Raw genomic sequence first — 57,671 nt, 5'->3', positions numbered from 1 at the left:
CATCAGAATATTCAGAGGCTTATCAGTTCAAAACAAATACAGCTCCGATAACTAAAAGTTCAGTAGAGAGTGGATGTAGTCAATTGTATAACGCCCCTGCTGATAAAAAGATATTAGAGATTAGGCTGATAGAAGGAGATGAGATTTCAGCTATAAAGGAAAATGAAAGCGTAAAAAGAGCGTTCACGTTTCAGATTTATAAAAAAGGATTTAAGGACACAAATAATGTTATTATTGATGAAATTCATTTAATTTCATCCAACGGAGATAAGGTAAAAGTAATCTGTCCAAACGGGGAACTTCAATATATTAATTTATAGGATATGAAACTTTATACGCCAGGAGAATATAGAGGACGCTGGTATTTTGAAAGCAACAAGTATGGAGATGACATTGACAAAGACACACCACCGTATCCAGAGATTCTGTCAGATCTAAAAAAAGTATTGTCCATTTTGATAGAATCCAAAATGTTGCTTCCAAGATTTTTGGAAGGTAAGGAAGGTAAACTGGAATATAAAAATGTAGAGGATCTGGTTACTTTAATCGAGACAGATAATTTTCTGTATAAATGTTTTTTGTTTGGAATAAGAGGTGATACAATTATCTATACAGAGGAGGGCGAAGAAACGTATTCTAATATATTTTCTTTAGAGGGTTTTCGGACATTTCAGCAATATTTTTCATTATCAACAAAATCTGATATTTGGCTGCCTATGTCTTTTGATATAGATAGCTATTCATTTGTATGGAATTTGGAACGACATAATTTAAACTATTACAGAGTTCCGGCTGTGCTAAAAAAGATAAATGATGTTTTAGGCTGGGAAAATGAAAGTCTATTAGTTAGGGAATTTAACGAATTAGGAAGTTTGCAGATAGGGTACGATCTCTTTCTATCTCAGCAAGTGATAACCAGGGAATACAACGAAAATCCTAATCCCGAGTTTAATTTAAAAGAGTATTTATCAAAAATGGAATAATAAAAAAGTAGAGGTTGGAGTTTTCCAGCCTCTACTTTTTTTATTACGGCAATCGCATTTTTATTTCGAATAGGATGGTTTCCATTCCTCAAAACGTTCACCCGCCATTGCCTTGTTAGCCATATGTACTGCAATGGCTGCATTGCGGCCGGTTTCAACATTTGAAGCCGGCTTTTTACCGGTGCGGATACAATCTGCAAAACTGAGCAGCGCGTAGGAAGTAGGATCGCGTTGTTCACGATCGGGATAAAAGAAATCTATCGGCACTGCTTCCCCTTGCGTGCGGGCCTTAACGGTAGCTCCGGTAACTCCGTCAACCGTTCCCAGTTCACTTTTTTTCGGTTCTTCATAAATAAATGCTTTCTCCCGTTGTATTTCTATGGTAGCCCTGGTGCCCAATATGCGGATGCAATATCCATTGTAAGCATTGGTAAGGATGGAAGAAACGTTCGCCTTGATACCATTGGGATAAACAAAAACGGTTCGTACATTATCATAAGTGTCCCGGCCGTCTTTCCAAAAATCGATACCACCCATACCGGTAACTTTAAGTGGATGGCTGTCGAGCATCCAGTTTACGATATCGATCTGGTGCGCGCACAGTTCCGCCATCAACCCGCCTGAATACTGTTTGTACATCCGCCAGTTCACCTGCCGTTCAAGCGCAGGGTCCTTTACCGGCACGCGCCAGTCGGAATTACGGTGGTACTGGCATTCGAAATGCGTAATAGTGCCAGCCCATTTTTGGGTAAGCACCTCTTTTATCCGGTGATACAAGGCATAATACCGGTACTGATGCCCTACCTGTACCACCAAACGGCCGCTGTTCACTTTCTTTACCAATGCCAGCGCCTGTTCAATGTTATAGGTCATGGTTTTTTCAACGTACACATGTTTGCCCGCATCCAGGGCATCGATTGTCATCTGGTAGTGGAGATGAAGGGGCGTTGCGATGATCACCGCGTCAAGGTCCCTGTCTTCGAGTAATCTTTGATAAACAGAATAGGGCTTAGCCCCGTCCGCGGCGAGCGCAAGTCCTTTCTGCAGATTGTCTTCCATCACATCGCATACAGCAGTAATGGAAATGCCGGGAAGTTTTTTGATCAGGTGTGCAATACCAGCTCCCCGGTTGCCAGCGCCAATAAGACCCACCCGAAGCATATCCATCCCTCTTGTTTTTCCTATTACAGGAATACTGTTTAACAGTAGGGCGCCGGAAATAAAGGTGGTACCTGTTCTTACAAAACTGCGACGGGAAATAGGGTTGCTCATTTTCGATGTTTTTCTTTCACTTGTTGGATGTCCTTTTAGCAATTTAGATCATCGGGATGTGTAATGGCACAGCCGGTACGGATTTAATAGCGAGAACGTTACCGGAATGGAGGATTAGTTTAACTTTATCGTTAACTTGTTGTAACTTATGCAGAACCGTAGTGTTACCATTAAGGATATTGCCAAAATGCTGAATATTTCAGTAGCCACCGTGTCACGTGCGCTGCGCGATACATATGATGTGAATGCCGAAACAAGACAAAAAGTACTTGACATGGCACGGCAACTGAATTATAAACCCAATTTTAATGCAACAGGGCTGGCCAAAGGAAGCACGCATAACATTGGCATCGTATTGCCCTTTATAACCAATTATTATTTTAGCACCGTAATTACCGGCATCCAGGAAATTGCCTACGAAAATGGATTTAATATCACCCTGTACCTCACCAACGATTCTGAAGAGCGGGAATTATCCATTATTGAAAACCTCTCCGTGAGCAGCCTCGATGGGTTGCTGGTATCAACATCGTCTTTATCCAGTGTTCATTTTCAGGAATTGATCGACATGGGAATTCCTGTGGTCTTCTTCGACCGGGTTGCCAAAGAGGTCGTTACCTCAAAAGTAATGCAGGACGATTTCAATGGCGCCGTGGAAGCCACCGAACACCTGGTAAAGAACGGATACCGCAACATTGCGCATATAACAGGCCCGCGTGGATTGATCCTTACTGAAAAAAGGGTACAGGGATACCTGTCGGTACTGGAAAAGTACCAGTACCCGGTTCGGGAGGAATGGATTGTGTACTCCGGTTTTTCGCAGGAGAGTGGGGAAGGGGATGTAAACCATCTGCTGCAGTCGGCCGACATGCCCGATGCCATCTTTGCCAGCAACGATCGCAAAGCCGTGGGCGCCATGCAGGCCCTTAAGAAAAGAGGTATTGCCATTGGCAGTGAAATAGGGGTAATAGGTTTTACAAACGATCCCATCTCTACGATCATTTCACCCACACTCAGCACTATTGCCGAACCTGCATTTGACATAGGCAAAAAGAGCTGCGAATTGCTATTGAAGCATATCACCAAAAAGAATTTTATTCCTGAGGAGGTAATACTGCCGTGCAGACTTATTGAACGGGAATCTACCCGCCGCTGATCAGGCAATACCGGCAGGCCTGTTGTATACGGGGTTACCCATGATAATAGTGTTATGTATGGTAATGTCTTTATCGAAGATCACGATATCGGCATCTTTGCCGGGCGCCAGTAATCCTTTTTTGTTTGCTATGCCCATAATAGTGGCGGGTGTCAGGGACATCATTTTAACGGCATCTGCCAAAGGCACATCGGCAAGCGTGATCATATTGCGTACCAATTGATCTGCGGTGGCAATACTGCCGGCAAACGAGCTTCTGTCGGGAAGTTTAGCTACCCCATCCTCAATAATTACTTTTAACCCCGTTTCCGGATGGCCGAGTACACTTTCTGTGTGGTTGGTTCCGGCAGCCCGCATGGCATCAGTGATCAATGCAGTTTTATCAGCGCCTTTGATCTTATATACCAGCTTTAACAAAGGCGCAGGCAGGTGAATGCCATCGGCTATGATCTCCACATCCATCCCATCTAACAGGAAAGCAGCTTCAACAGCGCCGGCATACCGTATGGCGTTGCGGCGGGTAACACCCAACATGGAAGAATACAGGTGTGTAGCCAGTGTATATCCATTTTCATAGGCTTCCAGTACTTCTTCATAGATGGCATCAGTATGCGCCAGTGATACCAATATATTGTGCGCCCTGAGGTATTGACCAAAGGCGATAGCGCCCGGTAATTCCGGCGCAGCGCTCCATCGTTTTACGGCAGTGGAGCGTGACACCACATCCATGTATTCTTTTGGATCGGGATTGCGTATATACCGCGGATCCTGTGCACCTCGCTGGTTTATGGAAAAATAAGGGCCTTCCAGGTGCATACCAATAAAGCTGGCCCCTTTATGGTTGTTTTTATTTGCCTGTTCATATACCTCCAGCGTGTGCAACAGGTGCTGTTGCGTACCGGTAAGTGTAGTGGGGCTTAATGCAGTAGTACCGTACCGGGCATGGGTTTCAGCGATCGCCAGGAAGGCTTCTTCCGTTGCATCCATAAAATCGAACCCGCCACCGCCATGTACATGGATGTCTATAAAACCCGGAGCAACATATTTGCCAGCTGCATCTATTATGTCGGCATCGGTAATTTCTATATCATGCGCAGCAACAGCCGCAATACTGGTTCCCTGTATCAGCAGGCATCCGTTGGGGATGATGCGATGAGGCGTAATGATGTTTGCATGGCATATTTTTAAGGGCCGTTCATTCATGATAAAAACTGTTTAAATTAAGTAAGTGTCCATTTGCGCACCTGGTAACCTTTAAAAGCGTAAAATACAAGATATAAATAGCAGGGCAATAACACCCAATAAGCTGATCGCAACGAATACAGATCGGCAAAATAACCATACACCAGCGGCAGCACCGCATTACCGCACAATCCCATGATCATCACAGAGGCACCCAGTTTCGTAAACCTGCCCAACCCATCCAGTGCCAGCGGCCAGATGCCCGCCCAGATCAGTGAATTGGCCAGGCCAAGCAATACCACAAACCAGATGGAAATATCTGTTGTATGTCCCAGGAAGGTGGTCTCTCCTTTAAAAAAAACGATCAGTATCGTAAAAAGAATGCCCAATAAAGTACAAAACCGCAGTGCATTGAGCTGGGTGATATAGCGGGGGATGACAATAATGCCCAAAATATAACCGCAAATAGTAGCGAACAACGTATAGGATGGAAATGCCTTGGCTTCCAACAAATGAATGTGCATGGAATTGGCATAGCCAATGATGGTATCTATGGCAATGATCTGGGTGCCCACATGTAAAAAAATGGCAAAAGCGCCCAGTATCAGGTGCGGGAATTGAAATATACTGGTTTTGTCGGAATTAGCGATGGCCACTGCATCGTTTTCATGCTCGGTATCGATCTCAGGCAATGGTGAGAACCGTACCACCAGTCCCAGTCCCAATAAAATTATTCCTACTACCGTATACGGTAGTATCACTCTTCTGATCAGTTCGGTCAATGCGGCTTCCCTTTCGGCCTCTTGCATAAGCGGTAGTTGTTTGAACAGATGGCTGTCAGTTGACTTTAATACCACCGCGGCAAAAAGCAACGGCGCAATGATGCCGGCTCCTTTGTTACAAATACCCATCATGCTGATGCGCTGGGCAGCTCTTTCCGGAGCACCCAGGATGGTAATGTAAGGATTGGCCGCCGTTTGTAATATGGCAAGACCGATGCCTATAGAAAAAAGCCCCAGCAAAAACACTTCATACGCTCTTGTTAATGCTGCCGGAATGAAAATAAAGGCGCCAGCAGCCATGATCCAGAAGCCGGCCATCATTCCTTTTTTAAAGCCCATCTTTTTTAACAGAAAGGAAGATGGCACCGACATAATGAAGTAGGAGATGTAAAAGGCAAAAGCTACCAGGTACGATTGAAAATTAGACAACTCACAGGCGATCTTGAAATAAGGGATTAAAATAGAATTAACCCATGTAACAAAGCCGAATATAAAGAACAACACCCCAATGATAAGCAGCGAAACAAAGGTTTGGCTTTTGGTGAGGGCGGCAACGGCAGTTATTGTATTGTTTTTTGGCATGCGGAATCGTGATTTATGACCAGGTAGCTTGCAAAATATCGATAATTAAAATGACGATCCTTTTTCGGGGGCATTAAATGTATGATAACGTTATCGAAAACGCTCTCGCTGTTTTATTTGCCGGAAAAATGAAAATCGTACTGCATAGTCTATACATTTGATTTGTAATCAACACCCCCCATATGAGCAAGCCAATTGAAAGAAGACACTTCATCAAATCCGTTGCATTGACCTCTGCCGGTATGTTTTTAATGCCAGGTGTAAAGGCCGGTATGATAAAAGAAAAATTGCGGTTGGGTGTAATAGGCGTAGGACAGCGGGGTGAACTGCACCTGAACCTGTTGCTGTTACGCGACGATGTGGAAGTGCCCGCCATTTGCGATATAGATGAGGATATGGTGAACAAGGCACTGGCATTATGTAAAAAACTCAATAAACCAGCACCCCAGGTATACAGTAAAGGGGAATATGCTTACCGCGATCTGCTGGCAAGAAAAGACATCGACGCCGTATTCATTGCTACTCCCTGGGAATGGCATGCGCCCATGGCCATCGATGCCATGAATGCCGGAAAACACGTGGCTTGTGAAGTGATCATGGGTATTACCCTGCAGGACCATTGGGACGTAGTAAAAACCAGTGAAAAAACCGGCATGCAATACATGATGCTTGAAAATGTATGCTACCGCCGCGATATCATGGCCATCCTGAACATGGTGCGGCAGGGTGCATTTGGTGAACTGGTGCATTTGGAAGGAGGATATCAGCACGATCTGCGCGCTGCCAGATTCAACAATGGCAAACAACCGGATGGCGGCGGTCTGCTGTATGGTAAAGAAGCCTATTCAAGAGCACGTTGGCGAACAGAGCATTCTATTAAACGCAATGGCGACCTGTATCCCACGCACGGTATCGGCCCCATCTCTAAAATGGTAAATAACCAGTTTGGCAACCGGTTTGTAACACTTTCCTCCTTTGCCTCGAAATCAAGAGGCCTGCATGAATATGTTGTAGATAATGGCGGCAAAGACCTGCCTGTTGGGAAGATCAATTTCAACCTGGGTGATGTGGTTACCACCATTATTAAAACCAATAATGGCGAAAGCATTGTACTGTCGCATGATACCAGTTTGCCAAGACCCTATTCATGCGGTTTCCGGGTACAGGGCACCAAAGGCCTTTGGATGGACATCAATAACGGCATTTACATTGATGGCAAAAGTCCGAAACTACACGAATGGGAACAGGCAGATGAATACCTGAAACAATACGATCATGAACTGTATAAAAAGCATGGCACAGAAGCCGCTAAATCCGGACGTGGGCACGGCGGTATGGATTACTTTGTGCAGAATGCTTTCATTGAATCTATCAAAAGAGGCGTTCGGGTTCCGATAGATGTATATGAATCCGCTTCACTAAGTGCGGTTGTGCCCTTGTCTGAATTATCTATCGAGAAGGGGGGCTACCCGGTTGAGTTTCCCGACTTTTCAAACGGAAAGTGGATGACGGGTATAGATACCTTCGGTTACAACAGCGATTACTGATCACCAGTTTTTTAAAAATAATCAAATGAAAATTATACAATCAACTAACCCGCAGGAATTGGGCCAGGCTGCGGGAAGGGCCGCTGCTGCCCTTATCCGTAAGGCTATTGCCGAAAAAGATCAGGCCAATATTATTTTGGCTACCGGCACCAGCCAGTTTGAAACGCTGAAGCAACTTATTGCTGAAAAAGATATCGACTGGGGCAGGGTAGTCATGTTCCACCTCGATGAATACATCGGGCTGCCTGTAACTGCGCCCGCCAGCTTCAGAAAATACCTGAAAGAAAGATTTCTCGATCAGGTGACCCCGTTGAAAACAAGCTGGCTGATCAATGGCGAAGGCGATCCGCTGCAGGAATGTAAACGATTGAACGAAGCCATCAGTGCCTGTCCCATCGATGTTGCTCTGGTAGGTATTGGAGAAAACGGCCACCTGGCTTTTAATGATCCGCCGGCCAATTTTGTTACAGAAGAGCCGTATATCATTGTTGACCTGGAAGAAAAATGCCGCCACCAGCAATTTGCAGAAGGATGGTTCCCTTCGGTGAATGATGTTCCTGCGCAGGCGATCAGCATGTCGGTTAAACAGATCATGAAATCGAAGCATATTATTTGCTCTGTACCCGATAGCCGGAAGGCAGAAGCTGTAAAGAATAGCCTTGAAAATGAGGTAAGCAATATTTTTCCGGCAAGTATCCTGCAATTGCATTCCGACTGCTCATTCTATTTGGATGATGCGTCAGCCGCTTTGCTTACCGGCGACTTGCATAAACAGTATACCGTATGAGGCCGCATGTGCATATCAGTAGTTGCCTGATGCTTCTTGTGTCAGTTGCAGTAAACTATCCGGTGCCCCGACATTCCTGTCGGGGTGCCGCCGTTTATTACCAGGCGCCACTGCAGACAGATAGTATACCAGGCACGCTTTTGCCAGCTGTACCCCTTACTGGCATAGCCCTGGCGCAGGTATTTGAAAGCGGAATAACCGACAGACAGGTATATACCCAACATGCCGCCAAAGTGTATTTTGTTTGGGGCGCAAAATCGCCCACCCTGCCCACTGGCGTTGTGGCAAGCCGTTACTTTCCTGCTTTTCGAAATCCCGATAAAACACGAACAATCACCTGGTACCAGCAACAGCATCCCGATTGGATCATCTATAAAGAAGACCGGGTTACACCTGCCTATGGGTTTATTTACGATTATGGCGGTTTAACGCCGCTGGATATAACCAACCCCGAGGTGCGGGAATACTATTTTAATGAATTTATAATGCCTGCCGTGCAGCAGGGTTATCGCATGATTGCGCTGGATAACATAGACCTGAGTAATGGGCCCAAAGGTGTGGGACACTTTCTGAATGGACAATGGCAGCAATTATATACTGGCAAAAAAAATGACGAGGCTTATTATAACAACGCCATCGACTGGCTCCGGTATGTAAAAGTCCGCCTGCATGCAGCAGGCGTAACACTGGTAGGCAATATTACCTTTAAGTCTGCTTCATCTGAAGTAATACAAAAAGCTGTAGATGCCGTTGATATGTGGCTCGATGAAACCGGATTCACCCACCGTGGTATTAATGTTACCGGTGGCGACTGGCTGAAAAAGTTTCATTTTTTGAAAAGAGTGTTACCTTACAAGCTTTATGTGACCATCAACCAATTGAATGGTTCCCCCGAAACTGCTTCAAAAGAACAAACAACATGGGTGCTGGCCAATTACCTGCTTTGCCGTGGTCCGCAGAGCCTGCTGGCAATGGTCAGTTATCATCCAACCTCATCCTACAAAGGATTTTTTTACCGGGCTGAAATGGATCTCGATCCTGGCCAGCCGCTGGAGGAAGCCCGCTCTGCCGGTAATGGCGCCTGGATGCGCCTGTATGAAAAGGGACTGGTACTCGTGAATCCTTCTTCAACCGAAAAAGCGCAGGTAGCTTTACCAGCTGGCGCCTGGCAAACGCTCTCAGGAAGCACATTCGAAAAAGGAATTACCCTCGACCCCGCCTCAGGTATGATCTTAATAAAAAAACCGGGTCAATAAGACCCGTTTTTTTAATCCTCCTGGGAGGGGTAGGGGTGGGTTTAAAAATTTCCATTGCTTACTTTATATAGCGGGCCAGCGGCAGCTCCAATTCTTTAATGCCTTGTACAGCCAGTTCAGCCACTTTGGTGGCGCCTTCCATGTTTAAGTGTGTATTGTCTTTCTTTCCATCGGGCAGTTTGGTGAACAGTCCTGGTTGTATATATAGAAACAACTTTTTCGAATCCTCAGGCCCATAGCTTTGCACCAGGTCCCAGGTTTTTTTGTACAGATCCACCAGTGGAACATTCATCTCCTTTGCAACCGCGCGTACCGTATCGATATAATCGCCGAATGTATCTGTGAGCTTACCGTTTTTATCAAAGATCCTTCTTACGATAGAGGTAAACAATATGGGGTGGGCTCCTTTGGCCCTTGTTTCATTGACGTAATTCATCAGGTTCTGCCGATAGGTAGTGGCGGGGTCGGTATGGCGGGCAGAATCGGGTTTTTGATCATTGGCGCCAAACATGATAAAAACATAATCATCGGGCTGAACGCTGTCGATCACTTTCTTCCACCAGCCTTCATCACGAAAGCTTTTGGTGCTTCTGCCGCTTTGCGCTGCATTATGAATGGCAACGTCACCGGTAAAAAATTGAGGAGCCATCTGCATCCATCCACGAATGGGGTAATCAGGTCCGCCAAATTGTGATAAATACTTTTCACTGAAGTCGCACATCGTGGAATCACCAATGGAAAAGATGTTTACCTTCTTACGATGCTTTGTAAAGGAAAGGAGAGCAATACCAAACAGTAATAACAACAGCGATTTTTTCATGGCAACCTATTTTGTGGAGTAAAATTATTTTTCAAGTTTACATTTTTTTGTCTGGAACAGCTCAGGAAGCTGCCTTTTTTTGCCGTACTATCAATGAGAACGTTATCGAGAACGGTTACGTAGATAAATATGGGATATAAAATGTTTTTAAGAAACTATAATTGTAGAATTGTCATAACATTCACTCGCCTTATCGCCTGAAAACGCTTGTCCCTTCTTCTTTTTCCAAATCACAAAATTTAAACGATTGCTATGAGGTGCCGTAACATATTCCGTAATTGTTCCCTTGGATTTTACTTACTGATCGTAACAGCGATCGGGCCGTTGCAGATTGCTGCACAATCAACGGCGCTCACCATATCGGGAACGGTCACTACATCCGATTCCCGGCTGCCATTGGCCGGTGTCACGATCAACGTGAAGGGACAAAGAACAACAGTTATTACTGACAACGATGGCCATTATACCATACAGGCGCCAACAGCCACAAGCCGCCTGGTTTTTTCTTATGTGGGTTTTCTTTCAAGGGAGGAAGCCGTTAATGGCAGAACAACATTGAATGTGGTGCTGACGAGCAGCACAAAAAATATGGATGACATCGTGGTGATAGGATATAACGCCGTGCGAAGAAAAGACCTTACCGGGGCTGTATCTTCGATCAATGCAAAGCAACTGAAAGACATACCCGTGAACTCTGCAGCGGAGGCATTGACGGGCAGGTTGGCAGGGGTGCAGATCACCAGCTCCGAAGGCAGGCCGGGTTCAGACTTTACCATAAAAATACGCGGCGGCGGTTCTATTACACAGGATAACTCGCCCTTATATATTGTTGATGGCATACAGGTAGAAGATGCGCTGTCTGTGATATCACCCCAGGACATTGAAACGATCGATGTGTTGAAAGACGCTTCTGCCACCGCTGTTTATGGCGCAAGAGGCGCTAATGGCGTAGTCATCATAACTACCAAAGGCGGCCGGAATTCAAAAACAACCATCACCTATAACGGACTGGCCGGTGTTAGAAAACTGCCTCACGAACTGGATGTGATGGATCCCTACAACTTCGTTTTATACCAGTATGAAAGAAGCCGGGGCATTTCGGCAGACAGCGCCAGCTTTGCCGATATATATGGCAACGACCTGCAAAAGTATAAGGATATACCGGCGGAAGACTGGCAAAAGAACACGTTTGGCCACCAGGCATTTATGCAAACCCATAATGTAAGCATTAGCGGTGGAGACCGGTATAACCAGTTCAACCTCAGTCTTACCAGTAATGATGAAGACGGCATTATGATCAACTCTGCCCTGAACAGAAAACTGGTTAGTTTTAAATACGATCACACTGCCAATGATAAATTTAAAACAGGGTTGACCGTACGCTATATCAACCAGGTAGCGAAAGGCGCCGGTTCATCCGATGAAGGCGTCTCTACCTACAATTCATTACGGCACAGCGTAAAATACCGGCCGTTCAATATGGACGGCGAACCTGCCGACGATTATGATCCTGCCTATTACGATGCCAGCAACCAGGGTAATGGACTCGGTATCATCAATCCCGTGTTGTTGAACAATGCGCAATACAGGCGGGCTTATACAAAAGGCATCAATATCGGCGGATACGTGAATTATACATTCAATAAATATCTTTCGTTCAAAGCCACTGCCGGAATAGACAACAATAACCTGGAAAGAAATTCTTTTGACGATACACTTACTTCCATCTCGAGGTACCAGGGAGCGGGCCTTCCTATGGTGGGCGTAATCACTGCCAACCGTACGATCTTCAATAACAGCAACGTATTTACATTTTCAAATGCATTCCGCAAAGAGAAACATGTGATCAATGTGCTGCTGGGCAATGAATTTTATAATGTGAATGTTAAGAATAACAACAACCAGCTGCGCTATTATCCACTGGGCATAAGTGCTGAAAAAGCATTGGGACAGCTTAACCTGGGCGCCACCACGCCGCTGTATCCCCAAACCAGCAATGTGGAAAGTAAGCTGGTATCTTTCTTCACACAGTTGAACTATGCGTTCCGGGATAAATACATGTTTACATTCAGCGCCCGGGCCGACGGGTCATCCAAATTCGCTGCCGACAGGCGATGGGGGTATTTCCCATCGGGCGCCATAGCATGGAGAATATCGCAGGAGAAATTTATGGATGCACTGGTACCCCTGATATCGGACCTGAAACTGCGCGTGAGCTACGGCCAGGTAGGTAATAACCGTATTGGTGACTATTTATACCTTACTTCTTTTACCACCAGCGCACAATACGGCCTGAACGACCAGGTATCGCCGGGGTATGCCTCCCAGGATCTTGCCAACAAAAACCTGAAATGGGAAACCACCACTTCGAGGAATATTGGTATTGACATTGCGCTGTTTAAAAGCCGCCTGCAATTGACAGCAGACCTGTACCGCAATACCACCAACGATCTTTTGATCAATGTGCCTATTTCAACTGTTTCTGGCTATACCACCCAACTGCAAAATGTAGGCGCTACCTCCAACAAGGGGATAGAATTGCAACTGAATGCCGTGCTGGTCAGGAATAAAAATTTTAGCTGGACTTCAGGATTCAATATCTCATTTAACCGCAATAGGATTGAAAAGCTTTCAAACCGGCAATCGTATTACCTGCAGAACTCAGGGTTCGGTGTTAGCGGACAGCCGGCAGATTATATAGTTCAGGTAGGGCAGCCCGTAGGTGCCATGTATGGATATGTTTCCGATGGTTTTTATAAAGTAAGTGATTTTGATTACGACAAATCAACCGGGCAATACACTTTGAAAAGCGGTGTGGTGGATGATACAAAAACAGTAGGAATACCACAACCCGGGTGGATGAAATTGAAAGACGTTACCGGCGATAACATGGTTGATGACAACGATCGCACTATTATCGGAAATGCCAATCCCAGGTTTACGGGCGGATTTAACCAACAGCTTTCCTATAAGAACTTTGACCTGAGCGTGTTTGTGAATTTTGTATACGGTAACAAAATATTCAATGCCAATAAAGTTGAATTCACCAATGCCTATGGCCGAAACACCAATATGCTGGCCATGATGCAGAACCGGTGGAAAACGATAGATAACGACGGCAATGTGGTACAAAAACTGGTAACTGTAGGAGGGCAGCAGGTGGTAACAGGTATACCGCCCGAACAGCTGGAGGAATTGAATAAGAATGCTTCTATGTGGATCCCGTTAACAGGTACCGGTGCATTTTATCCCACTTCATGGGCCATGGAAGACGGTTCTTTTCTAAGGATCAACAACATTACCGTGGGGTATACGCTGCCGGCCAAAATAATGAGTCGGGCGAAAATTGCGCGGTTACGGATCTATGCAACAGTTAATAACCTGGCAGTCTTGACCTCTTATTCAGGATACGATCCCGAAGTAAATACCAGGCGCGCCACACCGGTAACACCCGGAGTAGACTATGCAGCATACCCACGCAGCCGGGCATTCATTGCAGGCCTTAACCTTTCATTATGATGATCACTAAAAATTGCCAGAAAATGAAAACAGCTAACAGATACTTCGCTTTTTATATAACACTTCCTTTTGTATTGGCAGGCCTCATCACTTCCTGTAAAAAGCAGCTTGACCTGGAACCACAATCTGCTTTTGACGAGCAATATGTATTCAGCAATGTTACCAACGCCACTGCTGCATTGGTGGGCGTGTACAATGAACTCGCCGGTGACTTTGGCTATGGCAGCAGGCTTAGTACGTTCTACCCGTACGATACAGACGAAATGCTGGGGATTTTGAACACCAGTACACCTGATAACAGTTCAAGGGACCTGTCGCGGTATAACCTGCAATCTACCAATGCGCAATTGGAGGGCCCGTTCAACCAATTGTATGCCGGTATTGAAAGAGCGAATATTTGTATCAAAAATATTCCCAACATGGACTTGTATAAAAACGGCACGGCATCGGAAGTGATGCAGCTGCAGCGACTGTATGGGGAAGCGCTCACCCTGCGCGCCCAGTTCTATTTTGAGCTGATAAGAAACTGGGGCGATGTGCCGGCACTGTTTGACCCGGCCATCGATCAACCGGATCTGTTCCTCGCAAAAGCCGACCGCGACAGCATATACAACCACGTGCTCGATGATCTTAAACTGGCTGCTACGTTGCTTCCCTGGCGAAATGAGGCCGGCGCCACCAACGACGAACGGATCACCAAAGGCGCTGCCAAAGCCCTGCGTGCGCGCATCGCTTTATTTGCCGGTGGTTATTCACTCAGACGTCCTTCGAACCAAATGCAACGGCGGGATGATTACCTTACGTATTACCAGGTAGCAAAGGATGAATGCAACGATATCATGCAGCGAAGAGATGCGCATACCCTGAATCCTTCTTTCAAAGCAGTATTCAAAGATGCCATCGATGCGCATAAGACAGACCCCTATGGTGAAGTGATATTTGAAGTAGCCATGGCTGGCGGCAATGGCGTTTCAGATAGTAAGATCGGGTACTACGACGGGCCACGCTTTTATGTTCCCGGCAACAGTACCCTGCTGGGCAATGGACAGATAAGGGTGGTGCCCACTTATTTTTATGCTTTCGATTCCCTTGATACCCGCAGGGATGTAACCAATGCCCCTTACTACAATGCTGCGGACGCTACCAAAACCGTTCAAACGATGATCAATATGACCAGTGGAAAGTTCAGGGCCGACTGGATCACCAATCCGGCGCCTTCTTCTGCCGTGCAGTACCTGGGTGTAAACTGGCCCCTGATCCGCTTTGCAGATGTGTTGCTTATGTTTGCCGAAGCAGATAATGAACTGAGCAACGGTCCAACACCGGCAGCTATAGCGGCATTTGAAGAAGTGAGGAAAAGAGGATTCGCCGGTAACGCAAACAAAATAGGTGTTACCCCTGCTCAAAAAGAGGCATTTTTCAATGCCATTGTAAACGAAAGATCATTCGAGCTGGGCGGAGAAGGAATTCGTAAATACGATCTTATTCGCTGGAACCTCATCAACCAAAAAATATTGGACACCCGGGCGGCGCTTACCAAAATGCTGAACAAAACAGCCCCTTATGACAAGCTGCCGCAATCCATGTTCTACAAATCCAAATGCCCTGATGTGATCTGGAGCAGTTCCCTGTATCAACCTGCAGCATCAGCTACGCCATCCGGATATACAAAAATAGCCTGGATAAGTTCCATCACGGCTGCTTATATTACCAATGTAGCGCAGTTGTTCAAACCCAATCACAGCGAGTTGTTGCCAATACCTCAGCCATCAATCGATGCCAATCCGAATATTACCCAGGATTATGGGTATTGATAGCATATGATCAATAGCTACAGAGAAATGAAAAAAGGGAAATCGGTAGATTTCCTTTTTTTGTGCCCTCGCCAAAATAACTTTTAAATAAATTTTAGGGGATGTTATCTCTTAATAATATATTAATAAATATCATCTTTCTTTGCGGCACTAATTTATGTATAGCAATATACCTCAGGAAATTTCGGGCGCAATAAGCCGGTGGGTGCAAGGTGATACAACTGCTTTTGAAGCAGTATATTACTATTACCGGCCAAGATTATTGCGGTATACCTATCGCTATCTTAAAGGCAAAACAGATGCTGAAGACCTTACAACGGAAGTACTGGTAAAACTCTGGAAAAGCCGGCAATTGATTACCAATACTGCTACGTTTGAAAACTATTTATTTACCATTGCCCGTAACTGCCTTATCAAAGCCTGGCAAAAGAGAATAGATATCCTGCTTGCATTGGAAGCCAGTGAAGAACCCGTCGATCCTACGGGCGCAAACGATCATGTTCTCTATAAAGAATTGGAGAAACATTACCAGGAAAGTCTGGTCAGGCTTCCGGAACAGCGCCGGCGTATTTTCCTGCTTCATCGTGAGCAAAACCTTAGTTACAGCCAGATAGCAGAACAATTGAATATCTCTCCCAAAACAGTTGAAAACCAGATCTCCGCTACGTTGAAACAGTTGCGCTCACAGCTGGCCCAATACCTGGCTTCCGTCATTTTATGATCGCTCATGTTAACAAATCATTACCCCATAGGGGTGTTTTTTAAAAAGGGGATATGCATTAGTAAGAGCTATAAACTTTTACTTGTATGCAACAGCAACCCGTTGACAAAACACTGCTCCGGTTATATTTAAATGGTCAGTGCACCCAGGAGCAATTGGCTATTATTCAACAGTACCTGTACGACCCTGCGTACCAGGAAAGCCTGCGTGAATTGATGCTGATGGACTGGCAGCAGGTTGCGGGGGAAACATTTATGCCAGAGGAACCGCCTGTTGATGATTACCAGCAATTCCTTGCACTTGTTGAACCGGCTGCTGCAATACCGGTGAAAGAAACTAAGGGGAAGCTTATGCCGTTACGCCGCTGGTGGCAGGTAGCCGCCGCTGTATTCATCGGGACCATTGGATGGATAGGTTGGCAATGGCAGCAAAATGAAAAACACCAGCAACTGGTTAAACGGGAACATGAATGGGTTCAGTTCCATAATGGAGCGGGGAAAAGAACAATGATCGTATTACCCGACAGTTCGCAGGTGTACCTCAATGCAGTCAGTAGTCTTCAATACAATAAAAATTTTGGAATAACCAACAGGAACCTGCTACTCGAAGGAGAAGCTTATTTTATTGTAAAGCACGGCTGGAAACAGCCATTCAGCGTTCGATCAGGCTCCATCTCCACAGTAGATATTGGTACGGCGTTTAATATCCGCTATCGCGGCACTGATCCTATTGTTAAAGTAGCTGTTGCTGAAGGTGCCGTGAATGTACTGGATCATAATCAACCGCAGGGCGGCTTACTCTCATTACTTACCAAACAGCACCAATTGGATTTTGATGCCCGTACCAGGCATGCGATCGTACATGCGCTGCCCGATACAGAGCCGGTTGCCGGTTGGCGGCAGGGCATCCTGGCATTTCATAAGCAATCTTTAAAGGAAGTTGCTGCAGAACTGGAAAGATATTACGACATCCACATCCGGTTTGCACAACCACGAACGGCGGATATCCTGATCACAACTACTATCCATAATGCAACGGCAGCGGAAGCGCTGAATGTTATTTCGATTACCACCGGAGTTGTTGTAGAAAAAACAGAAAAAGAAGTATTAATAAAATAATGCAAACAATTATTAAAAGTATGAAGAAAAAGCGAATGCGATATTCGTACATCTTTCAATTTATGAAAGCAACGCATGCCATTTGTCTGGGCTGGATACTTCTGTCCGGTGTGGTGGTATTTGCGCAGGATATAAATAAAAAAATATCCGTTCAATTTAATAACACCTCGTTGCAGGATGCCTGCACCAGTATTGAAAAACAAACGGCATTCAATTTTTCTTATTCCGAAACCACGCTGCAGGCTTACGGTAAAAACATCACGTTCGCTTTATCCAATGCGACTGTAAAAGCTGTCTTAAGCCGCATTTTCGACAAAACCCCTGTAACCTATACCATTAAGGGCAAGATGGTTTACCTGGTCCCTGACCCGGACTATAAAGCCATTTCGGTAGCTCCAGCAGGGCAGGCACCTCAATCTATTACCGTGGAAGGTAGAATTTTGAATGCAGATGACAGTTCCGTGGTTTCCAATGCCACACTCGTGAATGACCGGGAAAAGGTTATTGGTATCAGTGATGCAAAGGGGCATTTTTCCATTACCATTGCCTCGAATACGGTGCTGGGATTTTCTTCCATTGGATTTGAAAGATTGGAGCAACGGTTCAGCCAGAACCAGCAAGGTATTACTATCCGGCTCAAACCTTCAGCCAGTCAGCTAAGCGGGGTGGTGGTTACCTCCCTGGGTATTAAGCGGCAGGGGAGATCACTGGGCTATGCCGTCACGAAGATCGACAATGAACAGTTGACCGATGCGGTTTCCAACAACTGGCTCGATGCGTTGTCTGGGAAAGTGGCGGGGCTCAATATGATCAGGTCCAATTCAGGGCCTGCTGGTTCTATTAAAGTTATTCTTCGGGGCGAGAACAATTTAACCGGGGAAAACGAGGCGCTGATCGTGGTGGATGGTGTTGTTATAAGCAGTGGCAGCGGCCGGAGGACTGCTACCGGTGGTAATGCAGCTGGTCCTTCAGACGGGGTGCAGCCTACCGATTTCGGAAGCGGCCTCAATGATATTAACCCGGAAGATATAGAAAGCGTTACTGTTCTTAAAGGACCGGCCGCTTCTGCGCTGTATGGTCAGCGTGGTGCTAATGGAGCCATTATAATCACTACAAAATCTGGCAGTGCCAAACGAAAAACCATTGGCATCAGTTTAACCTCAAACGGCTCTATGGAAAGCGTTAATCGCTGGCCCGACCTCCAGTATGAATATGGACAGGGTTTAAATGGGGAGGCGTATTATTCGTATGGAAATAGTGTAGACGGCGTCAGCAATGGCAATACCAGTGTAGCCTGGGGTGCTCCTTTTAACGGGCAAAGTTTTTTTCAATACGATCCGGTTACACAAACCACCGGTTCGCAAAGGACACCATGGGTACCTTATAAAAACGCGCTCAAAGAATTTTTTGAAACCGGTAGAACACTCACCAATTCCCTCAGCGTCGATGGAAAGATAAAGGACCATACCGATTGGCGGGTTTCTGCCTCCTATGGCAAAAATGACTGGATACTTCCCAATACCGGTTATAACCGTACCAACGCTTCCTTATCACTGAATTCAAAGATCACTTCCAAACTGAATTTGTCGGTAAAAGCCAATTATACCAACAGAACAAGTGATAACCTGCCAGGGGTGGGATATGGTAATCAGTCTGTGATGTATTGGTATGTTTTCTGGGTACCGAATGCAGATATTAACTGGCTGAGGAATTACTGGGTAACCGGTAAAGAAAATGAGCAGCTGCAGGATATTTTTACTACCGCTCCTGAAAATCCATACGCTGTATCGTATGAATTTATCAATGGTTCAAAACGTAATGGCATAACCGGTAATGTTCAGTTATCCTACAATTTTACAAAGGAATTGAGTCTGATGGTGCGGGGAACCATAGACCGTACTGATGAGGACCGCTGGCAACACCGTCCCTGGTCGGCCTATAGTCTGCCTAAAGGTTCCTATCGTACCCAGGATATCGTATCCCAGGAAATCACGGGCGATTTCATGTTGAAATACGATAAGAAATTCAATGAAGATTTTCGATTGACCACGTCAATAGGTGGAAGTAACCTGAAAAACCATTATTACAAAGGAGAAAAAAGAGCGGATGGTTTGACAATACCTAATGTGTACAGCTTTGACAATGCCGCAAACGCCATCGTGAGTATTCCCGATACGAGCCGGTTTGAGATCAACAGCATGTATGGCCTGTTGTCGGCCAGTTATAAGAACTGGCTTTTTCTGGATGTTACCGGCAGACAGGATTGGAGCAGCGTGCTGGCTACGCCTTATCGAAAAGACAATGTAGGTTTCTTTTATCCTTCAGCCAGTGTAAGTTTCCTTGCTTCTGATTTATTTAAGCTTCCCAGGCCGGTCACCTTCTTAAAATTACGCTTGTCTGCTGCGCAGGTGGGCAGTGGCGGTACTACTCCATACCGGACAGCTTACCTATATAACCTGGCAGCGAACGGTACCTATGCAGATAGTTCACTGACCAACCCGGCCATGATCCCAAACCCCAATCTGAAACCATTAAAAACAACGAGCTATGAAGTTGGGGCTGAAGTGAAATTATTCGATAACCGGCTGGGTTTTGATATTGCCCTTTATTCAGGTAATACGAAGAACCAGATACTGGAGCGCATTGTAGACCGCTCATCCGGTTATACCCGCCAGTTGATCAACGCGGGACAAATAGACAATAAGGGTATCGAGCTTTCGGTCAATTTCACCCCAGTCAAATTGAAAAATTTCAGGTGGACAACTTACATGACCTATGCAGCTAACAGGAACAAAATTGTAAAACTCTCAGGCGATGATACGGCTGTGGTGCTGAGGACTGGCGCTGTAGGGGGTACTCAAATTGTAGCAAAAGTGGGTGGCAGCATGGGCGACATGTATGGCATCGGTTTTAAAAGGGCACCCGACGGCCAGGTAGTATATTCTTCAACCGGCATCCCCGAGCTTACCACTACTCCGGTTTATTTGGGCAATACCATGCCTAAGTTCAGGGCCAGCCTCGGAAATGAATTTACGTATAAACAGTTCCGTTTGAATGTGCTCTTCGACGCCCAATACGGCGCCGTTGCGCATTCCTATACTTATGCACGCCTGGCAGATTTTGGCAAACTGGAAGCAACGGTTCCCGGCAGGTACAGCGGCATCAAAGGGCATGGGGTCATTGAAAACAGTGACGGTACTTACCGGCCAAACGATGTGACAGTGATAGGCGGCGAATTGCTCAGGTCTTCTTTCTATCCCAATATGATGGGTACCCCCAATGGAGAAGGCGCAACTTATAAAACTGATTTTATTAAACTAAGGGAAGCGAGATTCGAGTATTCATTCCCGGCAAAGACATTGAAGAAAGTAAAATTGTCAAAACTTACTTTGGGTATTTATGGTCGTAACCTGTTCACCTGGTCTACCTGGCCCTTATTCGATCCCGAATTTGGTACACTGTCCGGTACTGATATTGTACAGGGGCTTGAAGTTGGGCAGTTCCCATCTACCCGGACGTATGGTTTTAACCTGACCATAGGTATTAATTAAATTGAAATGAAAAAGCTGACGTCATTTAATAAAATAAAACAGATGAAACGCATTATAGTGTTTTTATCCATTGGGCTGGCAGCGTTAAGCTTTAGCGCTTGTGATAAAGATTATGAAAAAACGAATACTGACCCTATCGGTATCATAAGAACGTCTCCTGATAAATTATTGTCTCCTGCATTGGTAAATGTATTGGCAGCCAATATGGGCCGTAACCGAAGTTTCAATAATGAATTAATGCAGGTGACGGTTACACAAAGTGAAGATGAGTTTGCGATATTCAGGTACGATTTCCGCCCCAGCGTGGCTGATGCAACCTGGAATGCCTGGTATTCGGAATTGACCAATATCAGGGACATTTTTTCAATAGCAAGTATGCCTGCATATCAAAACGATTCTTACAAAGGGATCTCTTTAGTGCTGGAGGCATGGGTATTTCAATTGCTTACAGACACCTATGGGGATGTACCTTATAAAGATGCAAATAAGGGAATGGAGGGGTTGGTGGAACCAGCTTTTGATAAACAAAAAGACATTTACCTGGGGTTATTGGAAAAACTGGAGCAGGCAAATACTTTGTTATCAACTGGTACACCTATTGTGGCAACCAGCGATCCTTTATACCACGGAGATACTAACCTTTGGCGTAAATTGTCTAATAGCCTGCGTCTGCGGCTGCTGTTGCGGATCTCGGGAAAATCCGAAGTAGCTGCTGAGGTAATCGAAAAGATCAGGCAGATAGCAGAAACCCCGGCTGAGTTTCCGGTCTTCTCCTCCAATGAGGAATCTGCTGTGTTTAAATGGAATGGTACCATCGTAACTACAGACCCATTGACCAACCCGTTTGTTACTTCGTTACGTGAGCTTGATTTTGTTATTCCTTCGCTTTGTAATTTTTTCATTGTGAGATTGCATAGCTGGAACGATCCGCGGCTCGACATAACCACCACTTATGGTAACGGTACCCGTAACAGTTTAGGCATTGCCCAGGGACCTGCCGGATTTGCCGGTATTGAAAGCGGTTATGCCCCCGGCGGTGGTGGGGAAACCAAGCAGTCTTATTTTTATTCTTACAGCAACTCTGATTTTTCCATTCAGAAAAATCCATTGGCGGGTGGCACGATCATGAGCTATGCCGAATTGCAATTCATATTGGCTGAAGCAGCCGCAAAAGGCTGGATAACTACGGGAACGGCAGAAAGCTATTATTACAAAGGAATAGCCGCAGGCATCAACTTTTGGGTACCCAAATTTCCCACGGATATAACCAATCCGGCATTTACCGCTTACATAGCAGGCGCACAGGGCACCGAATGGAATAATACGCTTCCTTTGGATCAGGCAACGGGCGATAGTAAAATGGAACGGATCCATTTGCAAAAATATTATAGTCTTTTCCTCAATGATTTCCAGCAATGGTTCGAGTACAGGCGTACAGGCCACCCGGTATTGCCTAAGGGAGCCGGCTTAAAAAACGGTGGAATAATGCCTGCCCGCATGAATTACCCGGTCTATGTACAAACAACCAATCCTACTAATTACGGCAAAGCAATAATAAACATGGGTGGCGATGCCATTAACACCCAGGTATGGTGGCAAAAACCCTGATGATTAAAATAGCCGTTTGAATAAAAATATTAAAAAGAACTTATGAATAAATTTATCCAACATAGCATACTGCTTGTAATGGTGGTGATGGTATTGGGAGGATGTGATAAAACCGGAAACTTTCCCGGCGCGGATGTCAGCCCTTACATTGCCATTTTCGACCTGCGGAACCTATACAAAGGCAATGATCTTACATTAAGTGCCGGATCCATGGGAGGCTATACCGGGATCTCCGGTACGGTAGTTTCTGACCATAGAGGTAAAAACCTGAAATCCGGCCTGTTAATGGTGCAGGATAAATTGCGTTTAAACGAATTGCGTGGCATTGCTATCGATATCGGCGAGGATGCTGCGCAATATATTCCTGGTGATTCTGTTACCGTAAACCTGTCGGGTGGGGTTATGAAGCGCGTTGATGGATTGTTACAGGTTTCGGGTGTAAACCCCTCTGCCGTAGTAAAAGTCGCTTCAGGCGTTGCAATACCCGTTAACAGGGTACCCAGCACCTATATTCTTGCCAATCCTGATGAGTATGAAAGCACGGAAATTGTGATCGTAAAAGGAAGTTTCGATCCTGCACCGGTGGCGGGTGAAACCTATAGCGGGGATAAAGTCGTGAACGACGGATTTGATAACATACCCTTCAAAACCTTGTCAACCGCAACCTTTGCCAATGACCCTTTGCCAGGTCTGGCCAATTTCTTTGGGGTGATCGATTACTCCGCTGATAACGCTGGCAACTATACGCCACATTTTCGTATTCGCAATGCCAGTGATATCAGAACATTAAGTTCCACCGTTACGCAGATACCCGTTGTCATTACCGGTTTCATGGCCGATGTGGAAGGCACGCCAGACCCTAATGGCGAGTATATTCAGTTCCTGGCTACCAGGGATATCGATTTTTCCCAGACGCCGTATTGCGTAGTAATACATAATACCAATTCAGGATATCAGCCCACAGGTGTTCCTGTTAATGGCTGGGCAATGGGCGGAAGCCGTTCCTATAAATTTAATCTTGCCAGCGGTACTGTTAACAAAGGCCAGTATTTTTATGTAGGCAATTCCGTAAAATTGATCAATGGCGTTGGCTCTACAAGCATAGCGAATGCAAAATGGATCGTATCAAGAAATACGCAAACCACACCGGGCGATGGGCTGGGCAATGCCAATCCAGACTTGTTGCTCAATGGCGTTAGTTTATATACTGACGGTATTGCCGTTTTTCAGGGTACAACAATTGATAAAAACTCCATTCCACTGGATGTGATCATTACCGGTTACAATGGCGCCATCCTGAATATTGCACAAGGGGCGGGTTTGCGCATAGGTAATACCGACTGGTATGATGTGGTGAATCCCGTTACGCTGGAAGAACAACCATTTTACAAACAGGGATCCAATACCATTTGCCTGCTGCGTCCTTCGCCTGCTAACGTAGGGTGGTTTTATAAACTCGGCGGCATCTATAATGCAAGGCTGGGGCGTTGGGTAAAGTCAAGATCACAGGGAACAGTAGATCTGGAAAAAACGTCTACGCTGGATGATCTGGAAAAAGAAGGGCCGGTGATTATTACGGGCGGTGGAACTGAAGTGCGCAAGCCAACGCAGGTTATTAATTAATGAAGGAACAACAATAAAAAATAATGGTTAACATACGATACATACTGTCAGGCGTTTTGCTTTTACCACTTTTCTCCTGTCAACAAAAAATGGCCGTGCAAACTACGGCTGCAAATAAAACTGATCTGCAGGAACTCCGGGTGCTGTCCTATAATATTCATCATGCCAATCCGCCTGGCAAACCAGGATTGATAGATATAGCTGCTATAGCGCGGGTGATCAATGAGGCCAGGCCTGATATTGTGGCATTACAGGAGGTAGATAAGAATACAACGCGGAGCGGGCAAATTGATGAAGCAAAATTAATTGCAGAAAAAACAGGTATGCACTACCAGTTTTACAAAGCCATCGATCACGAGGGTGGTGACTATGGATTAGCCATACTTAGCCGCTTTGAATTGGAAGCGCCTCAATTGACCCATCTTCCACAAGAAACAAAAGCGGAAAACCGCATACTAGCCTCCACGGTATTGAACATAAATGGACAAAAAATTATAATTGGCAATACGCATTTAGACGCTACCCGAGGCCAGGAGAACCGGATTGTGCAAATGAAGGAAATCCTGAAAATATTTTCATTGGAAAAAATGCCGGTTATTCTATGTGGTGACTTAAACAGTGTAGCAGGATCGGAACCGATTAATTTACTGGATTCCCTGTTTAAACGAACCTGCCTGATCGATTGTCCTGGTACGATACCGGTGGAGAAACCCTTTCGTACAATAGATTATATTGCTGTCAGGAACACCTGGCCATTATTGTCGTACGAAGTAATTCCCGAAACCTACGCTTCGGACCACAGGCCAGTCCTTGCGGTATTTAAAACCGGTAAACTATAAAATGCATTCCCTATGCAATTGAAGTGTATTGTGTTGACTATTGCGTTTGTGGCTTCCTTCACCGCCCATGCAGCGGATGCAATGACCGGCAAAGATACCGTAGCGCGTGCCGCATATAGTCTTATAAGAAGGATATTGCCTGAAAGGTTGCACAACAGCTTTGAGGTAAAGATCATACAATCAGCCAATGGCCGGGATGTTTTTGAATTGTATTCAGGACATAAAAAAATAGTGCTGGCTGGGTCCAATGGAGTAGGGGTTGCCAGTGCCCTGAATTATTACCTTAAAAATTATGCACATTGTGATATTAGCTGGAATGGTACCAATCTTGCTATTCCTGACCCGTTGCCCTCCGTTGCGGTTAAGGTCAGACGCACAACACCCTATTCATACCGTTACTATCTTAATTACTGTACTTTCAATTATACCATGAGTTGGTGGAATTGGGACCGGTGGGAAAAAGAAATTGATTGGATGGCTTTGAATGGAATCAACATGCCATTGGCGTTAACGGGGCAGAACATAGTTTGGTACAGGGTATATAAACAACTGGGATTTACGGACAATGAACTGGACAATTTTTTCAGTGGCCCTGCCTATTTTAACTGGTTCTGGATGGGGAATCTGGATGGTTGGGGCGGTCCTTTACCAATGTCGTGGATGCAACAGCATGAAGCGCTGCAAAAAAAGATCCTGGAAAGACAACGAAGCTTGGGAATGACGCCGGTATTACCAGCTTTTACCGGACATGTTCCACCTGCATTCAAAAAGAAATTTCCTAATGCCCTGCTCAAACAAACCAACTGGTCAGGTTTTCCGGCTGTGTCTATTCTTGATCCGGAGGATTCCCTTTTTATTGAAATAGGCAAACTATTTATCCGGGAACAAACAGAAGTTTACGGAACCGATCATTTATATTCTTCAGATACGTTTAACGAAAACAAACCGCCCACCAACGATAGCACTTATTTGTGCAGGATCAGCCATCAGGTATATCAGGCGATGGCTGCCGGGGACCCTGAAGCAAAATGGATCATGCAGGGGTGGTTGTTTCATTTCCAGTCAAACTTTTGGAAACCTGCTCAAATAAAGGCATTATTGAATGCAGTACCTGATGATAAAATGATCATTTTGGACTTATGGAGTGAGAATAACCCCGTGTGGAATAAAACAGAAGCGTATTACGGCAAACCCTGGATTTGGTGTATGCTCCATAATTTCGGGGGCAATATCAGTATGTATGGGCGGATGGATGAAGTGGCAGGTAAACCTGCCTCGCTACTGGGTCAGCCACAAACAGGTAAGTTGAGCGGAATTGGACTTACTCCCGAGGCTATTGAGCAGAATCCCGTAATGTATGCCCTGATGCTTGAAAACACCTGGCGCAATAAGCCGATTGATGTAACGGCCTGGCTTAAAGCCTACGTATTGCGAAGATATGGAGCTTACAACACCGATGCAGAAAAGGCATGGATGATCCTGAAGAACACCGTCTACAATGCCGGTGTGTCAAATGGAGGCCCGGAGAGCATTATAACCGGCAGGCCAACATTTGCCGCAAAAACGGTTTGTACAAATCCCGTAAAGGGATACCGCCCGGGGGATATTTTACCTGCCTGGGACCTGATGGTTCAGGCCTCCGATAAATTAAAGACCAGTGAAGGATTTCGTTATGACCTCGTTGACCTGACCAGGCAGGTGCTGGCCAATTATGCGGATACGCTTCAGCGGGATTTTTCAAAAAAATACCAGGAAAAAGACAAAGCACAGTTCACCGTGTTGTTCAATCAATTTTTAGGTGTGATCAATGATTTGGATACTTTATTAGCCACCCAAAAAGACTTTCTGCTGGGCCGTTGGTTGAATGATGCGGTAAGATGGGGTGCTGCCGGACAAGAAAAAAAACTATATGAGAAGAATGCACGCGACCTGATTACTTTATGGGGAGACCAGGATAGCAGACTGCATGATTATGCCTGCAAACAATGGTCGGGCATGTTGAAAGGCTTTTACCTGCCGCGCTGGCAACAGTTTTTTACATCGGCTATCGAAGCCCTGGAAAGTAATTGCCCTTTTGATCAAAAAGCATTTGAAGCGAAAATGAAAGCCTGGGAATGGCAATGGGTTAATAAGCAGGATACATATAGTGAAGTTCCTGTTGGCGATCCTATAGCGGTAGCAAAACGTTTGCATGGGAAATATTTAGCCTGCATGAATAAGTACCGATAAGATACCAGTCAGGTTTAACTATAAATACAGACGAAAATTGTTGAAGCCCGGATTACCGGGCTTCTTGCTGTTACTGCTCTACGTTAGGTGTCCACATTCTAAAATATTTAAATTGTTTGGAGTATTCATCTCTTGGACAAAATACTATACACACTTCTTCATTATTCAATGCACTTTCTGTCAGTATCAGGCTTTTGGGTTCTGTTTTTGAATTTTCAAACTCGATATCATTTACTTTACACACCACTTTTTTAAATATTGAGTTGATCCATGTTTCCATATCACTATCTTTTTCAAACTTTTTGTAACAAGCTAAGGAGGCGTGTGCAGCAATTACAGGGACTAATTTATTTGGAACATTCTCTTTTATTAAGATATACATTTTCATAGTAAATGAATTATTTAGTAAGATATTCATTTCAATATATTTCCCCAAATCCCAGGGCTCAAACCGTAAACCCTAACAATGGTTTATTAACGAATGGTTATTCCAGGTTCCATATCACTGTCTTTTTTAAAAAAAACAAATTTCGTTAAACTTCAAAAAGTCCCTGACGGTTACAGAACATAAATGGTTATGCGCTTACGTGTTAGTGTCCGTTAGCTTCAATGAGTAAATTTTATTAATTGATTTGCATATGTAATTTTCACTACATACATTCGTGCCTGCTAATCACACCACTGAATTTTATAGATATTCAGAAAAACAATGGAAATGAAGGAAAATGTTTCGGAGAAGTACAGAAAGTACTTACTGAAAATTGCATATGATAATCAATACTATTATACTGTAGCTGGAGCGGATTTGCAAGATGAAGAAAAAGATAAACTGTTGATCAATTCAAATAAACAGCTGGTTCTTTTTTCTGACGTTGCAAGTCTGTTACAGGCAATAAAAAAAGGTGAATACTATTTTGACAGGGATAATCTTCAAAAATGGGAGAAAGAGTTTTCTTCATCTGAGGAACCTTATGCTGAAGTGGACCTTGATATAGTAGGAAGAACAGAGATTGATTTTACTGATTCAGATGAGTTAATATCGATTCACCTTACTTTAGGCATTTTAACCGATTATGCAATCCAGATAGACGATAAATTGATGATAGCACGTCTTTACGAAAGTGTGATCGAGGAATTCAAAGATAGTGTAATGGATTATGCAATATGGAAGATTACAGAAGATTTAATTATAACATTTGACCGAAATTTATTTTTAAGTACTTTAAACGATCTTTATTTTTCATTAAAGAAAGGAATGATATTGGTGGTACATTAGCGTTCTTCCTGAAATGGCGCAAGCATCCGTTTGCCGACATTGTAACAAAATCTGTGTAAACATAAAGAATCGGAGTTCGTAAGTTCTAAGACATTAAGAAAATAAATAATGAAAGGGAATAGCATTTATTTAAAAGCGAAGGTGGTACATGAAAAAATGTATGAATTGTCTGGTCAAATAAAAGAGGAGGAAAAGGAAATTATTTATAACGAATATTTTACTTTGATTAAAAAAGCAGCGCATTTGGGTCATCCTGACGCCCAATATGATTTGGCGCAACAGTATGAAACAATGAACTATTTAAGTGTAGAAAACCCAAAGTATAATCCAGCTAAATGTATTTTTTGGTATACAAGGGCTTGTGCACAAAATCATGCTGCGGCTTTTAATAATCTTGCGGCGTTTTACGAATCAGGAATAGGCTGTGAAAAAGATTTAGAAAAAGCGCTAATGTTATATAAGAAGTCAGCCGATTTGGGTGATTCGCTTGGAAAGGAAAATTATAAGATTATGGAACAACAATTGCGATCATAGAGAATTGAAAGCGAAAAAAACTAAAAAGCCGCAGTAATCGCTGCGGCTTTTAGTTTTGGCAATCCTGGCAACCACAGGTGTTTTATTTTATGGCCGGTGAAAATAAATTTGTACATTTTGGGTGATATTTGTGCTAAAATCGCCACTTATTAGTAAAGCGTTCGTTTATGATGCAAGAGCTGATAATAGAAGACAGGGCCGCAGACAGGAAGATGCTATTTATGCACCTGTACCAGGAGGCGTTTCCGCTGGTGGCCAGATATGTGCGCGACAAAGGTGGTTCATTCGAAGAAGCCAAAGACATTTTTCAGGATGCGCTGGTGATCTATTATGAAAAACTGGTTACATCCAATGTAGAACTAACCTACAGCGAACGTTCCTATCTTCTTGGTATTGCCAAACACCTGTGGGCAAAGAAAAATAAAGAACACTACAACCATATAACGCTGGATGATTCGCTGACCGGGATAGCCATGGAAGACCCCGGCACTACAGCATCTGATAAACTGCTCAACCTGTTACACCACTCGGGCCAGCGTTGTATGGAATTGCTGCGGGCTTTTTATTACGATAAATTACCCATGACTAAAATCTCAAAGCTGTTTGGTTTCAGCAGCGAGCGCTCGGCCACCGTTCAAAAATACAAGTGCCTTGAAAAAGTGAGAGATCTTGTAAAAGAAAAATCGTTGAGCTATGAGGACTTCCTTGCATAACATACAACAGATAGAGGATTATCTTTTAAAATACGCCGGCGAGGCCGACCAGCATCTGTTTGAAGCGCGGTTGCTTTTACAACCCGCCTTGCACGAACAACTCTTGTGGCAGCAAAAAACCTACGCCATCATTCGCCAGTACAGCCGCCGCCAGTTAAAAACCGAAATAGAATCGGTACACCAGCACCTGTTCAATGAAATAGAGCATATCACCTTTCGCAGGAAAATAATGGCACTTTTCAGGAAATAAGCAATGGGCAACAGGCAGTAGCGCATAAATGCTGAAGATCGCCTTCAGCCTGACATTCTGTGTTCCCAATCCTAATTTTTTACTAAAACAAACTTGATACTATGACCAGTATTCAACAGGATTTTCGTGCCTATGCAGTACACCATCATCGCATTGGCAGCCAGCATGTGGATGGCTTTATTGCCCGGGTAGAAGACCGCTTTATGCCCATGGCCATGACGCCTTATATTACAGAAGAACGGCAATTGAATGTGGCGCAGATGGATGTGTTCTCGCGCCTGATGATGGATCGCATTATTTTTTTAGGAGATGCCGTTGACGATAGAATTGCCAATATCATTCAGGCGCAACTGTTATTCCTGCAATCAGCGGATGCCAAACGCGACATCCAGTTATACATTAACTCACCTGGCGGGTCCGTGCATGCAGGGCTGGGCATTTATGATACCATGCAATACATTACGCCCGAAGTGGCCACCATTTGCACGGGCACTGCTTTATCTATGAGCGCTGTATTGTTATGCGCCGGCGCCGCTGGTAAACGCTCCGCGCTGAGCCATGCCCGCGTAATGATCCATCAAGCCCGGGGTGGCATTCAGGGCGTTACTGCCGATATAGAGATCACCGTGCAGGAGATCAAAAAATTGCAACACGAATTGTATTCGATTATTGCCAAACACAGCGGGCAGGATTATCAAAAAGTGCACGAAGCATCTGACCGCGATCACTGGATGAAAGCCCATGAAGCCAAAACATTTGGCATGATCGATGAAGTGTTGGGCGATAGAGCTTAGTAGAAGGGAGATAAAATGGTTTTTCGACTCGCAAAGCGAGTGGTTTGATACCTAATGTTTTGCGGGTCTTTTTTTTGTTACGACCGGATATTTGTTAACTTTAATTAATCGAAATTAAAGCACGTTATCACATGAAACAAGTAGTAACGAAGGTTGCCGGTTGGAAAATCAACAAGCAGCATTCCTCTTCCTCAATGCGCGGTAATTGCCACGCTTTGGTGGTAGATTACTGTTCCTTCATAAATTATAGCTGCCATCAATTCAATGGCTATTTCCATCGACCGGATGCCTACCCGCTTGAATTTTATGAAAGCGATCATATTTCAGCAGAAAGCTTCCTTAGTTCAACAACTACCTGCAATATTTCAGGTTGAGATGCCAATATTCTATCTGAACGATCCCATAATTCAGGTTGTAGCTGCAATAAATGATTTTAGTGCCTCCTGCGCTCATTTTTTGACCACTTATTCCTATTGTTTCATAGAATAAATTAGTTGATGCTTCAATGAGCTGGTTAACAGTCGACATAAATTGGTTGATAGTCGCCATAAATTGCATGATAGCCTCCATAAATTGCATGACAGCCTTCATAAATTGAATGACAGCTTTTTAAAACTTATTATAACTTTCAACAAATCCATTGCCAGTCTTATATAACTTATTATGACTTGCGCATAATTTATTATGGGTCCGCAATAAGCCATTGGAGCTTTCGAACAACTTATTGTAATGTTTCAATGTCTCATTGGCATTATCCAATAAGCGATTACGTGACTTCATGAGCTAAAGCTGTCATTCAATGAGCTGATGTCGTCAAAAAATAAGTCAATGTAGATTTTCGTAATTTTAAACACCTTTACGCAAGCTCTCTGAACGATCAGTTTTCCCTTTAAGCTGAACATTAACCATGGCAATACAACGGGCAAAACCGATCAGGATCAGCCCCACCATATATTCTGGATAACCATGCAGGAATAAAAATGTCCTTCAGTTTTTCAAACCTTACTTTGGCGAATAGGGGATACATCATAAGTATTAATCCAATTGCCAAAGGAATGTTTGTAGTGCCAGATGAAAATGAATTAATAAAATTGGATGAGTTAGGATAGAAGTATCCAATCCCAACTCCCACAATCATTGCTAAAAATATCCATACAGTTAAGTACCGGTCCAAAATACCTAACCGTTTTCTTTCTTTTGCTGGCACGCAATTATTTGCTGACATAAATAGCTTTTTGTAATTAGGTTATGGGCGTAATTCTTTTTTCAGGAGTAGTTTATTAATTACAGCAATCTGGGCCACAGCAGGACTTCGTTTCTATTGGTTTTTCAGCATACACAGTAATACTCCTAATTCCAGTTCCTGATTGTTTGAAAGCTGTCAATTGTTCAGGTGAAAGATATTGCGATAATATATCGTCGGGAAGAGTGATGGGTTTGTCTTTCTGAATTGTAATGTGATCAAATCCGTTCGATGCTATCAATTCCAGGTAGACCTGCTTTTGAATGGCTCCGGAAACACATCCGGCATACATTTCTGCAGCTTCTTTTATTTCCTTGGGCAAATCACCTTCTAATACAATATCAGAAATAGAAAAATGACCACCCGGTTTCAATACTCTGAGGATTTCTTTAATAACACCGTCTTTATTCGGTACCAGGTTTAACACACAATTACTTACTATTACATCGGCTATGTTAGCAGTTACAGGCATTTTTTCTATATCGCCTTGTCTGAATTCAACATTATGGAAGCCCAATTTTTCGGCATTCTCCCTGTCTTTAGCAATCATGGCAGGGGTAAAATCGATACCGATAACTTTACCTGTTTCACCGGTTTCATGCCTGGCAATGAAGGCGTCATTACCAGCTCCGCTTCCCAGATCGATGACTACATCGCCTTTTTTAATCTTTGCAATGCTGAATTATTGCTATGCGAGCCGGATGCGCCAGGGCTTTCATCATTAGAGCCAGCTTGTTCTGTTTATCTGTAAATATCTCTGTTTTTGTCAGTCCCATGTCTATCGCGATCTTACGATTGAATTTCAGTTCACCAAATTTTATTTTTAAAGCCCCGGGTGTAGGCCCCAAAAAAGAAACAAGACAAGAGGAAGGGTTCCGTCTTGTCCTGTCTGTGTCAGGGTCTGAACCCTTTTTTTCTCCGCTGATAAAATTAAGCCAGTCCGAGCTTAGGTTTTACCCATTCAACAAATCGGGAAATAGAATCGTCTGATTCGGGTGCGCGGCCAGCAGCCATTTGGAAAGTATGTTGCATGCCGGGAAAGATATCAATGCTCACATCAACGCCGGCTTTCCTGGCACGCTCTGCCAACCTGAGGCTGTCATCCAACAGCACTTCATCCCCGCCCACGTGCATATAAACCGGTGGAAGGCTTTTCAGGTCAGCATACAGCGGATTCGCATAGGGATCGCGGGGATTGCCGTTTTCTCCGAGAAACATATCTGCTAAAGATTTTACCCATTCCCGGTTAAGAAGAAGATCCTTGCCGTTATTGGATTCCATCGACATTCCGGTAGCCTCCATGTCGAACCATGCAGAAATAGGCATCGTTGCGGCTGGCATAGGCAGGCCCTTGTCGCGGGCAAGCAATAAGGTAGTTATTGAAAGTCCGCCTCCGGCCGAATCTCCTGTAAAGGCTATATGGTTTGACTGGATTCCCTGGTCAAGCAGCCACCGATAGGCGGCCAGTGTATCGTTGACCTGGGCCGGATGGACGTGTTCAGGGGAGCGGCGATAATGCAAAATTAAAGCCCGGCAACCGATAGCTTTGGCAAAGTGTGCGAAAAGCTTTCTATGCGTATACATCGAACCGCTGAAAAAACCTCCGCCATGAAGGCACAGGATCACACGATCTTCGATACATCCTTTCGGAACCGCCCACATTGCCGGCACCCCACCTGCATTCGTTTCGATGTAGTCCACAACGCCCGGCTCTGCAGTAAGACTTGCCCAGTTTTCACCAAAGTCACGCGCCGCGTCCAGTGACTCATGTTTAGTTGATGCAGCAACGATCTTAATCCACCAATTGCCCACCTCTTCCACTTGTTTGCTTGGTTTACCAGGCACTTTTTGCTCCATTTTAGTTGTCATAATTTGTTGCGTTTTTTATTTGTCTGCTTAAATGTTTTTCCATCTAACAGGTTGGGCAAAATTGTATAGGTTAGGGTAAAAATAGAACCGGCATTTATGACTTCTTAAGGGGGGATTTATGACATGAAATAGTATTAGATTTGAATAGTTTATTCAGAAAATACCATGAAGAAAATATCATTATTGGTTCATGAAGATATTTATTCGTCTTCTGTCGCCAGTGTCATAGATTTGTTTGCAGGCGCAAACTGGTGCCTTGAGCAATCCGGACGATCACCTGCATTTAAACTGGAACTGGTGAGCGAAAAAGAAAACAATATAGAATTGGATGTTCCTGCCCGGTTTATTTGCTATCGAACACTAGAAAAAGTGACTGGAACCGATCTGATTATTGTTCCGGGGTTCAATGGAGATAGTAAAGCTATCCTTAAAAAATATAGAGACACTGTTAACTGGATAAAGGAAATGAATAAATCCGGAACAGAGATAGCAAGTATGTGTGTGGGTAGTTTCTTCTTAGCGGAGGCAGGTCTGTTAAACGGAAAAACAGCAACATCCCATTGGGCGGCAACTGATGAGATGCAATTACGTTACCCGTTGATTAAAGTAAAGTCAGACAGGGTTATTACCGATCAGGATGGAATTTATACCGGCGGAGGAGCTTTTGCTGCATTGAAGTTGATATTATACCTGATCGAAAAATTTTGTGGAAGAGAAACCGTCCTTCTGGTCAGCAAACAGTTTTCCATTGATATAGACCCTGCAAGCCAGTCGCACTTTGCGATATTTACAGGACAGCGGCAACACAATGATGATGAAATTCTGAAGTCTCAGGCCTATATTGAACAAAATTATTCAGCTAATATAACTATTGGTCAGGTTTCGGCCCTGGCTAATACCGGCATGCGTAATTTTATCCGCCGCTTCAAAGCTGCTACCAATAATACACCGAAAGAATATCTTCAGCGTGTAAGGATAGAGGCGGCAAAAAAAGCATTGGAAGATAAAAATCTGCCATTAAATGAGGTCGTAAATATAACCGGGTATGAGGATGTAAAAACTTTTAGAATGGTTTTTAAAAAAATGACTGGCCTTTCCCCCAGAGATTACAGGAAAAGGTATGCGAAAAATGTGAATGTTCTATAGTGTTATAGTAGTCCCCGGTCCAACGGCTCAGAGCAGATTTATATGCATTACTCCAGACTGCATTGGAAGTTACATCTTGAAATAAACCGACAAATCGTGGTTTGCCGAAAAGAAGAGGTTCTCCACCCTGAAATGAAATTGAAAAGTTCTTAAGATTGTATTTTAAGATGTGTTCTTCTCTTTTTTGTAACAAGGATCAAAATACTCATTAACCAAAATCTCGTATCTTATGAAGCGACTATTCATGGCCATACTATTGCTATGCGGTATGGTCATCTTTAACACCACGCATGCGCAAATGTTAACTGATGTAGTAGCCAGCACTGACTGGAATGTATTGTTCCCACACCGCTTTAACCCTGATGACCGCTCTGGAGCGGGTAGCCTTCCTACCACTGCAGCAAAAGACTTCTATTCTTATGCCAACTTTGCGGAAGCGGTTCGTCGCATGGGCAACATTAAGATTATTGCTGAACGCCATTGCGGCACCAATTCCTATCGCCTGACCCGCGTTGACAAAACAACCGGCGCTTCTATCGTGTTCCGCACAGATGATGGTTTTAATGATGCGACTTCTATGCTCATTACAGAAACGATCGACTATGGTTCTTTCCTGAATGAAGGCGACCTGACCACCCGCAAGCGTGAGCTGGCGGCTTTCCTGGCCAACATTTCGCAGGAAACCACCGGCGGCTGGCCTACTGCACCCGGCGGTCAGTATGCCTGGGGCCTGTATTTCCGTGAGGAGCAGGGGTATGAGGGTGCCAACAACATTGGTTATCGCGATGAAACCAATACCCGGTATCCGCCTGCGCCCGGTAAATCTTATCATGGCCGTGGTCCTATTCAGCTGAGTTATAACTATAACTACGGCCAGGTGAGTGAGTTTATTTTCGGTGATAAAAACGTGCTGCTGGCCAATCCTGAAAAAGTAGTGCAGGATGGGATCGTAGCATTTGAAACCGGTATCTGGTTCTGGATGACACAGCAGTCGCCCAAACCTTCCTGCCATGACGTAATGATACCCGGCAAATTCAACCCAACAGCTAACCAGACTGCTGCGGGTATTAAGCCCGGTTTTGGTGCTACCATCAATATCATTAACGGTGGTATTGAGTGCGGTGGCGGTGGTGCTGAAAAACCACAGGTGGTAGGCCGTATTGGTCACTATACCCGTTATACCACTTACAAGCAGGTGAGCCTGGAACTGAATGGTGGTAACAACAGCATAAACTGTGGTTGCGCCACCATGCATCCTTTTGCGACAGATAATTCAGAGTGTGCGAACATCACTTCGCTCGCCTTTACGGCACCATCCAGCAACATTCTGAATGTGAGCAGCCTGGCACCCATTACGCTGAGCGTTACGAAAAATGACCCCCGTAGTGAGATTACCCAGGTCTTTGTTAAAGTTGATGGCAAACGACTGGCAGGTACTTCTGTGCAGTTTACACCAACTGCCTATAAATCTTATACTGTACAGGCCGTGGGCATTCGTTCCGGTAAGGATTCTGTAGTTACCAATTTCACTTTTGCTATATGGAACAGCTCCACCCTGCAGGGTTGTGGCGGCCTGCCCGCCTGGGATGCAGCGAAAGTATATGCAACACCCGGTTTTATTGTACTGTATAACAGCACGGTGTATCGCAATCAGTGGTGGGCCGGTAGTGCAGATGTACCGGGTACGAATACTACCTGGGCGGTAGTGGGCGTCTGCAATGATAATGGCGGTGGCGGTACCACTCCTCCTGATGGCGGTGGCGGCACTACACCTCCTCCTTCCACACAAGCGCCTGTTGGCAAAACCATCTGGTTGCAGGGTAACACCGGTCAATATGTGAGCTCTAAAGGCGGTGTGAATCCTATGTTCTGTAACGCGACTGTTGTAGCGGGCTGGAACCAGTTCCTGGTGGTAGATGCCGGTAATGGTAAAATTGCGCTGCAGAATGGCGGTTTGTTTGTATCCTCAGAAAACGGTACACAGGCTATGACCTGTAACCGTCTTGCTTTCCAGGGCTGGGAAACTTTTGACTGGATTGTGAACAGCAATGGTACTGTTTCACTGCGTGGCAGCAATGGCGGCTATGTGTCTTCTGAAAATGCAGCACAGGCTATGACCTGTAACAGGCCTACTGCACAAGGTTGGGAGCAGTTTAATTATGGCATTGTATCCAGTGCATCGCTGACTGCAAGAAGCGTTGCCGCTGTGGAAGAAACAGCCACAGCGCAACCGGTAAAATCATTGGTTGTATATCCGAATCCTGTAACCGGTAACACCCTGCAGTTAGCAATAAACGCTGGCAACACCACTAAACTGGTGATTGCCCTGGTGGATGCACAAACCGGTCGTGTGGCCGCACAGCAAGTGTATCAACCCACCGGCAAACAGGCGCAGCAGATACAGCTGGATATCAGCCGTGTACCGGCAGGGGGATTTATTCTGAAAGTGAGCAGTGAGCATGGAGAGCAGTTAGGTACAACAAAGGTGGTAAGAGTAAAATAGTTGTAATCTTAATTCTAATTTTATCCTCGCGTCTTCTGGCGCGAGGAGTTTTTATAAATAGGAAAAATTTAGTAAAACCAGAGGCCCGGATTGCCCGGGCTTCTGGTTTTACTCAAACAAACTTATCAATTCTTTATTATTTGAATTTTTTGCCAATTTACTTCCAATTGTAAAAATTTCAGTCTCCCACCTTTTCCAATCAGCTGTATTAGGGTTGTTGGCCTGAATGAATGTATTTATATTCGAGGCAATGATTCGCACATTATAGCTTACACCATCCAACGTAATTCCTTTGTTAGCGTCAAACAGATTTAAGTTGAAATGTCTGATTATGTCCTGATAGGTATCTGGTAAAATTTCAGAATAAAAGTTTCCTATTCCGTTGTTATTCGAAATGAAAACACCCTGAAAAAGCTCTTCTTTGTTTGAGTGTTCACGAAATATGTTTTCGTTAAACTTGATTGCAAAAACGCCACCCCAACCAACAAATGAACGTGAAATTTGAACTACCCATATATACTCTATTGACTTTTCGTTTTCTCGCCAACCATTTTTGTCTCTAATCACTTGAATGCCACTTTTAAGTTCTGTAAGCCCGAGATTTGTTGCAAGCGACCTTTCTAGCTGTTGAAAGTACTCAACGCTATTGAAGAAGATGTCAATGTTGTCAATTTGTTGTTTCATGCTGTCTTTTCATATAAGTAATAATTTTTTACGTGGCGAGGTTATTAGATACCAAAGAAGTCGTGAGCGATTTACCTTATTTTCTCGTGATCATCAAAAGGTCGCAGTTTTCGGTATCCGAGAATAAAGCAAATTCGCTTTACAAGCTATTTATATTAAGTTGACTTAACTTGTATCTATAGTTATTAAACACATACCGGTTCGATTTTACCGTTATTAAGGCTAAGTTACGTCTTTTTTTACAAATCTGGCTTATACCCCAAATTTATATCCATAAAATATTTTGACTTTTCCTATATAACTAAGCAAATGGACAGTCAAAAGTACACTCAACTGTTAGAGCAATTCGGCAAGCGTTTTAAACAAGTAAGAAAAGAAAAGGGTAAGACCCAGTCAGATATTGAGGTTGCTACGGGTATTAATAATGGCGATATCAGCAGGATTGAGAACGGCAAGACAAATATTGAATTTATAACAATTGCAAAGCTTGCGGAGGCCCTGGATGTTGAGATGTTTGAATTATTTCATTTTGAAACCTCCATTACTAAAAAGGAGAAAGGTAACGTGCAGGCAAATTGATTCCACCAAACTTACTGCCCAGGAATTTGAACAGGTAACTTCAAAACAAGTAGATCCATTTCTGTTGTATCAAAACATTTGTGATAAATACCTGGTTGATATTGCTGCTGCTAAAGATATTTACCGGGTATATGGCGATATCCAGCTGTTTGATAAATTGAATGGCAACTATCGGGCACTGTTTGCAATGGAAACTGTGCAGGCAGCCAAAACCCGATTGCAAAAATTAATAGCAATAGAAAATATCAGGAAGAAGATTCTTACCCAACTGGCTTATCTGAACTGTGTAAGTCCATTTTCGCTGCAGGATGACCCGCTTTATAAGATCAGTAAAGAGCAGGCGGGCGTCAATATACAAACCAAGGATAGCACAGTATATTATAATATTGATCCCAACAGTGCTGTTGCAAAGATTAGTCTGTATAATAAGGCTGCAGGGCAGCTTTACATTCAGAACAGGTTTTCTGAAATAATTGACAGTGTAGCTATACAACCAGGAAAGTGTGATCTTTTACAGAAAGAAAAAACAGATGTATTTCTGTTATGCCGGGGTTGGTTAGAGCTGCAATGGCAAGGAGCCTTGTCTGCAATAAGACGCCAAAATGGTGGGTTGTATAATCAAGTGAATGTTCAGAATGTAAAAGAAGTTAAAGAACTCTACAGCCAACTAAATACTATTGGTGAGAAGATCAATCAATTGAATTCGCCCGAAGCAAAGAGTCTAGAGCAGGCTGTTTATGACACCTATAAAAGTGAAACTTCCGAAATTTCCTATATACCACTGTTAGGCATAGTATATGAGACGGTTCTAAAAAGAGGGGAAAAGGAATATGAGTTAACCAACCAATTAGGAAACGTGCTGGCCACTGTGAGTGACAAGAAAATTGGTGTATCTTACTCTTCCAACAGTTCTTTGATCGATCATTATGAGCCGGACATTGTAAGTGCACAGGATTATTATCCATTTGGGATGTTGCAGCCAGGACGTGCTTATCTTTCTCCCAATGGAGAAAAATACAGGTATGGATTTAACGGTAAGGAGGACGATAATGAGGTGAAGGGAGATGGTAATCAGCAGGATTATGGAATGCGGGTGTATGATCCGAGGTTGGGGAGGTTTTTGAGTGTGGATCCATTGACTAAGGATTATGCTCAATTAACCCCTTATCAATTTGCCAGTAATAAACCAATTTGGGCTATTGACCTAGATGGCTTGGAAGGATGGGAACTAACTAACAGAACAAATGAATTAAAACAGCAAGGTATAAGAGCGATAAATTATGATCCAATTCAGGATGTTCTTCGGCGTGATATATACAATCCGGAAATTTTAAAACTTGACATGCATGGTGTTGCAGTCATTGGTAAAAAATCTAACGTTGAACGAAATATTGCAAGTGTAAAATTGCAGCATGACATAGCTTTAGGTGAACAAATAGCATCTGGACCAGGGGCTGCAATTGGATATTTAGGATGGAGCGAGAAAGGAGCTGCGTCATTTACTTATTTCGTTTCTTGTATTAAGTACTACACATACTAAAGTTCTTCTTTTTTTTATAATCTCCTTTACTCTAGGGCCGAAACCTGCCCTGCAATTCGGGAATACGTCAATAAGCGGGTCTAAGGTTTCCCATTTGCAAGTCCCCAGGTTTTCCTAACTGCGGTTATGCTCATTTCTAATTTTTGCAGTTCGATAAATTGACTATCCAAACTCTTTTGCATTGAAGCTATTAGGGATTTTGTCAACTTCAAAGTTTTTATGTTTTCCAAGGAACGATCAGAAAGCGTTTTTTCATGGTTAGATACCAACATTTCATAGGCCACCTGATATGTCACTCCATTAGAAAATTCTGCTTGCCATCCGTTTGCTTCATTTGCAAGTTTATACATATCGGTAATTATCCGTTGGGATAGTGTCTGGTTAGACATAAATGTTACAGTAAGCGCTTCCATTTCTTCTTTCGTTTCTGGCTTGCGAAAAAAGGTTAACCAAAATGTTAGAAGGGTTATTACTGTGCCAATGATGGTAAATATTTCCCAGTTTACGGTCACTTTATTATTTTTTGTTTCAGGAAGTTAATATATTCCTACAACAATCTGAATCGGTTTAAGGGAATTTTGAGTAAGCTTGGTCTATAAACGCTAGTTTTCCGTTTTTAGGTAAACATGATTCGGTTATCATGGAACGTGCAGCGGTTGTTATCCATAATAGACGATTATTTAAGAAATAATAAAGAGGTCATTTTTTAAATACTTTGTTTATTTCCATTACTAAATCACTAACACCAACATCCGGATAGTTTTTTTCAACAAATTCAACAAACCTATCGCTAATACCCGGTTCCTCCCAATCCATCACCGTAAACGCCTTCAACAACGTCTGCTGGGGTTTCTCATTAAAAGCACAAAGCACCAAATAAGGCGGGCTGTAATAAATCGAGTTCTCCCACAGCTTTTGATATAACTTAGGATTCAGGCATCTTTTGAAATCCTGCACCAGATCATATAACTTACAGGTAAGCGAGCCCAGATTTACTGTTTCAGCCAAATAAGGTAAACCCTCATCATGTAAAAAGGTGTACAGGTATTCCAGAAAACCCGGTTCCATCATGTCCAGCAGATCCCGACCATAATAGGCATATTCCGTTTTGAATTGGTCTAAAGAGAAATTATCCCGGTTCTTATCAATAATGAACTCAACCAGCGATTCTTCCTTTTTTATAATGTCCTTTACATCAGGGCCGAAAGCCTGGCCAGCAATACGGGCACCATATTAAAACTTTTGTGATACAAATCAATGCAATTTAACACAAAATAGTTTTGGTAATACGATAAGCTGTCAAAACATTCGTATATTAGTATTGGGGTTGTCTTACAGGACAGTGCGAACGATAAAAATGAGGGAGGTAAGATGGATAAGTTAACACCGCAAAAGGTACAGGAAATGCTACGCCAACGGGGTACTATAGTTACCCTTGAACAAGCTACCGCTATTTTAAATTTTATTCGAAAATTAGCTAACGTAGCTGTTTCAAATTATCTACAAAAGTAAGCGTATGAAGATTGCAGATTTGTACATTAGGGTGAGTACCGATGAACAGGCAGACAAAGGCTACTCACAACGTGACCAGGAAGAACGTTTACGCAGGTATTGCCAAATTCAGAACATCGAGGTACGGAAGGTCATATATGAAGATCATTCGGCAAAAACCTTTATCCGGCCAGAATGGAACAAGTACCTTATTTTCCTGCGGAAGAATAAGAACACCGCCGACCTGGTCTTATTTATCAAATGGGACAGGTTTAGCCGCAATGCCGGTGATGCTTACCAGATGATCAGCACCCTTCGAAAACTGGGAATTGAGCCGCAGGCCGTAGAACAGCCGCTTGATCTTTCTGTACCAGAAAACAAAATGATGCTGGCTTTTTACCTGGCTGCACCAGAGGTAGAGAATGACCGCCGGGCATTGAATACTTTTCACGGTATGCGCCGGGCCAAAAAAGAAGGTAGATACCTCGGTATAGCGCCAACAGGCTATATAAACCGCACCTCCGAAGCCGGAAAGAAATACATTGAACCGCACGAACCACAGGCCAGTATCATGAAATGGGCTTTTGAGGCGCTTGCAGAGGGTTGTTTTAATGCCGAACAGATTTATAAAATGGCCAAGGAAAAGGGCCTGAAGTCTACCAAGAGTAATTTCTGGATGAATATTAGAAATCCGCTGTATTGTGGCAAGATTGTAATTCCAAAATATAAGGATGAGGAAGCGCACACCGTAAAAGCGCAGCATGAACCGCTTGTTTCTGAATTGTTGTTCCACCAAGTGCAGGATGTGCTGGACGGCCGTAAAAGACATTATCGCCCGATGTATGTGGCAAATTCAACATTGCCTCTGAGGGGCTTTCTAATTTGCCCTAAATGCACGAAAAAGCTTACCGGCAGCAAATCAAAAGGAAGAACGCAGGACTACTTTTATTACCACTGTACCGGTGGTTGCAAATGCCGGTTCAGGGCAGAATTTTTGAACGACATTTTTGTAAATGAGCTAAAGAAGTTTGTTCCGCGCCCGGAGTATCTGGAACTGTACCAAATCATCCTGCAGGAAGCCTGGTATGACCAGACAAATCATTCGCACGACGACAAAAAACAAATTTCCAACCAGATCACCGATTGGGAGGGCAGATTGACCTATCTGCGGGAACTGCTTTCGACCCAGAAAATAGAGCCGGAAGATTACCGGAAAATGAAAGCTGAGTACACAGATAAAATCGAAAAACTATTGGGAAAACTGGCCAATTCAGCACAAGCGCCTGTAGACTTTGACGGGCTTTTAAATACAGGATTGCAGAACCTGATGAATATTGAACGACTATACAAAAACGGTGACATTGTAAAAAAGCGGGAAATTGGTTCGATGTACCCCGAAAATTTGACGATTGACGGATTTGGAGTTCGAACCGCCTGACTGAATTAATCTTGAGTTAGTTAAGTGTTCGAAATACCTCAATTTTATTGAATTGATCATTTTATACATGACGAAACCTGCCGTTCAGGCAGGTTTCGTCATGTATAATAACTATCGATAGTTACGAATAAAAGACGGGTATTACCAGATATTTTGCCCACATTCCGTCTTCTTTTCGCAAAATGAAAATGCTTCCGCCACCATAGGTTATATAATAGAAAACGCACAGCGAATCATTTCTGAGGAACACAGGCATAGAGAACTGAACAATTATTTTTCCTTCAAACTGATGCAGATACTCCAGTCTTTGCTCTTTTGTAAAATTCTCGGGTATTGGTTTTTCCCGGAATATAGTGGCATGCTCAAGAATGGTACTATCCCAGGGTTTATTTTGTTGTGATATCCAGGTTTCTTTTATCAGCTTCTTTTCATCCGCGGATAATTCAAAAGCCACTTTTCGATTATGGTGATCCCTGAAAACGCTGTCACTGTCTTTGTAATCCAGCCTCTGTATACTATTTTCTAATGCCTTGGGATGGAGAGTTGGCTTGAAATACAGGTTTTTGGCATGTTCGTTATTACTTACGAACTCGTTCAGAAATTGTTTTACAGCCGGGTTCGATTGTTCCTGGCAAAAGCCATGGGCAACAACCAAAGTAAAGAACAGTACAAGAAACGACTTCATAATATTGTATTATCTTTTTATAAATATTAGTGACAAGGTGTTCCCTCCAGTGCGGTTTCATAATACGAATTTACATGCGTCACCTGAGCATTTGTAAGATTATTATTGTTTAAAGTGTCGTTCCATAATGTAGGGTTAGATGCCTGTACATCACCATATCCTCCCAGCGCCAGAGCAGTAGCCGTTGCATCGTTAAGACCGGGGAACATGTTTTTTAATGCAGCTGCAATATCATCGGTATAATGCTCCATCATATATTCATGAGATTCCCCGAGATTGTTAGGATCAATAGGCAAATTATCTTGTGCTAACAAATATGCATGATAAATTTCGTGTAAAACGGCAGCCGCTGCCCATTCTTTTGCCGAACCATCTAACCACTGTTTCGACATATCAATTTCAATGGTAGTGGAGTTGATTATCGTGGTCTGACCTGCTTTGCCGTTTGGGTTATTTACAACCTCATTAAATATTAGATTTAAAGAACTATTAGCGCCAAATGCGTTGGCTAATGCCTGAGCTGTTGTATTAGATCCAGGAAGCGAAGTGACTGAAGTTACCGGGGTGTTGACACAGGGGTCCTGCGTATTATTTGAAATGCCGCCTGAATTGCTACCGCCGCCACCGCCACCAGGATCGCCACCAGGATCGCCACCATCACCAGGATCATCGCCGCCGCCGCCGGGATCACCACCGCCGTTAGGAATTGTAATAGTTTCGCAATCATAATCTTCCTCACAATCAGTATTATCTTCATTGGGCGAATAGGAGGTGGTGCATGTTACTATATAAGTATTGAATTGGTCTGAAAAGGTCGTTGTTTGCGTTGTTGGCGGTTGACAAACAATGACCTGCGGCAGGCATCCATTAGACTCCACTGTTAAATTCATTGCTCCCGCCATACTGCCTTTGTAAACTGTTTCATTTTTTGGCTTTACTTTAATGTCAACATCGCCCGCAAGCAATTTCAGATCGTTGCCATTCAATAAAGTTACCTGCATGAAACCATCGGCCGGGGCCACTCCTTTAATGGTAACCGTGCCTCTTTTTTTCAGGGAAACGGTTCCACCCTTTAATAAAACGGAGTTTTTGGAATAAAATGCATATACTAGGGTCGGATACCTGTTTTTTCTGAATCCTTTAACAAGTTCAGGTATGCCAACGGCCATTCCTACCCCTACTGCCGGTAAAACCGCATTAGAGGCATTAGGACCATCTGTTTTCGACGGCAGTCCCGTTACTTTGCTGGCCTGGTATGTGACGGCGCCTGCTCCCAATGTCTTTGCCACTCCTTTCAGGAAATGGTGGGAAGAGCCGTTAAATTGCAAATGCGGAGAAATAATAAAGCTGTCTGCAGCATGTACCGTCACTAAATTACTTTGCCAGGGAGATGGAGAGATAGTTTTGTTGGTCTGTGCCTTTGCGTTAATGAATGCAATGGCAAAGAGGATAGGTAAAAACATTTTCATAAGAAGAAACATAAAGGTTGTTGGTTAACTAATCAAGGTCTTCATAAATTTATCGGTTAACAACGGATCATACAAATAAATTTGACCTACCATGATAGGTTAGATGATTTTTCTTACATTATTAAAAATGGTTGCTTATATTAGTGTGCATCTAACGGTTAATGTATGACGATAATTTTAAATTTAATCTTAAACGGACTCCTGCTCATATACTTTGTCAATCTTCATTCCATGAAAAGTAAACTCCTGATCCCCGGCCTGCTCTGCTGCCTCCTCATGCTTCTGCATACCGCTGCGAAAGCACTTACCGATACCACGCAATTGCCTGTCACGCATCCGTCGCTATTACTAACAAACGCCCAGGTAAACGCCATAAAGAACGACATACAACAAGGCACCTGGAAGCAGAAGGCATTTCAGTCCCTGAAAAAAAGTGCCGACAAATTCCTGGAAGAAAAGCTTGAGGTTCCTTCCCGGGGCGGCAACTGGAATGATTACTATATCAATCCGGTTACCTATAATGAACTTAAAACCGGAAAGCTGATCGGTGATTACAGGTGGGAGCATTACGATGAAAGAACCGGGCAGGTGTTTCTGGGCGATTTAGGCAATGTTACCAGGGATTACGATGGCGTGATCATCTCCCTCATACACGATTCCTGGGCATTGGGCGCTCTGGAAACAGGCATAGTCTTTCAATTGAGCGGGGATCTAAAATATGCCGGCAAAGCCAGGGATATACTGATGGCTTATGCCGCCCTGTACCCCACGCTGCCTGCCCGAAACAGAAGAGGTACCGATAAAGCATTGAGCGAACAGGGCCGGTTGCATGCGCAGGACCTGGATGACTCGAAATGGCTGGTAGATGTGGTGCAAAGCGCCGACCTGATTTGGAACACGCTCACACCACATGAGCAACAGGTTATAACAGACAGTTTACTCCTGCCTGCGGCCCGGTTTATTACCACTTCTGCCAAACCGACCATACATAACATACAATGCTGGCGCATTGCGGCAGTAGGGCTTACGGGTTTGTTTACACATGACGAAAAGCTTATCAAATATGCACTGATCGACTCTGTTTCCTGTTTTACGAGCCAGGTTTCGAGATTGTTTACCAAAGAAGGGATGATACTGGACCTTTCTCCCAGTTATCAATTTTTTGCCCTGTATCCGCTGATCATGATGAGCCAGGCGATACAAAATTATGGCTATCCTGTTGACATTAGCTCATTGAAAAGATTGTTCACCGCGCCTCTTATGCTTTCTTCACCGTACTTCATGCTGCCACCCATACACGATTCGAGGTCGGTGAATATAAGAGGCGAGGCATATTTGTACGAATGGGGCTATACGCAATTTAAAGACACGGCTTTTGCCACCCTGCTGAAACAATATAACCGGTCGGTTTGCAGATATACCGGTACCATGTTCAATGGCTTTTCGCTGATTTTCGGAGAGACCAACCTGCCCCATGTTAATACACCGCTTGGGTTAGATCAATGTGTCAGCTACCCCGATGCCGGCCTTACGAAACTGGTTACCGGTACCGGCGCCGATATGCTCACCTGTTTTGTTAAATATACCCCCAAGATCAAAAGAACGCATTTCCACTATGCGCAATTGGATTTTGCCTTGTTAAAGGGACTGGATTATATTTCGGTTATGCCCGAAAACGTTAACTATGCCTCTCCACTTTCGGTCGGCTATTACAAAACCAGTCTGGCTCATAATACCTATGTGTTAAATGAAATTGTGCAAAATCCCACTGCGGGGAAATGTTTGGCAACAGGTACCGAAAACGGCATTCCTTATGCTATTACAGAAACCACAACAAGCGATTCGGTACACCTCGACCGCACGATCGCTTTGTTGAATAAAGACCTGGTGCTGGTGGTAGATGCCTTTCAACTCAATAAATTCAACGACACCACGGTGTTTGATATGGCATATCACCAACTGGGTACATGGTCGAAAAAAAGCAAAGGGAAAAAATGGACACCTCCCAATAAACCAGGGTATCAGTATATAAAGGACACCTATGTCAATAAAAAACAGACTGCTTTTAAATTAACCACCATGCTGTCCTCAAACAAACCAGTAACGGTAAGCGGTATAACCACAACCCCTGTTGACATTATCACCGGCTATGGGCTGGCTTATATGAAAAAGGATGTGCCTTTATCTATATTCAGGTTCAAAGTGGCAAAGGGCATCCTGGCTTATTGCATCTCCCTCACCGGCGAGCCAGTAACATTGAAAACAGAAACGATTGCAGGAGACGATATCACCAATAACGCTTACCGGCTTACCATCGAGCCGGCCAATCAACCAGCTTCCAGGATCACCCTAGTGATCAACCCCCACAAAAAAGCAATAGCCGGTCTCGAGGAACCGGGCAAGAAACCATTTGTTAAACAGGAGTGATAAGCAGGAACTTTCTGTACGAGGTGGTCAATTTTTATTGGATGCCGGTATTATACCTTGATAACCTTTTGCAATGAAGTATAAAAGGAGGTAAGGCCAATAAAAATGGTTAACTTCATTTAATCAAAAGCTCTTTAAACTTTCCGGGAACTTTTGTTTGCAAATTGTTTGCAAATTTTGAAAACCGGGGCAATTGGGAGGAAAACAGCGGTTATAAAAATGACCGTAAAAGTTGGCCCTGCTGAAGATCGTAAATTTTACAAAGGGCCGATTCATTTTCCGAACCCAACCCTTTTCAATAATTAAAAATCAATTACTCCAACGTTATTCCAATCTGTGTCAGTCTTAAGGTTCCGGGCATAAAAAAAGGCTCACATTGCTGTGAACCTTCTTTCGTGACCCCGTCGATACAATTTTCCAATAAATTTTTAGGAGACTTAACAAGGCTCGCAAAGCTTGCGGTTTGATAGTCAAGGCTTTGCGGGCCGTTTTGTTTGTGGGCATTTAATTGTGAAACAAAAAATCTGTGTGTATGGAAAAATTAAATTGTGAGCAGGCCAAACGGCTCGACCTGGTTGAATATTTGGCGTTTTTAGGGCATCAGCCTCAACAGGTCAGAAACGGAGATTACTGGTATTTATCACCATTTAGGGAAGAAAGAACGGCATCCTTTAAGATTAATCGAAAACTTAATGTTTGGTACGATCATGGGTTCGGCAAGGGCGGTGATCTGATCGATTTCGGAACGCTGTACCATAACTGTTCCGTTAGCGAGTTGCTGGAACGGTTGTCGGGGTACCAGGCCCGCCCGGTTCTTTCTTTTCACCCGCCTATTATTTCGGGCAAACTTCCGGGTTCAAGTTCTCATTTTGCTGGTGAAAAGAAAGAGGCCACAGACAGCAAAATTGTTGTGATGGAATTCCGTCCGCTGGCCGCAAAAGAGCTTTTAAATTATATCCAAAAAAGGTGCATCCCCCTGGAAATCGCCAACCGATTTTGTAAGGAAGTAGACTTCCTTTTATATGGTAAAAAACATACGGTGATCGGCTTTCAAAATAAGGCTGGTGGCTATGAGTTACGCAGCGAAAATTTTAAGGGCAGCAGTTCGCCCAAGGATGTAACTTTTATTGATAATCGAACAGATGATGTCGCGGTATTTGAAGGCTTTTTCAGCTTCCTTTCTTTTTGCACCGTCAATAAAAATTTAACCGCTCCACTGTCAAATTGCCTGGTATTAAACTCCCTTTCATTTTTTGAAAGGAGCCGTCCTTTAATGGAACAATACAAACAGGTGCATTTGATCTTAGATAGGGACACCGCGGGTATGAATTGCACAAAACAGGCATTCCAATGGAATGCCGATAAGTACGTTGATCGCAGTGATTTTTATAAGAATCATAAAGATTTAAACCAATGGCTTATACATCACCGGCAGAGCCAGGAGCAAAAGCCAAGGATAAGTAGGAGGCTTTGAGTTTTAGGTAGCCAGCTATATTTTGGTATTACCAAAATGTTGGCCCATTCATCCCGCAAAGCGGGGTTCACGGCTTTTTTAATCATCCGCCTATCGGCGGATTCAAAAAAAATAAGGAGGAAAAGATTATGGAGCAGAATGAAATCATCAGGAAAAAGAAAGGCGGTCGTCCTAAAAAGGCAATAAAAAAAGACCAGTTGCTGCCGGTAAAATGCGACAGGGAAGAAAGGAAAAAAATAGAAACCAGGGCCAAGTCAGTGAATCTTACTGTATCCCAATACATGCGGGAAATATCGCTCAATGGTCATATTGACAGGCGGGAAATTGTATTTCCAAAAGAAGTTTTACAACTCGCCGGCACATTAAATCACCTCGCTGCAAACCTGAATCAGATCGCCAAAAAGAGAAATGGAATTGAAGAATTAAATGCATTGGAAAGAGCCACTTTGCAGATTCAATCCCGCGATTTGAAACGGCTTGCAGAGGATATAAAAAACTATTTGAAATGATAGGAAATATGACGTTAGGACAATCTTTTTCCGGTTGTATCGGCTATTGCCTGGAAGACAAAATAAACCTGTCTGAAGAACAGAAAATGGAACTGTCAATTAATGAAAATTTGCAGCATAAAGACCGGGCTGAAGTAATACATTATAATAACTGTTTTGGAACTGTAAGTGAGTTGGCCAGCCAGTTCAATGAGGTTCGAAAATTAAGCTCGCGGGTAGAAAAACCGGTCATGCATATTTCATTGCGCTTTGCACCTGGGGAATCACTTTCTAAAGATCAATTGGTAGAAATTGCACAAGCATGCGCAGCAGAATTTAAATTTGACCAGAACCAATACGTTTGCGCGCTTCATAAAGACACCCGCGAACAACATATTCATATTGTTGCCAACCGGGTTGGGTACGATGGAAAGGCCGTAAACCTCACCAATAATTACCGGCGGATGGCAAATTTCTGCCGGCAAATGGAGAAGAAATATAACCTTAAAGAAGTGCTAAGTCCACGAAAGTTTTTATCGAAAGAACAGCGCTTAATTCCTCGCCATGATTCTCGAAAGGAACGCTTAAAGAAAGACGTTCGTGAAACCTTGCTGCAGGTAACAACGTATCAGGCATTTGAACAGAAAATGAAAGCTTTGGGCTACAAAGTTTTAAAGGGCCGGGGCATTTCCTTTATTGACGATAAAAAGGTAAAAATTAAGGGTAGCGAGGTTGGTTTTTCTCTTTCAAAAATCGAACGCATTTTGGAGCTGCGACAGAAAGTTGAAATGGTGCCGAAGGAAGAGAAGATGCGGGCAAAAATGATACAAGAGTACCAACCCCGTCCAGGTCTTACAGCTTATCAGAAATTGATTGAACAAACTTACATGTCAGCCCAATTCGAGCAGCTTCAACAGTCCGCTTTTTTCAAATTGCAGGATGAGTTGTTTAAAATACTATTTGAACCGCAACAGGGGGAACAGCAATCGCAATCGCTAGACCCGCATTGGTTGATGGAACTGAAGCGAAAAAAGAAGAAACAACAACGGCATCGGTTATAGAATTTTTTTTATAAAACTTGTTATTTATGGAAAACAATAAAGTGAGCGGAACTCAGCAAGACATGCTGGAAATGGTAATAAAGGAACTGGTGGAAGAACACGCCAAAGCCAATCGGGTAATAGAGGATCTGGTAAAAGGAATTAATGGTATTAACAATAAGATTGATAAGCCCGCACTGATGCGTACACCGGAACCGGATACCAGCAAAATCCAGCAGGTTATCGAAAAGTGTATGTTGGAGATCAGGCTTACAATTAGTACCAATCTAAATAAACACAAACCAGGCAGATTCCAGTTATTTTTGGAGTCGAAAAACAAAATGTGGGTGGTTGTGACGATTTTAAGAATCTTTCTGCTGACATACGCCTTTTTCCTTTTTGTATATTATCTGGCCAAGTCAGCATAATCGGCTAGGGAGAAACGTATCGTTAAATGTGTGAAGTCTGTACCTTTGTTTTGAAAATCCAGGATGATATGGAGCAACAAAGAGAACCGATATTTTTGAGGTATGGAGGTGCTGAAAAGCTCACTTCGGAAATGACTAAAGATGAACTTGACCAGTTTTCGGCTTCCATTTTAAAGCGAGCCAAAGAAAAAGCCTTTTCCAAAGGAAGACCTATTATTTTTGGCGAAGGGGGGGAAAGTGTTTGCGGAATAGCCAGATGGACGCATTGAGGAAATAAAAGCGGAGGGATAATGCTAGTCTAAACGGGACGTTATTCCGTAAAACACATAATTTCATATGAAATAGCTTAGGAGGCCCGGATTGCCGGGCTTCTTACGATTAAATATTAAAATGTATTTTATTAGCTAAACGGTAAACTGTTAAACGATCCTGCACTGACATTACTCATGAATAATACTGGCTATGCGATAATGTAATAAAATGAAGAGTATTTTGCTGGGTTAAATACCGTTAAAAAACGGTGCCAATAACGGCTTTCAATCTTTAACTTCAATATGGATTGCTGGGCAGTCTACAGTAACTTTCAAAAGGCTTTATTGAACTTATTGACGGACGTCCTTATTGTTTTTTTCAATGAATATATATTTAACGTTTATACACAAACCTTAAATCAATTTTATGTGTATTCGTATCTCAGGAGATGAACATCTCTGGCCAAATGGAATTATCCCGTATGAAATAGATGCTATGGATTTTCCTGCAGGATCTTCAGGCTATAATGCTGTTCTGGCAGCCATAGCAGAATGGAATACTAAAACGAACATAACCCTGATACCAAGAAACGGCGAGAATGACTATGTCTACTTCAAACTTGGCGACAACGAAAATGTTTCCGATAGCCAGGTAGGAAGAAAATGCGGCCGGCAGGATATAAACGGACAGTCTCTTAATTTAAACTCAGGGCCACTCATTCATGAAATTGGCCACGCAGTAGGCTTGTTTCATGAACAGACAAGAGAAGATAGAGATAAGTATGTGAACGTAAATTCGAGTAATATACTAAATGGTCAGGAATCGCAGTTCAGCCAGCATATCCACGATGGCGACGATATTGGTGCTTATGATTATTCTTCAATTATGCATTATGGCCGAAAAGCGTTTCCAAAAAATCCGTTAGTTGATACCATCGTTCCCATCAGTTGGTTTGGAACAGAAACCCAGGCCGCTGGAATGGCCTCTGCAGATATATCCGGATCTGGTATAGCAAACGATCTCGTCATTTTCCACATCGATAACCCTGCTGGTGAAAATAATGGTTATTACCGGATAATTTGGGGTGCAAAGCAGGATGGAACTGATAACGGAATGTCTGAGCTGTTTCAGATCCCGGGATGGTTTGGGACAAATAATCAGGGGGGAGGAATTGCTGTCACCGATATCACTGGCAACGGCAGGCCCGATCTGCTTGTTTTCTTTATAGATAATCCGAAGGGTGAAAATCACGGATACTACCGCATAGGATGGGACATGAAAAATAATGGTCAGGTAAGTTCATGGAGTGAGATCTTCCAGGTGGATGGCTGGTTCGGATCTGAGACTTCAGGCGCTGGTGTCGCGCTTGTCAAACTTAATGATAACCCCTATTGGGATATGGTCGTATTTCACATAGATAATCCTGGTGGAAATAATCAGGGCTATTACAGAATTGGTTATGAAATAGGGAATACCGGTATCGTTAGAAGATGGATGCCTCCGTTTCCCATCCCGGGCTGGTTCGGAACCGAAACCCAAGGGGCTGGTATTGCTATTGGTAATATTGGAGGAGTAAATAATATCATCATCCTTTTTCATATTGACAATCCGGGAGGAGAAAATAAAGGCTATTTACGATTGGGACAATTAAAGGCAAATGGTTCAGTGGTCAATTGGGTTGGACCAAATTTGATTCCCGGGTGGTTTGGCACGGAAAGTCAGGATGGCGACATCTGCCTTATCAATTTTGCAGGAAACACCTCGCTGGCTTTGTTACATATCGACAATCCTGATGGAGAAAATAGAGGTTATCTTCGTTACGGGTCAGGCTTAAACGTTAATTTAAGCCCACTCTCCTGGTCCAATATTTTCCCGGTACACAACTTTGGAACAGATGCCATTAATACAATCGGAAACCTGGTATCGTTAAGTCCGCTTGATATTCGTGGCGTAAATACAATATACCCATTCAAAACTGCCTATGGTAATCCCATGAGGGCACAGGGATGGTTCGGTTCAGAAAACCAGGGAGCCGATGTTGCCCTTGCAGACATTAATGGTAACGGTCGACCGGATATGGTAATCTTCTTTATAGATAATCCGAATGGCACTAATACCGGATATTATAAGATAGGCTGGGACCTTGATAATCGTGGAATGGCATCATCATTTACCGGAGCGATTGCAATTCCGGGTTGGTGGGGAAACGAATCAGCCGGTGCAGGGATTGCTATTGCTGATATATCAGGTAATGGAAAACTTGATATCGTTGTAATGCATATTGACAATCCAGGTGGGGCAAACCAGGGCTATTACCGAATAGGCTGGGACCTTGATGTCAGCGGTAATGTAACCGGTGGATGGACTTCACATATTCCTATACCCGGCTGGTTTGGCGATGAAAGCAGCGATGCTGGAATTGCCATTGCCGATATAACAGGTAGTGGCCGGCCTGATCTCATTGTTTTACACATCGATAATCCAGGCGGGGCAAATCAAGGGTACTTCAGGATCGGAAAAGATATGACAGCTACAGGTACAATTGCTTCATGGACATCAACACAACCAATACCCGGCTGGTTTGGCAACGAGACACAAGGGGCCGGAGTTGCAATTAAGGATGTAACTGGTAATGGCAAGCCGGATATAATTGTCTTTCATATAGATAATCCTTCGGGAGCAAACCATGGTTATTACCGGATAGGTTGGGATATTGACAGTTTTGGAAACATCAGTGGAGGTTGGACAAGGCCAATCCAAATAGCAGGATGGTTTGGCGATGAAGATCAGGGCGCAGGGATTGTAGTTGCCAATTTTGACGGTGATGGCAGCAATGATTTCCTCATCTTCAATATTGATAACCCCAGTGGCGAAAATCATGGTTATTACCGGGTCATATTTAATCCTTTACTTTCTTAATGCGAGGGGCCGGACTGTAAGAAGATTAGCTATAAAATTCATTTGAAATTTTTCTCAATTGATGATATCAGTCAGGGGCAGATAATCGAAGTGGTTGAATCTTTACCCAATTGGGTTACCAGTATTTGGGTCAGCATTTTCAGCAGCAAATAGCAATAAAAGAAAGTGAGGGAGTTGGGAAGTATTGAAGATGTTAGAAAAAGCTATGAAGATTTGAAGGCTAAAGCTGATTCAGTACCGCAGAAGAAAGATCGGTCTCATGGAGAACAAAACAGAATATCTAAAAGCAACAAACTAGAGACTGTTTATTAATAACTGTTTTATCATTGCCTTAATATAATGATTTGATTTTAGTAATCACTCCAAAACTTACTCTATTAAATCGGGTGTCTGCACTTTTAAATCTTCTTCAGTCGCAGGACGAACAAACCTTGCAGGAAAACTTCGTCTGATTGTTTCGGCTTCCGAAGCTACTTGTCCTGCGTTAACATTTAAAGAACTGGCATATCCTGAAAAGCCCCCATAGAACTGATTTGCGTTAAATGTATTGCCGGGACTTTGGGCTATGTCACCATCTTTTACATTCGAAATAAAAGTGTTTGTCCAACAAAGTTTTTTATAAGTCCCAAAGAACGGATGACTTTTCTCAACTTCTGCCATAATTGGAGGTTGAGCATAATATTCTTCTGCAGCTTTAATGTCTTGAACTTCTGAGTCTGATGGTAGACGCCATTCCCAACCTGTCTGTTGATTTGTTAATAATAAGAGCGAATTCAAATCTTTTAAGTCAACTAATGTTACATCTCCGCAATTTGTCCAAATTAATTTTGTTTTTGAATCCAACACACTTTTATCTGGCAATATGCGAAATCCTTGAGCAATAATTGGTGGTGGTTCAGGTAAACGTTTATGTAGCGTGTCTTTTAAAATAGCGTAATTGCTGTCAAAATTCCCTCCTCTGAAATCTAAGTAATAACTACCCAATATCCAACTCGGCGCAGAATCTTTCCATTCTCCTTCGCGAAGTATAGGAATAAATTTTCTCCGATTTTTCATAACAAAAGCTTCTCCAGTCATAATATCACCTTCATAACCCACACCTCCTTGTCGTTTGTCCGCCTTTTGTTTGTATTTAGGAGTACAAATGATAATTACAAAATCATTTTCCCGGATTGCTGTTTCCATAAATTCAGGAAGATTGTCCCCAGGAATGGCATGCCATTGGTCTAAAATACTTTCGATTCCATCTTCCCTCAAACGTTCAGATAGTCCTAGAACCCATTTTCTATGAGTTTCTGAATCCCAGCTATAACTTACAAAAACGCCCATTTGCAATATTAAAAGTGATTAAAAGTGTTATCGTGCAAATAAGTTCCTTTAGGTACGGTGTCCAACAAAATGACATGTAACTTTAATATATCGGCATCAAACATATCTGTTACGTGAAATTACAATCTATCTTTATTGATCCAACACGTGAAAAACACCTTTTTTGCTTAACAAAACATAGGTGTTCTCACCGGTTTTAGTATAAGGGTTGTGCTAGTTATTATATTAGCTATGTAATCTATCCTCTCCATAAAACTATCTGTGGCCTGATAAAATAATGTTTTCGGACGTTTTCAATCTTTCCTCAAAAGATTGCTCTATTTGCGCAAGGAGAGTATTTACACGATCAAGTAACAACATTACCTGTTCCTGGCTAATTTCATAATTGGGGCTATACCTTGCGTCAACATAAGCTGCATTCAGCAAATTAAATAACTCCTTTTCCTTGTCAGTGTTTTTAGGAAAAATCGTATCCAGGTCAGGAGCACAAAAACAGGTATGCCTTATTAAAGATTTCAAATTATGTCCGTAGCTGTTCATGGCTGTAAGTGAAGCCAATAGTGCCCGAAGAGAATGTTCAGCTGCCTGATGCAGTAAAAAGGCCGCCTGTTTATATTGGTTACTGGTGGCAAAGTATTCTGCTCCGTCAAGGTAAGATTTTGCATTTTGGAAAACATCAATGAAGATGTTCCGTGCTTTAACCTTCATGGTAGCAACGTCAATGACCGGTTTTTCCGGTATAGGTAACCGATTGTTGTCATACACTAATAGGCGATCAGTACAGATTGCGGAATAAAAAATGTGTCCTACCCTTATATGTTTAAATACTTCATTGATTTTATTACACCAGATAAGCACTGAGCCGATTTCACTACATTTTGCCTGTACCTGTGTCAGATATTCGCTATATGAGTATTTGGCATTAGGCGGCAAAAGAACCAGAAAATCAAACTGAGGCCGGTTTCTGCTGTTTGTTGAAAAGGCTGACCAGAATAGCTTTTCTGCGTTAGTTATGCGGATAATGGTTTCTACCACCGTCTTTAATTTCTCCTGTAAGACGATTTCAACCTGGTAAGATCCTGCTAGTCTGGACAGGTTAACTGAATTAATGTTTTCGGCAGAATATGGGTACGTTTCAAAAACGGGTTTTTTTGATTCTATTTGTTTTTCATTGATGATGTGAGCAGCTTCTACTAATTTTTCTATTTTTTCATAGATCGTTACTAATAGTTCTCGTTCCCGTCTATGCAAGTCATGGGTGTAGTTACCGATTACTGTTGTTTTAAAAAAGTCCCATAGAAGTTCCCGGATCCGGGGTAGGTGAGCAAAATCAAACAAATCGTATATAACCTGGTGGGGGTTGGTAATTTCTTCTGGGGATAATTTTTGTGGGAGAATTACTTTTTGGGATGAAACTGGTGAAACCTCGTTACACATAACATTCAATTAAGGATGAAGGAATGGATTGAAAGTCATGTAAGGCTAACCCGAGCAGGAAAACTTACTGTTATTTGGGGGCGAAAAATAGAAAAACGTGGGTTAGTCCTTACCGATACCGAAGGGCTGCGACACCCCTGATCACGAATAAGAACGCCCACGTTTCTTTGGCAAGATACCAAAGAAGTCGTGAGCGATTTACCTTATTTTCTCGTGATCATCAAAAGGTCGCAGTTTTCGGTATCCGAGAATAAAGCAAATTCGCTTTACAAGC

General features: G+C 43.3%; 49 protein-coding genes (1 of these 49 running past the window's edge). 33 read left to right on the top strand and 16 right to left on the bottom strand.

Features of this window, described 5'->3' with window-relative positions; all coding sequences use genetic code 11:
• Both BMX95_RS14390 and BMX95_RS14385 read left to right on the top strand, forming a co-directional pair.
• Window positions 1-320 carry the 3' portion of a hypothetical protein gene (locus BMX95_RS14390; RefSeq protein ID WP_081203147.1) on the top strand. Its footprint begins 5,395 nt before the window's first position, so the window shows 320 of its 5,715 coding nt (coding positions 5,396-5,715); its start codon lies beyond the left edge, outside the window; its stop codon occupies window positions 318-320.
• A gap of 3 nt (window positions 321-323) precedes the next feature.
• Window positions 324-983 carry a hypothetical protein gene (locus tag BMX95_RS14385; protein WP_081203146.1) on the top strand — a complete coding sequence of 220 codons (660 nt, stop codon included), beginning with the start codon at window positions 324-326 and terminating at the stop codon, window positions 981-983.
• 60 nt (window positions 984-1,043) lie between these two features.
• On the opposite strand, the gene BMX95_RS14380 is transcribed toward BMX95_RS14385, so the two are convergent.
• Entirely contained in the window at window positions 1,044-2,255 is a 1,212-nt protein-coding gene (locus tag BMX95_RS14380) for a Gfo/Idh/MocA family protein (RefSeq protein WP_081203145.1), read from the bottom strand.
• A 148-nt stretch (window positions 2,256-2,403) separates the two neighbouring features.
• Here BMX95_RS14380 and BMX95_RS14375 point away from each other — a divergent pair, with 148 nt between their 5' ends.
• Window positions 2,404-3,411: a LacI family DNA-binding transcriptional regulator gene (locus BMX95_RS14375; protein WP_081203144.1), complete on the top strand. Its 1,008-nt coding sequence runs from the start codon at window positions 2,404-2,406 to the stop codon at window positions 3,409-3,411.
• Here the strand turns inward: BMX95_RS14375 and nagA are convergent, their stop codons facing one another.
• A complete protein-coding gene (nagA, locus tag BMX95_RS14370) occupies window positions 3,412-4,614 on the bottom strand; it encodes an N-acetylglucosamine-6-phosphate deacetylase (protein WP_081203143.1) in 1,203 nt (400 codons plus the stop codon).
• Window positions 4,615-4,631: 17 nt separating this feature from the next.
• Window positions 4,632-5,957, bottom strand: coding sequence for a sugar MFS transporter (locus BMX95_RS14365; RefSeq protein WP_081203142.1), 1,326 nt, complete (start codon window positions 5,955-5,957; stop codon window positions 4,632-4,634).
• 182 nt (window positions 5,958-6,139) lie between these two features.
• Between BMX95_RS14365 and BMX95_RS14360 the strand changes: the two genes are divergently transcribed.
• From BMX95_RS14360 to BMX95_RS14350, 3 genes are read left to right on the top strand one after another with little or no spacing between them, the layout of a single operon-like run.
• A complete protein-coding gene (locus BMX95_RS14360; RefSeq protein ID WP_090519435.1) occupies window positions 6,140-7,504 on the top strand; it encodes a Gfo/Idh/MocA family protein in 1,365 nt (454 codons plus the stop codon).
• Window positions 7,505-7,529: 25 nt separating this feature from the next.
• On the top strand, window positions 7,530-8,291 hold the full coding sequence (locus tag BMX95_RS14355; RefSeq protein ID WP_081203141.1) for a glucosamine-6-phosphate deaminase: 762 nt from the start codon (window positions 7,530-7,532) through the stop codon (window positions 8,289-8,291).
• A complete protein-coding gene (locus BMX95_RS14350) occupies window positions 8,288-9,547 on the top strand; it encodes an alpha-amylase family protein (protein WP_081203140.1) in 1,260 nt (419 codons plus the stop codon). Before BMX95_RS14355 ends, BMX95_RS14350 begins: the two co-directional genes overlap by 4 nt.
• A 58-nt stretch (window positions 9,548-9,605) precedes the next feature.
• Here the strand turns inward: BMX95_RS14350 and BMX95_RS14345 are convergent, their stop codons facing one another.
• Entirely contained in the window at window positions 9,606-10,367 is a 762-nt protein-coding gene (locus BMX95_RS14345) for a rhamnogalacturonan acetylesterase (protein ID WP_081203139.1), read from the bottom strand.
• Between the two features lie 252 nt (window positions 10,368-10,619).
• Between BMX95_RS14345 and BMX95_RS14340 the strand changes: the two genes are divergently transcribed.
• The 9 genes from BMX95_RS14340 (at window position 10,620) to BMX95_RS14300 (ending at window position 27,389) form a co-directional block, all read left to right on the top strand.
• Window positions 10,620-13,886 (top strand): SusC/RagA family TonB-linked outer membrane protein, encoded by a 3,267-nt coding sequence (locus BMX95_RS14340; protein ID WP_081203138.1) that lies wholly within the window; start codon window positions 10,620-10,622, stop codon window positions 13,884-13,886.
• Between the two features lie 23 nt (window positions 13,887-13,909).
• Window positions 13,910-15,700, top strand: a complete 1,791-nt coding sequence (locus BMX95_RS14335; protein WP_081203604.1) for a RagB/SusD family nutrient uptake outer membrane protein — start codon at window positions 13,910-13,912, stop codon at window positions 15,698-15,700.
• 157 nt (window positions 15,701-15,857) lie between these two features.
• On the top strand, window positions 15,858-16,421 hold the full coding sequence (locus tag BMX95_RS14330) for an RNA polymerase sigma-70 factor (RefSeq protein ID WP_081203137.1): 564 nt from the start codon (window positions 15,858-15,860) through the stop codon (window positions 16,419-16,421).
• Window positions 16,422-16,507: 86 nt separating this feature from the next.
• Complete coding sequence (locus BMX95_RS14325; RefSeq protein ID WP_081203136.1) at window positions 16,508-17,539, top strand: FecR family protein; 1,032 nt, start codon at window positions 16,508-16,510, stop codon at window positions 17,537-17,539.
• Window positions 17,540-17,559: 20 nt separating this feature from the next.
• Window positions 17,560-21,090, top strand: a complete 3,531-nt coding sequence (locus BMX95_RS14320; protein WP_207631692.1) for a SusC/RagA family TonB-linked outer membrane protein — start codon at window positions 17,560-17,562, stop codon at window positions 21,088-21,090.
• 42 nt (window positions 21,091-21,132) lie between these two features.
• Entirely contained in the window at window positions 21,133-22,698 is a 1,566-nt protein-coding gene (locus BMX95_RS14315) for a SusD/RagB family nutrient-binding outer membrane lipoprotein (protein WP_081203603.1), read from the top strand.
• Window positions 22,699-22,740: 42 nt separating this feature from the next.
• Window positions 22,741-24,321 (top strand): DUF5689 domain-containing protein, encoded by a 1,581-nt coding sequence (locus BMX95_RS14310; protein WP_081203134.1) that lies wholly within the window; start codon window positions 22,741-22,743, stop codon window positions 24,319-24,321.
• Window positions 24,322-24,344: 23 nt separating this feature from the next.
• Entirely contained in the window at window positions 24,345-25,160 is an 816-nt protein-coding gene (locus tag BMX95_RS14305; protein ID WP_081203133.1) for an endonuclease/exonuclease/phosphatase family protein, read from the top strand.
• Window positions 25,161-25,172: 12 nt separating this feature from the next.
• A complete protein-coding gene (locus tag BMX95_RS14300) occupies window positions 25,173-27,389 on the top strand; it encodes an alpha-N-acetylglucosaminidase (RefSeq protein ID WP_081203132.1) in 2,217 nt (738 codons plus the stop codon).
• A gap of 70 nt (window positions 27,390-27,459) precedes the next feature.
• Here the strand turns inward: BMX95_RS14300 and BMX95_RS14295 are convergent, their stop codons facing one another.
• Window positions 27,460-27,777: a peptidyl-tRNA hydrolase gene (locus tag BMX95_RS14295; RefSeq protein ID WP_081203131.1), complete on the bottom strand. Its 318-nt coding sequence runs from the start codon at window positions 27,775-27,777 to the stop codon at window positions 27,460-27,462.
• A 327-nt stretch (window positions 27,778-28,104) separates the two neighbouring features.
• Between BMX95_RS14295 and BMX95_RS14290 the strand changes: the two genes are divergently transcribed.
• From BMX95_RS14290 to BMX95_RS34505, 6 genes are all read left to right on the top strand, one after another.
• Complete coding sequence (locus BMX95_RS14290) at window positions 28,105-28,665, top strand: hypothetical protein (RefSeq protein WP_133054021.1); 561 nt, start codon at window positions 28,105-28,107, stop codon at window positions 28,663-28,665.
• A gap of 108 nt (window positions 28,666-28,773) precedes the next feature.
• Window positions 28,774-29,199, top strand: a complete 426-nt coding sequence (locus BMX95_RS14285; protein ID WP_081203129.1) for a tetratricopeptide repeat protein — start codon at window positions 28,774-28,776, stop codon at window positions 29,197-29,199.
• Window positions 29,200-29,366: 167 nt separating this feature from the next.
• Window positions 29,367-29,912, top strand: coding sequence for an RNA polymerase sigma factor (locus tag BMX95_RS14280; protein WP_081203128.1), 546 nt, complete (start codon window positions 29,367-29,369; stop codon window positions 29,910-29,912).
• On the top strand, window positions 29,893-30,162 hold the full coding sequence (locus BMX95_RS14275) for a hypothetical protein (protein WP_133054020.1): 270 nt from the start codon (window positions 29,893-29,895) through the stop codon (window positions 30,160-30,162). Before BMX95_RS14280 ends, BMX95_RS14275 begins: the two co-directional genes overlap by 20 nt.
• Before the next feature lie 101 nt (window positions 30,163-30,263).
• On the top strand, window positions 30,264-30,956 hold the full coding sequence (locus tag BMX95_RS14270) for an ATP-dependent Clp protease proteolytic subunit (RefSeq protein WP_081203126.1): 693 nt from the start codon (window positions 30,264-30,266) through the stop codon (window positions 30,954-30,956).
• A 131-nt stretch (window positions 30,957-31,087) separates the two neighbouring features.
• Window positions 31,088-31,330, top strand: coding sequence for a hypothetical protein (locus tag BMX95_RS34505; protein ID WP_133054019.1), 243 nt, complete (start codon window positions 31,088-31,090; stop codon window positions 31,328-31,330).
• A 472-nt stretch (window positions 31,331-31,802) separates the two neighbouring features.
• Here the strand turns inward: BMX95_RS34505 and BMX95_RS35675 are convergent, their stop codons facing one another.
• The 4 genes from BMX95_RS35675 to BMX95_RS14245 form a co-directional block, all read right to left on the bottom strand.
• Window positions 31,803-31,907 carry a hypothetical protein gene (locus BMX95_RS35675; protein WP_280517377.1) on the bottom strand — a complete coding sequence of 35 codons (105 nt, stop codon included), beginning with the start codon at window positions 31,905-31,907 and terminating at the stop codon, window positions 31,803-31,805.
• Window positions 31,858-32,181, bottom strand: coding sequence for an arsenic resistance protein (locus BMX95_RS14260; RefSeq protein WP_280517380.1), 324 nt, complete (start codon window positions 32,179-32,181; stop codon window positions 31,858-31,860). The genes BMX95_RS35675 and BMX95_RS14260 overlap by 50 nt, the downstream gene beginning before the upstream one ends.
• 55 nt (window positions 32,182-32,236) lie before the next feature.
• Window positions 32,237-32,866: an arsenite methyltransferase gene (gene arsM, locus BMX95_RS14255; RefSeq protein ID WP_394335002.1), complete on the bottom strand. Its 630-nt coding sequence runs from the start codon at window positions 32,864-32,866 to the stop codon at window positions 32,237-32,239.
• 263 nt (window positions 32,867-33,129) lie between these two features.
• A complete protein-coding gene (locus BMX95_RS14245) occupies window positions 33,130-34,068 on the bottom strand; it encodes an alpha/beta hydrolase (RefSeq protein ID WP_242673215.1) in 939 nt (312 codons plus the stop codon).
• Window positions 34,069-34,233: 165 nt separating this feature from the next.
• On the opposite strand from BMX95_RS14245, the gene BMX95_RS14240 reads away from it, so the two are divergent.
• A complete protein-coding gene (locus BMX95_RS14240) occupies window positions 34,234-35,214 on the top strand; it encodes a GlxA family transcriptional regulator (RefSeq protein WP_081203122.1) in 981 nt (326 codons plus the stop codon).
• 229 nt (window positions 35,215-35,443) lie between these two features.
• Window positions 35,444-37,717: a glycoside hydrolase family 19 protein gene (locus tag BMX95_RS14235; RefSeq protein WP_143067616.1), complete on the top strand. Its 2,274-nt coding sequence runs from the start codon at window positions 35,444-35,446 to the stop codon at window positions 37,715-37,717.
• Window positions 37,718-37,825: 108 nt separating this feature from the next.
• On the opposite strand, the gene BMX95_RS14230 is transcribed toward BMX95_RS14235, so the two are convergent.
• Entirely contained in the window at window positions 37,826-38,401 is a 576-nt protein-coding gene (locus BMX95_RS14230; protein WP_081204160.1) for a hypothetical protein, read from the bottom strand.
• Window positions 38,402-38,710: 309 nt separating this feature from the next.
• Between BMX95_RS14230 and BMX95_RS14225 the strand changes: the two genes are divergently transcribed.
• Window positions 38,711-38,980 carry a helix-turn-helix domain-containing protein gene (locus tag BMX95_RS14225; protein WP_090519430.1) on the top strand — a complete coding sequence of 90 codons (270 nt, stop codon included), beginning with the start codon at window positions 38,711-38,713 and terminating at the stop codon, window positions 38,978-38,980.
• A complete protein-coding gene (locus BMX95_RS14220) occupies window positions 38,931-40,520 on the top strand; it encodes an RHS repeat domain-containing protein (protein WP_177193695.1) in 1,590 nt (529 codons plus the stop codon). The genes BMX95_RS14225 and BMX95_RS14220 overlap by 50 nt, the downstream gene beginning before the upstream one ends.
• A gap of 80 nt (window positions 40,521-40,600) precedes the next feature.
• Here BMX95_RS14220 and BMX95_RS14215 read toward each other — a convergent pair whose 3' ends face one another.
• Together BMX95_RS14215 and BMX95_RS14210 are read right to left on the bottom strand one after the other, a co-directional pair.
• Window positions 40,601-41,032 (bottom strand): hypothetical protein, encoded by a 432-nt coding sequence (locus tag BMX95_RS14215; RefSeq protein WP_081203023.1) that lies wholly within the window; start codon window positions 41,030-41,032, stop codon window positions 40,601-40,603.
• A gap of 187 nt (window positions 41,033-41,219) precedes the next feature.
• Window positions 41,220-41,528, bottom strand: a complete 309-nt coding sequence (locus tag BMX95_RS14210; protein WP_133054000.1) for a hypothetical protein — start codon at window positions 41,526-41,528, stop codon at window positions 41,220-41,222.
• Between the two features lie 508 nt (window positions 41,529-42,036).
• Between BMX95_RS14210 and BMX95_RS14205 the strand changes: the two genes are divergently transcribed.
• Window positions 42,037-43,449, top strand: a complete 1,413-nt coding sequence (locus BMX95_RS14205; RefSeq protein ID WP_081203025.1) for a recombinase family protein — start codon at window positions 42,037-42,039, stop codon at window positions 43,447-43,449.
• A 121-nt stretch (window positions 43,450-43,570) separates the two neighbouring features.
• Here the strand turns inward: BMX95_RS14205 and BMX95_RS14200 are convergent, their stop codons facing one another.
• On the bottom strand, window positions 43,571-44,134 hold the full coding sequence (locus BMX95_RS14200; RefSeq protein WP_081203026.1) for a hypothetical protein: 564 nt from the start codon (window positions 44,132-44,134) through the stop codon (window positions 43,571-43,573).
• A 26-nt stretch (window positions 44,135-44,160) separates the two neighbouring features.
• Window positions 44,161-45,603, bottom strand: a complete 1,443-nt coding sequence (locus BMX95_RS14195; RefSeq protein WP_081203027.1) for a hypothetical protein — start codon at window positions 45,601-45,603, stop codon at window positions 44,161-44,163.
• A 231-nt stretch (window positions 45,604-45,834) separates the two neighbouring features.
• On the opposite strand from BMX95_RS14195, the gene BMX95_RS14190 reads away from it, so the two are divergent.
• The 7 genes from BMX95_RS14190 to BMX95_RS14160 all read left to right on the top strand — a co-directional run bounded on the left by BMX95_RS14190 (window position 45,835) and on the right by BMX95_RS14160 (window position 54,631).
• Window positions 45,835-48,030, top strand: coding sequence for an alginate lyase family protein (locus tag BMX95_RS14190; RefSeq protein ID WP_165759044.1), 2,196 nt, complete (start codon window positions 45,835-45,837; stop codon window positions 48,028-48,030).
• Between the two features lie 532 nt (window positions 48,031-48,562).
• On the top strand, window positions 48,563-49,504 hold the full coding sequence (locus BMX95_RS14185; RefSeq protein WP_081203029.1) for a toprim domain-containing protein: 942 nt from the start codon (window positions 48,563-48,565) through the stop codon (window positions 49,502-49,504).
• A gap of 128 nt (window positions 49,505-49,632) precedes the next feature.
• Window positions 49,633-50,013, top strand: a complete 381-nt coding sequence (locus tag BMX95_RS14180; RefSeq protein ID WP_242673208.1) for a plasmid mobilization protein — start codon at window positions 49,633-49,635, stop codon at window positions 50,011-50,013.
• A 110-nt stretch (window positions 50,014-50,123) separates the two neighbouring features.
• The gene (locus tag BMX95_RS14175; RefSeq protein WP_394334996.1) at window positions 50,124-51,053 is read left to right on the top strand and encodes a relaxase/mobilization nuclease domain-containing protein; all 930 of its coding nucleotides are present in this window, start codon (window positions 50,124-50,126) and stop codon (window positions 51,051-51,053) included.
• A 26-nt stretch (window positions 51,054-51,079) separates the two neighbouring features.
• On the top strand, window positions 51,080-51,460 hold the full coding sequence (locus BMX95_RS14170; RefSeq protein WP_081203032.1) for a hypothetical protein: 381 nt from the start codon (window positions 51,080-51,082) through the stop codon (window positions 51,458-51,460).
• A gap of 68 nt (window positions 51,461-51,528) precedes the next feature.
• Entirely contained in the window at window positions 51,529-51,729 is a 201-nt protein-coding gene (locus tag BMX95_RS14165) for a hypothetical protein (RefSeq protein ID WP_242673209.1), read from the top strand.
• 409 nt (window positions 51,730-52,138) lie between these two features.
• Entirely contained in the window at window positions 52,139-54,631 is a 2,493-nt protein-coding gene (locus BMX95_RS14160; RefSeq protein WP_081203033.1) for a M12 family metallopeptidase, read from the top strand.
• Between the two features lie 369 nt (window positions 54,632-55,000).
• On the opposite strand, the gene BMX95_RS14155 is transcribed toward BMX95_RS14160, so the two are convergent.
• Window positions 55,001-55,960 carry a toll/interleukin-1 receptor domain-containing protein gene (locus tag BMX95_RS14155; RefSeq protein WP_081203034.1) on the bottom strand — a complete coding sequence of 320 codons (960 nt, stop codon included), beginning with the start codon at window positions 55,958-55,960 and terminating at the stop codon, window positions 55,001-55,003.
• Between the two features lie 255 nt (window positions 55,961-56,215).
• Complete coding sequence (locus BMX95_RS14150) at window positions 56,216-57,397, bottom strand: HEPN domain-containing protein (protein ID WP_081203035.1); 1,182 nt, start codon at window positions 57,395-57,397, stop codon at window positions 56,216-56,218.
• Between the last annotated feature and the right edge of the window lie 274 nt (window positions 57,398-57,671).

The organism is Niastella yeongjuensis (genome assembly GCF_900110245.1).
GTDB lineage: Bacteria > Bacteroidota > Bacteroidia > Chitinophagales > Chitinophagaceae > Niastella > Niastella yeongjuensis.
Note: the sequence above shows the minus strand (reverse complement) of the source record. Positions and strands in the feature narration are given on the sequence as shown.

Coding starts and splice junctions, on each gene's coding strand:
- BMX95_RS14385 (WP_081203146.1), top strand. CDS start 324: ATGAAACTTTATACGCCAGGAGAATATAGAGGACGCTGGTATTTTGAA.
- BMX95_RS14380 (WP_081203145.1), bottom strand. CDS start 2,255: ATGAGCAACCCTATTTCCCGTCGCAGTTTTGTAAGAACAGGTACCACC.
- BMX95_RS14375 (WP_081203144.1), top strand. CDS start 2,404: ATGCAGAACCGTAGTGTTACCATTAAGGATATTGCCAAAATGCTGAAT.
- nagA (WP_081203143.1), bottom strand. CDS start 4,614: ATGAATGAACGGCCCTTAAAAATATGCCATGCAAACATCATTACGCCT.
- BMX95_RS14365 (WP_081203142.1), bottom strand. CDS start 5,957: ATGCCAAAAAACAATACAATAACTGCCGTTGCCGCCCTCACCAAAAGC.
- BMX95_RS14360 (WP_090519435.1), top strand. CDS start 6,140: ATGAGCAAGCCAATTGAAAGAAGACACTTCATCAAATCCGTTGCATTG.
- BMX95_RS14355 (WP_081203141.1), top strand. CDS start 7,530: ATGAAAATTATACAATCAACTAACCCGCAGGAATTGGGCCAGGCTGCG.
- BMX95_RS14350 (WP_081203140.1), top strand. CDS start 8,288: ATGAGGCCGCATGTGCATATCAGTAGTTGCCTGATGCTTCTTGTGTCA.
- BMX95_RS14345 (WP_081203139.1), bottom strand. CDS start 10,367: ATGAAAAAATCGCTGTTGTTATTACTGTTTGGTATTGCTCTCCTTTCC.
- BMX95_RS14340 (WP_081203138.1), top strand. CDS start 10,620: ATGAGGTGCCGTAACATATTCCGTAATTGTTCCCTTGGATTTTACTTA.
- BMX95_RS14335 (WP_081203604.1), top strand. CDS start 13,910: ATGAAAACAGCTAACAGATACTTCGCTTTTTATATAACACTTCCTTTT.
- BMX95_RS14330 (WP_081203137.1), top strand. CDS start 15,858: ATGTATAGCAATATACCTCAGGAAATTTCGGGCGCAATAAGCCGGTGG.
- BMX95_RS14325 (WP_081203136.1), top strand. CDS start 16,508: ATGCAACAGCAACCCGTTGACAAAACACTGCTCCGGTTATATTTAAAT.
- BMX95_RS14320 (WP_207631692.1), top strand. CDS start 17,560: ATGAAGAAAAAGCGAATGCGATATTCGTACATCTTTCAATTTATGAAA.
- BMX95_RS14315 (WP_081203603.1), top strand. CDS start 21,133: ATGAAACGCATTATAGTGTTTTTATCCATTGGGCTGGCAGCGTTAAGC.
- BMX95_RS14310 (WP_081203134.1), top strand. CDS start 22,741: ATGAATAAATTTATCCAACATAGCATACTGCTTGTAATGGTGGTGATG.
- BMX95_RS14305 (WP_081203133.1), top strand. CDS start 24,345: ATGGTTAACATACGATACATACTGTCAGGCGTTTTGCTTTTACCACTT.
- BMX95_RS14300 (WP_081203132.1), top strand. CDS start 25,173: ATGCAATTGAAGTGTATTGTGTTGACTATTGCGTTTGTGGCTTCCTTC.
- BMX95_RS14295 (WP_081203131.1), bottom strand. CDS start 27,777: ATGAAAATGTATATCTTAATAAAAGAGAATGTTCCAAATAAATTAGTC.
- BMX95_RS14290 (WP_133054021.1), top strand. CDS start 28,105: ATGAAGGAAAATGTTTCGGAGAAGTACAGAAAGTACTTACTGAAAATT.
- BMX95_RS14285 (WP_081203129.1), top strand. CDS start 28,774: ATGAAAGGGAATAGCATTTATTTAAAAGCGAAGGTGGTACATGAAAAA.
- BMX95_RS14280 (WP_081203128.1), top strand. CDS start 29,367: ATGATGCAAGAGCTGATAATAGAAGACAGGGCCGCAGACAGGAAGATG.
- BMX95_RS14275 (WP_133054020.1), top strand. CDS start 29,893: ATGAGGACTTCCTTGCATAACATACAACAGATAGAGGATTATCTTTTA.
- BMX95_RS14270 (WP_081203126.1), top strand. CDS start 30,264: ATGACCAGTATTCAACAGGATTTTCGTGCCTATGCAGTACACCATCAT.
- BMX95_RS34505 (WP_133054019.1), top strand. CDS start 31,088: ATGAAACAAGTAGTAACGAAGGTTGCCGGTTGGAAAATCAACAAGCAG.
- BMX95_RS35675 (WP_280517377.1), bottom strand. CDS start 31,907: ATGGTGGGGCTGATCCTGATCGGTTTTGCCCGTTGTATTGCCATGGTT.
- BMX95_RS14260 (WP_280517380.1), bottom strand. CDS start 32,181: ATGTCAGCAAATAATTGCGTGCCAGCAAAAGAAAGAAAACGGTTAGGT.
- BMX95_RS14245 (WP_242673215.1), bottom strand. CDS start 34,068: ATGACAACTAAAATGGAGCAAAAAGTGCCTGGTAAACCAAGCAAACAA.
- BMX95_RS14240 (WP_081203122.1), top strand. CDS start 34,234: ATGAAGAAAATATCATTATTGGTTCATGAAGATATTTATTCGTCTTCT.
- BMX95_RS14235 (WP_143067616.1), top strand. CDS start 35,444: ATGAAGCGACTATTCATGGCCATACTATTGCTATGCGGTATGGTCATC.
- BMX95_RS14230 (WP_081204160.1), bottom strand. CDS start 38,401: ATGAAACAACAAATTGACAACATTGACATCTTCTTCAATAGCGTTGAG.
- BMX95_RS14225 (WP_090519430.1), top strand. CDS start 38,711: ATGGACAGTCAAAAGTACACTCAACTGTTAGAGCAATTCGGCAAGCGT.
- BMX95_RS14205 (WP_081203025.1), top strand. CDS start 42,037: ATGAAGATTGCAGATTTGTACATTAGGGTGAGTACCGATGAACAGGCA.
- BMX95_RS14200 (WP_081203026.1), bottom strand. CDS start 44,134: ATGAAGTCGTTTCTTGTACTGTTCTTTACTTTGGTTGTTGCCCATGGC.
- BMX95_RS14195 (WP_081203027.1), bottom strand. CDS start 45,603: ATGAAAATGTTTTTACCTATCCTCTTTGCCATTGCATTCATTAACGCA.
- BMX95_RS14190 (WP_165759044.1), top strand. CDS start 45,835: ATGAAAAGTAAACTCCTGATCCCCGGCCTGCTCTGCTGCCTCCTCATG.
- BMX95_RS14185 (WP_081203029.1), top strand. CDS start 48,563: ATGGAAAAATTAAATTGTGAGCAGGCCAAACGGCTCGACCTGGTTGAA.
- BMX95_RS14180 (WP_242673208.1), top strand. CDS start 49,633: ATGGAGCAGAATGAAATCATCAGGAAAAAGAAAGGCGGTCGTCCTAAA.
- BMX95_RS14170 (WP_081203032.1), top strand. CDS start 51,080: ATGGAAAACAATAAAGTGAGCGGAACTCAGCAAGACATGCTGGAAATG.
- BMX95_RS14165 (WP_242673209.1), top strand. CDS start 51,529: ATGGAGCAACAAAGAGAACCGATATTTTTGAGGTATGGAGGTGCTGAA.
- BMX95_RS14160 (WP_081203033.1), top strand. CDS start 52,139: ATGTGTATTCGTATCTCAGGAGATGAACATCTCTGGCCAAATGGAATT.
- BMX95_RS14155 (WP_081203034.1), bottom strand. CDS start 55,960: ATGGGCGTTTTTGTAAGTTATAGCTGGGATTCAGAAACTCATAGAAAA.
- BMX95_RS14150 (WP_081203035.1), bottom strand. CDS start 57,397: ATGTGTAACGAGGTTTCACCAGTTTCATCCCAAAAAGTAATTCTCCCA.